This is a genomic window from Streptacidiphilus sp. MAP5-3, from assembly GCF_041262505.1.
In the GTDB taxonomy this organism is placed as follows: domain Bacteria; phylum Actinomycetota; class Actinomycetes; order Streptomycetales; family Streptomycetaceae; genus Streptacidiphilus.
On the sequence record NZ_JBGCCL010000041.1, the window covers coordinates 1 to 48,460 of the forward strand.

A 48,460-nucleotide genomic window follows, 5' to 3' on the forward strand; every position below is an offset into this window, starting at 1 on the left:
TAACTGGCGTTGACTTTTGGCACGCTGTTGAGTTCTCAAGGAACGGACGCTTCCTTCAGCCCCGTTTCACCGGGCCCTCCGGGCGCTTCCTTCGTGATTTGTCCCGGTCGGCGCCGGGCACAACGAAGAAGTTACAGGGAGCTGTCCGTAGGAGCAAATCCGCGCCTGTCACTCGAATGACGTAGAGTCTGCTCCGCGCGGTGGTCTAGACCTCTCGCCGATCTTTCCCGGTCCGGGCATAGCGGCCCTGACCTGGGCGGACAACTCGTGGCTTAGGTCCGAAGTGTCCATAGTTGACATGATTTAGGCTGATCCCCGATGCGAGCCCCTGAGGGCTCGCGTCCTGGGTTCCGCCATCTAGGAGGCTCAACCATGACGACCGTGACGTCCCCTCTGGTCGGCGAGGCCATCGGGCTCGCGAACGTTCCCGACCCCGTCTTCTCCGGGGCCATGGTCGGCCCGGGTACCGCGATCAAGCCCGCGCCCGGGCCGGGTGAGGCCGTCTCCCCCGTCGACGGCATCGTGGTGTCCATGCACCCGCACGCCTTTGTCGTGCTGGATGAGCAGGGGCACGGCGTGCTCACGCATCTCGGTATCGACACCGTTCAGCTCAACGGCGAAGGCTTCGAGCTGCTCGTGCAGAAGGGCGACAGCGTCAAGCGCGGGCAGCCGGTGGTCAAGTGGAACCCGACCGCCGTCGAGGCCGCCGGTAAGTCGTCCATCTGTCCCGTGGTCGCGCTGGAGGCCTCGGTCGAGCAGCTCACCGATATCCGGGAGTCCGGTGACATCGCGGTGGGCGAGACCCTGTTCGCCTGGAACTGATTCAGCGACAGCGGTACGCCGACAACACTACGACGGAGACTCAAAGCGGAGACCGGTGAGATGACAGAGACCCTGCAGGGCGTGGGCGTGAGCCACGGCGTGGCGATCGGCCAGGTGCGGCACATGGGCACGGCGGTGCTGGAGCCGGAGGCCAAGCAGATCCCGACCGAGGACGCGGCGCGCGAGCAGGCCCGGGCACAGCGGGCGGTCGACGCCGTGGCCGCCGATCTGCAGGCGCGCGGCAACCTGGCGGGCGGTGAGGCACAGGCCGTCCTCGAGGCGCAGGCGCTGATGGCGCTCGACCCGGAGCTGATGGCTGACGTGGAGCGGCGGATCGCCGTGGGCAGCAGTGCGGAGCGCGCCGTCTACGACGCGTTCGCCGCGTACCGGGCGCTGCTGGCAGCGGCCGGGGACTACCTGGCCGGGCGGGTCGCCGACCTGGACGACGTGCGGAACCGGATCGTCGCCCGGTTGATGGGTGTGCCCATGCCGGGCGTGCCGGACAGCGACGAGCCCTACGTGCTGATCGCCCGCGATCTGGCCCCCGCCGACACCGCGTTGCTGGACCCGACGCTGGTGCTCGGTTTTGTCACCGAGGAGGGCGGGCCGACCAGCCACAGCGCCATCCTGGCCCGCGCGCTCGGGGTACCGGCCGTGGTGGCGATGCCCGGCGCGACCGACCTGCCGGAGGGTGTGGTCGTCGCGGTCGACGGCAGCAGCGGTGCCGTGATCGTCGACCCTTCGACGGAGACGCAGCAGCGGCTGCGGCGCGAGGCCGAGGAGCGCAAGGCGGCGCTCGCCGCGTCCACGGGTCCGGGCCGGACCTCGGACGGGCACCGGGTTCCGCTGCTGGCCAACGTCGGTGGCCCGGTGGACGTCCCGGCCGCGGTTGAGGCGGGTGCGGAGGGCGTCGGGCTGTTCCGGACCGAGTTTCTGTTCTTTGAGAAGCACAGCCTGGACGACTCGAAGAAGGCCCCGTCGGAGGACGCACAGGTCGACGCGTATCGCGCGGTGCTGGAGGCGTTCCCCGAGGGGCGCGTCGTGGTGCGCGTCCTGGATGCGGGGGCGGACAAGCCGTTGGACTTCCTGACCCCGGCCGACGAGCCCAACCCCGCTTTGGGCGTACGCGGTCTACGTACGTTGCTGGAGCACCCCGAGGTGCTGCGCACCCAACTGCGGGCGCTGGCGCGGGCGGCCGAAGGTCTGCCGGTGCACCTGGAGGTGATGGCCCCGATGGTGGCCGACCGCCAGGATGCGAAGGCCTTCGCCGACGCGTGCCGTGAGGCGGGACTGCAGGCGAAGTTCGGCGCGATGGTGGAGATCCCCTCGGCGGCGCTGCGGGCGCGGTCGATCCTCCAGGAGGTCGAGTTCCTCTCGCTCGGGACCAACGACCTTGCCCAGTACACCTTTGCGGCGGACCGCCAGGTGGGCGCGGTGGCGCGGCTGCAGGATCCGTGGCAGCCGGCGCTGCTGGACCTGGTCGCGCTGTCCGCGGAGGCCGCCCGCACCGAGGGCAAGAGCTGCGGCGTCTGCGGCGAGGCCGCCTCGGATCCGGTGCTGGCGTGCGTGCTGATCGGGCTGGGCGTGACCAGCCTTTCGATGGGCGCGGCGTCGATCCCTTACGTGCGGGCGAAGTTGGCCAAGGTGACGCTGGCCCAGTGCGAGCGCGCGGCTGCCGCCGCGCGGGCCGCGGACAGCGCGGCCGAGGCACGGGCGGCGGCGAACCAGGTGCTCTCCGGGGAGTGACACCGGTGCACGCCACCGGTTACGACGTGAGCGGGCCTTCGTCCTTCGGGGCGGGGGCCCGCTGCGACGTCCGCGTGCCACGTGCTGTGCGCGCCTCGGTGGAGACGACGACGCAGACGCCGACCACGACGACCGCACCACCCACGGCGATGGACCAGGTGACCGACTCGTTGAGGACCAGCCAGCCGAGCGCGACGGCGACGACCGGGTTGACGTAGGCGTAGGTGGCGACCAGCGAGAGCGGCGCGCTCTGCAGCAGCCAGGCGAAGGCGCTGAAGGCGACGAGGGATCCGAAGACGACCAGGTAGGCCAGGGCCAGCCAGGAGCTGGTGCTGACGGCGCCGACGTTCAGGTGCTCGTGGCGGAAGAGGCCGAGCGCGAGGTCGCCGAGGCCACCGGCCAGCATCTCGTAGGCGCTTGCGGTGAAGGGGTTGCCGGGCATCGGCAGGCGGGAGGAGAGGAACGAGCCGATCGACCAGAGCAGGGCGGCGGCGAGCACCGCGATGATCCCGACCAGCCGGACCGCGCCGGAGCTGCCGGGCAGGGTGAGCACGATCAGTCCGGCGAAGCCGATCAGCACGCCGACGAAGGTGGCGGCGCGGGGGCGGTCGCCGAAGAGCGTGCGCAGCACGATGACCCAGAGCGGCACGGCGGCGACCAGCAGCGCCGCCAGCCCGGACGGGATCCGGGTCTCGGCGAGGACGACCAGGCCGTTGCCCCCGACGAGCAGCAGCAGACCGACGACGGCGGCGGAGGCGAGCTGCCTGCGGGTCACCCGCAGGGCACCCGAGCCGGAGCGCCAGACGACCAGGCCCACGAGCAGGACTCCGGCGACGAGGAAGCGGAGCGCTGCCGAGAGGAACGGCGGCATGGTCTCGACGGTGATCCGGATGGCGAGGTAGGTGGACCCCCAGACGACGTAGACGATGCCGAGGGCGGGCCAGAGGAAGTTCCGGGTCCGTTCGGGACCGGCCTGACCTGCGGGGACCGACCGTTCGGTCGCAGCTGGCGCCGCCTCATGTGTCATGTGCGTTCCTCTCGTACAGCTCTGTACATCGATCCTCCCGCAGGAATACAGCCACCCGCCACGCCATTTCCTGCCGTTGTCGCGAACGGGTCTTGTTATACGAGACAGTTGCTCTCACAAGCTGAGACCTGATCTATGGTCGGCACCCAGGGAGGCAGACATGACTGAGCATCAGAAGCAGTACACCCACGGCTACCACGCGTCCGTCCTGCGCTCGCACACCTGGCGCACGGCTGAGAACTCCGCCGGCTACCTGCTGCCGGAGCTGAAGCCGGGGCTGTCCGTGCTGGACGTCGGCTGCGGGCCGGGAACGATCACCGCCGGGCTGGCCGAGCGGGTCGGGCCGGGGCTGGTCACGGCCGTCGAGATCTCCGCCGAGGTGCTGGCCAAGGCGGCGGAGGCGGTACCGGAGTCGGCCGGGGTCCGGTTCGAGACGGCGGACGTGCACGCGCTGTCGTTCCCCGACGCGTCGTTCGACGTCGTGCATGCGCACCAGGTGTTGCAGCATGTCGCGGACCCGGTCCAGGCGCTGCGCGAGATGCGGCGGGTCTGCCGTCCGGGAGGCGTGGTCGCGGTGCGCGACTCGGACTACGGGGGGTTCGTCTGGTACCCGTCGCTGCCCGAGCTGGACGAGTGGAACGTGCTGTACCACCGGGTGGCCCGCGCCAACGGCGGCGAGCCGGACGCCGGGCGGATGCTGCGCAGCTGGGCGCTCGATGCGGGCTTCGCGCCGGAGCGGGTCGAGGCGTCCTCGTCCACCTGGTGCTTCTCGTCGGAGGAGGACCGCGCCTGGTGGGGCGGGATGTGGGCGGAGCGGATCACCGGATCCGCGATCGCCGAGCAGGCGGTGGCCGAGGGGTTCGCCCAGCGCGAGGATCTGGAGCGGATCAGCGCGGCGTGGCAGAGCTGGGCCCAGGAGCCGCGCGGCTGGTTCAGCGTGCTGCACGGCGAGCTGCTGTGCCGGGTGTGACCCGGACCCGGCACAGCAGCCCGTCGGCGTTCAGCTGACTGGCGCTCAGCGGCGGTACTGCTCGAAGATCCGCAGCGCGTCGGGGTTGTCGATGGAGCCGAGGTTGACGGCCTGGGCGAGCGGCGTGCCGCCCAGGATCCGCTTGATCGGCACCTCGATGCGCTTGCCGGTGAGGGTGTGCGGAAGCGCGGGCACGGCGATGATCTCGTCCGGGACGTGCCGCGGCGACAGCTGCGTGCGCAGCGCGTCGCGGACCGCCGTACGCAGCTCGTCGTCGAGCTCCGCGCCCTCGACCAGCACCACGAAGAGCGGCATCCAGTAGCCGCCGTCGGGCAGTTCCAGGCCGATGACCAGGGACTCCTTGACGGCGGGCAGTCGCTCGACGACCTCGTAGATGTCGGCGGAGCCCATCCGGACGCCCTGACGGTTGAGCGTCGAGTCGGAACGGCCGTGGATGACCACGGTGCCGCGCTCGGTGACGGTGATCCAGTCGCCGTGTCGCCAGACGCCGGGGAACATCTCGAAGTAGCTGTCCCGGTAGCGGACGCCGTCGGGGTCGTTCCAGAAGCGGATGGGCATGGACGGGATCGGCTTGGTGACGACCAGTTCGCCGACGTCGCCGACGACGGGCTTGCCGTTGACGTCCCAGGCCTCGACGGCAGCGCCCAGGCTGGGAGCCTGGATCTCGCCCAGGTACACCGGCAGCGTCGGCACGCCGCCGACGAAGCAGCTGCAGACGTCGGTGCCGCCGCTGACGGAGGCGAGCCACATGTCCGGGCTGATCTCGTCGTAGATCCAGCGGAAGCCGTCGGGCGGGAGCGGGGAGCCGGTGGTGCCGATGGCGCGCAGCCGGGTCAGGTCGAGGTCACGGCCGGGGTGGACGTCGGCCTTCTTGCAGGCCATCACATAGGCGGCGGAGGTGCCGAACGTGGTGACCCCCGCGTCGGCGGCGATGCGCCACTGCGCGTCGGGGGTCGGGTAGCCGGGGCTGCCGTCGTAGGTGACGATGCTCGCACCCACCAGCAGACCCGCCAGCAGGAAGTTCCACATCATCCAGCCGGTGGAGGTGTACCAGAAGAACCGGTCCCCCGGGCCGAGGTCGAGGTGGAGTCCGGCCTGCTTGAGGTGCTCCACGGTAATGCCGCCGTGGCTCTGCACGATGGCCTTGGGCAGGCCGGTGGTCCCCGAGGAGTAGAGCACCCAGAGCGGGTGGTCGAACGGCAACTGCTCGTAGGAGGGGACGGTCGGACTGCTCGTCAGCTCCTCCCACTCCAGCGCGCCTTCGGGTGCGGGGCGTCCGAGCAGCGGGATGTGCACGACATGACGGAGCGTCGGCAGCTCGGCGCGCAGCTCGGCGACGACGCCGGTGCGGTCGTGCTCCTTGCCGCCGTAGCGGTAGCCGTCCACGGCGAAGAGGAGGACGGGTTCGAGCTGCTGGAACCGGTCCAGCACGCTGCGGGCGCCGAAGTCGGGCGCGCACGAGGTCCAGATCGCGCCGACGGCGGCGGTGGCCAGCAGGGCGACGACGGCCTGCGGCACGTTGGGCAGGTAGCCGCCCACCCGGTCACCGGGCTCGACGCCGAGGCGACGCAGTTCGGCGGCGAGCGAGCCGACCTGACGGCGCAGCTCGGCCCAGGTGGTGACCTGCGGCTCTGGGTGCGCCTCGTCGACGTGGAGGATGGCGGGCGTGTCGGCGTTGTGCGGGTCCTCGCCGTGGCGCAGCACGTGCTGGGCGTAGTTGAGCTTCGCGCCGGGGAACCAGGTCGCCCCGGGCATGGTCGCGTCCCCGAGCACGGCGCTGGGCTCCGTCTGGAAGCGGACGTCGAACCACTGGGTGACCGCGCTCCAGAAGTCCTCGAGGTGCTCGACCGACCAGCGGTGGAAGCTCGCGTACTCGACCGCAGGGTCCTGGCCCTGCTGGGGGCGGGGCGCGCCGTAGTACTCGGCGGCGAAGCGCTGGAAGGCGGCCATCCGGGAGGCCGCGGCTCCGGCCGGGTCCGGCCGCCACAGCGGCGTGGTCTCTTCGGTGCTCATGCGCGCTTCGTGCCTCCGACCGTCAGGCGCACCTGCACGCCGGAGGGCAGGTGGGAACGCCTGTGCTGACCTTGCCACGATCGGGGCCGGACGCGCCAGGGTCGACGGAACGCGTCACACGGCTCACGTCACGGACCCAGCTGCTGACGGACTCAGCTCGCGGACTCAGCTCGACTCGGCCCTGGGCGTCACGGCCGCAGCAGTGCCGGGTGAAGGGTGGTGGCCGGTCCGGCGCGGTAGAGGCGGGCGCGCGGACCGCCGCGGGAGTTGCCCCGTTCCGCGGTCGCGCCGGTGTCCTCGACGAAACCGGGCGCGGAGAGCACCTTGCGGTGGAAGTTGCCGGGGTGGAGGCGCTCGCCCCAGATCTCCTCGTAGACGGCGCGGAGTTCCGGGATGGTGAACTCCGGCCCGAGGAAGGCGGTCGCGAGCGGCGTGTACTCCAGCTTGCCGCGGGCGCGCTCCAGCGCGTCGGCGACGATCCTGGCGTGGTCGAAGGCCAGTTCGCGTTCGGCGAGCGGAGCGGGTAGCTCCCGGTCGCCGGTCCCACCCCCGTGAGGACCGGCGACCGGAACCCAGACGGCGCGGGCGGCGTCGCCGCCGGCGCGCGGGTCGGGCAGATCAGGTGCGAAGGCCAGGTAGGCCACCGAGACCACGTGCATGCGCGGGTCACGGTCGGGCGCGCCGTAGGAGCCGAGCTGCTCCAGGTGCACCCGTTCGAGAGCGGTCGGCGCGAGGCCGGTCTCCTCCGCGAGCTCGCGCGCCGCGGCCTCGTCCAGCCCCTCCTCCCCCGCCTTGACGAACCCTCCGGGCAGCGCCCAGCGCCCCTGGAACGGCGGCCCGCCCCGCTCCACGAGGAGGATGCTGAGCCGTCCCTGACGCAGCGTCAGCACGACGACGTCGACCGTGAGGGCGATCGGCGCGTAGGCGCGCGGGTCGTACGCGGCGAGCCACCCGGCCTCGTCGTCCTCGTGCATGCGTGCCGCTCCGGCGGGTCGATGTGTCGTGGTCGGATTGTCGCGATCGGTTTCGGTCGACCCTCGGTCAGAGTTGTTCTCTCATCGAGTTCTTCTCTGATCGAGTCTTTCTCGCTCTGAGAACAACATAGCGCATGCCGCGCCGGAGTGCCAGCCCCGCCCGGGCGCTACGCCTGCCGCAGCGCGGCCACGACGACGAGCACCTGTTCCGTCAACTCCGGCCCCACCGGCCCGTGCTGGTTCATCAGCCGGTACCACATCGCCCCGAAGACCAGGTCGACGACGGTCGGGACCGGGACCCTCCAACCGTCCGCGCCCTGGCGCTCCAACACCTCCGCCAGCAGCGCGCGACGCTCGGCGATGTAGCCGCGCAGCCTGGCGGCCAACTGCTCGTCGGCGAAGGCGTCGGAGGTCAGGCCGAGCAGGATGTCGGCGACCGGGGCCTTGTGGGCGAGCCGGAACGTCGCCTCCAGAAAGACGCGAAGGTCGGCAACGGGATCACCGCTCGGCGGCGGGGCGCCGTGGGCCGCGCCGACTTCGCCCATCGCCTCCAGCAGCACCGCGCCGCGGGTCGGCCACCAGCGGTAGACCGTCTGGCGTCCGACTCCGGCCGCGTCCGCGATGGCCTTGATGGTGACGTTGGCGTAGCCGCCGTCCACGCAGAGGGCGACGGCCGCGTCGAGGATCGCGCGACGGGCGGCGTCGCTCCGCGGACGCCCGGGAGGCTTCGGATTCATGGCCCGACTTTACAAGACAGGGTGTCTCGTTACAGAATCGAGGCATAGTGTCTCGTTACTCGTGACGAGACACGAGCGGAGATGAAGTGGGGACGGACATGGCACACACGTCGGAGCGCGTCGTCATCCTGGGCGGCACCTCGGGGATCGGCCTGGCGACGGCGGACCTGCTGCTCGACCGGGGGTACGAGGTCGTCATCGCCGGACGCAGCGAGGAGCGCCTCACGCAGGCGCTGAAGACGCTCGACAGGCAGGGCGCCGACCGCCCGGTCATGGGCCGCGCGGTGGACGCGACGGACAGCGGGCAACTCGCCGAGTTCTTCGCGGAGGTGGGCACGTTCGACCACCTCGTGGTCACGGTCACCAGGAACGGCGGGGTCACCACGCTGGCGGACCTGGAGGCAGCCGAGGTCCGCAAGCACAGCGAGGGCAAGCTCCTCGCCCACCTGCTGAGCGTCCAGGCCGCACTCGGCACGCTGCGCGCGGACGGCTCGGTGACGCTGGTCGGCGCGGTCAGCTCGCAACTGAGCGGCCCGGGGCTGGTGGTACTGGGTGCGATGAACTCGGCCGTCGAGACCGCGTCGCGGATCCTCGCGGCCGAACTTGCGCCGCGCCGGGTCAACGCCGTCTCCCCGGGCGTGATCGAGACGCCGTGGTGGGACTGGGTCCCGGCGGAGGCGCGCACCGAGGCGATCGTCGGCGCGGCCGGCGGTACGGCGGTCGGCCGCCCGGGACGGCCGGAGGAGGTCGCCCACGCGATCGCCTTCCTGGTCGAGAACACCTACACCACGGGCGTGGTGCTGCCGGTCGACGGCGGGGCGCGGCTCAACGTGCAGCGGTGACACGTGCAGCAGCGGCCCGTACGGAGGTGGCCAGTACAGAGGTGGCCAGTACAGAGGTGGCCCATACGGCGGTGCCCCGTAAGGAGGTGACCCGTCCGCGCAGCTGAACGGCGGGCGGGGATAGGGTTGGGGTGACGTCGATGGGGCGGGTCTGCCGGAGTTCCGGCGGCCCGCCCCGCGCCGTTGACCTGCTTGGCAGTTCGCTCGTTGCCCGACCGCTCGTCCTGCCCGACCGCTCGTCCGTCCGGAGGTCTGCCGATGTCCATCCAGGGTTCGCTCCCCGACGCGCTCGCCAGGGGAGTGGTGGTACTGGACGGCGGCATGTCCAACGAGCTGGCCGCCGACGGGCACGACCTCTCCGACGCGCTGTGGTCCGCACGGCTGCTGCGCGACGAACCGGCAGCCGTGGCCGCCGTGCACCGGCGCTACTTCGCCGCGGGCGCGCAGGTCGCGATCACCGCGAGCTACCAGGCCAGCTTCGAGGGCTTCGCCCGGGTCGGCGTGGACCGTGCGGAGGCGGAGGAACTGCTGCGACGCAGCGTCACACTGGCGCGGGAGGCCGCGGACGAGGCGCCCGGACAGGGGCCGCGCTGGGTGGCGGCCTCGGTCGGACCGTACGGCGCGGTGCTGGCCGACGGTTCCGAGTACCGGGGCCGGTACGGGCTCAGCCGGGCGCAGTTGCGCGCCTTCCATGCGCCGCGCGCCGAGGTGCTGGCGTCCGCCCGGCCCGACGTGCTGGCTGTCGAGACCGTCCCGGACATCGACGAGGCCGAGGCGGCACTGGACGCCGTCGCCTCGCTGGACCTGCCGGTCTGGCTCTCCTTCAGCGCGGCCGAGGGCCGGACGCGGGCGGGGCAGCCGCTCGCCGAGGCGTTCGCGCTGGCGCGCGGCAACGCGCAGGTCGTCGCCGTGGGCGTGAACTGCCTCGCTCCGGAGGAGGCGGCCGAGGCGGTCGCCCTGGCGGCGGAGGTCTCCGGCAAGCCGGTCGTCGTCTACCCGAACAGCGGCGAGGGCTGGGACGCGGCGGCGCGCGCCTGGTCCGGGCCGGCGACCTTCTCCCCCGACCGGGTGGCCGAGTGGACCGCCTCCGGGGCCCGGCTGGTCGGCGGCTGCTGCCGCGTCGGGGCGGACCAGATCGCGGCGCTGGGAGCAGTGCTGAGCGCCGGGACCCGCGGCGTCTGAGACGCCGTCGGCGGCCCGGCGGGGTGGGCCTGTGTGCTGCCTGACCTGGTTTGCTGGCAGACTCGGTGTCACGCACAGCGCCGTCGGCATTGTCGACCGCTGTTCCGACCCCTAGTTCTGTCCGTTCCGTCGTCTGTGTCCGTTGTCTGTTCCGTCGTGCTGTCTTCAGCCGCAGTGGGAGGTTCTCCGATGGCCGGGTCGATCCAGTCGCTCGAGCGCGCGGCGGCGATCCTGCGACTGCTTGCCGGCGGCGAGCGGCGGCTGGGCCTGTCGGACGTGGCCGCCTCACTCGGACTGGCCAAGGGAACGGCCCACGGCATCCTGCGCACGCTGCAGCAGGAGGGCTTCGTCGAGCAGGACCCGGACAGCGGCAAGTACCAGCTGGGCGCAGAGCTGCTGCGACTCGGCCAGAGCTACCTGGACGTCCACGAGCTGCGCGCCCGCGCCCTGGTCTGGGCGGACGACCTGGCCCGGGCCAGCGGGGAGACGGTCTACCTCGGGGTGCTGCACCTGCGCGGCGTGCTGATCGTGCACCACGTCTTCCGCCCGGACGACACCCGGCAGGTGCTGGAGGTCGGCAGCATGCAGCCGCTGCACAGCACGGCGCTGGGCAAGGTGCTGATCGCCCACGACCCGGTCGCCCGCGCCGAACTGCAGGAGAGCGAGCGCGAGGCCTTCACCCCGCGCACGCTGACCGAGCTGGCCGACCTGGACGCCGAGGCCGCGCAGATCCGCGAGCGCGGGTGGGGCGCGGCCGTCGAGGAGACCTGGACCGGGGTGGCCTCGGTCGCGGCGCTGATCCAGGACCGCCGCCGCAACCCCGTCGGCGCGGTCGCGCTCAACGGGCCGGTCGAGCGGGTCTGCCGGGACGGCGTGATCCGGCCGGAGCTGGTCGTCTCCGTACGCGAGGCGGCCCGCGCGATCTCCCGCGACCTGGGCGCGCCGCGCTTCTGACGCTCGGGCGCATTCACTGGGCGCACTCCCGATCTGACGGTCCGTTCGGCGTGTTCCGTACCCGTCCGAACGGGTGATTTGTCTATGTTGAGCGAGCAATGTCCCGTTTGTTCGACGCCTCCACAGCCACAGCTGCACCTGCATTGACGCAGGTGCAGCGGGCCACGTAGTTTTCGCACAACGGTCGACATTGTCGAACGTGAGCCGCAAACTGCACTGGGAGCCGCTGTGTCCAACAGCCATATCTTCTTCGGCGAACTCATCGGTACCGCCCTACTGATCCTGCTCGGCGCGGGCGTCTGCGCTGCCGTCACCCTGAAGCGCTCCAAGGCCGAAGGGGCCGGATGGCTCGCCATCGCCTTCGGCTGGGGCTTTGCCGTGCTCGTTGCCGCGTACACCGCGAACTCACTGTCGGGGGCCCACCTCAACCCCGCCGTCACCATCGCGATAGCCGTCAAGACCGGCGACTGGAGCCACGTCCCGGTCTACCTGGCGGGACAGTTCCTCGGCGCGGTCATCGGCGCGGTGCTGGTCTGGCTGTCCTACCTGGGCCAGTTCAACGAGAACGACGAGCCCACCCTCGGCATCTTCGCCACCGGGCCGGAGATCCGGAACCCGGTCCAGAACGTGATCACCGAGACCATCGGCACCACCGTGCTCTGCCTGCTGATCCTGACCCAGGGGCTGAACAAGGAGCTCGGCCTCTCCGGCATGGGCATCCTGATCACCGCCCTGACCGTGGTCGGCATCGGCCTCTCCCTTGGTGGCCCGACCGGCTACGCCATCAACCCCTTCCGCGACCTGGGCCCGCGTCTGGTCCACTCCCTGCTGCCGATCCCCAAGAAGGGCAGCTCGGACTGGGGCTACGCCTGGGTCCCGATCGTCGGCCCGATCCTCGGCGCGCTGCTCGCCGGCGGAATCTACAACGCGGCCTTCTGATCAACCTGACGGATCGACCAGGCTAGGCACACCCGAGAACGCGCCACCCCGCAGGGCCCTCGCCGCCCCCACTGTCAACGAGGACACACATGACCACCAGCACCGGCCAGTACATCGCGGCCATCGACCAGGGCACCACCTCCAGCCGCTGCATCATCTTCGGCGCAGACGGCCGCATCGTCGCGGTCGACCAGCAGGAGCACAGCCAGATCTTCCCCCAGCCCGGCTGGGTCGAGCACGACGCCGAGGAGATCTGGACCCGGGTCCAGTCCGTGATCGCCGGCGCGCTGGCCAAGGCCGGGCTGACCCGTGACGACATCCGCGCCATCGGCATCACCAACCAGCGCGAGACCACGGTCCTGTGGGACCGGACCACCGGCAAGCCGGTCCACAACGCCCTGGTGTGGCAGGACACCCGCACCGAGGAGCTCTGCCGCGAGCTGGGCCGCAACGTCGGGCAGGACCGCTTCCGCCGCGAGACCGGGCTCCCGCTCGCGAGCTACTTCGCCGGTCCGAAGATCCGCTGGCTGCTGGACAACGTCGAGGGCCTGCGCGAGCGCGCCGAGCGCGGCGACATCCTCTTCGGCACCATGGACACCTGGGTCATCTGGAACCTCACCGGCGGCGTCGACGGCGGCAGGCACGTCACCGACGTGACCAACGCGTCCCGCACCATGCTGATGAACCTGCACACGCTGCAGTGGGACGAGAAGATCGCCGAGTCGATGGACGTGCCGATGAGCGTCCTGCCGGAGATCCGCTCCTCCGCCGAGATCTACGGCGAGGCCGTCGGCGACCTGGCGGGCGTGCCGGTCGCCTCCGCGCTGGGCGACCAGCAGGCGGCGCTGTTCGGCCAGACCTGCTTCAACGTGGGCGAGGCCAAGTCCACCTACGGCACCGGCACCTTCCTGCTGCTCAACACGGGCGAGAAGGCGGTCAACTCCTACCACGGGCTGCTGACCACGGTCGGCTACCGGATCGGCGAGGAGGCCCCGGTCTACGCCCTGGAAGGCTCGATCGCGGTCACCGGCTCGCTGGTGCAGTGGCTGCGCGACCAGCTCGGCATCATCTCCACCGCGGCCGAGATCGAGACGCTGGCCTCGACCGTCGAGGACAACGGCGGCGCGTACATCGTCCCGGCCTTCTCCGGCCTGTTCGCGCCGTACTGGCGCTCCGACGCGCGCGGCGTGATCACCGGCCTGACCCGGTACGTGACGAAGGGTCACCTGGCCCGCGCCGTGCTGGAGGCAACCGCCTGGCAGACCCGCGAGGTCGTCGACGCCATGGAGAAGGACTCCGGCGTCACGCTCTCCGCGCTCAAGGTCGACGGCGGCATGACCAGCAACAACCTGCTGATGCAGAACATCGCGGACGTGCTGGACGTCCCGGTCGAGCGCCCCTACGTCGCCGAGACCACCGCGCTGGGCGCCGCCTACGCCGCCGGTCTGGCCGTCGGGTTCTGGCCGGACCTGGACACCCTGCGCGCCAACTGGCACCGCGCGGCCGAGTGGACGCCGCGGATGGACGAGGCGACGCGCGACCGCGAGTACAAGAACTGGCTCAAGGCCGTCGAGCGGACCATGGGCTGGATCGACGAGGACTCGACGTCCGGCCGCTGACGCCCGGACCCCGCAAGACGGGTGCGGCGGGCCCCGCACGGGGAGGGCCCGCCGCGCCGTTCGCACCACCACCAGAGAAGTTGAGGGATCTTCCGATGCACTCCATGCCGACCCTGGGGGCCAACCGCACGGCCGACCGCGCCCAGGCGCGGGAACTGCTGAGCAGTGCCACCTACGACCTGCTCATCATCGGCGGCGGCATCCTCGGCACCGCCGTCGCCTGGACCGCCGCGCAGTCGGGGCTCCGGGTCGCCATGGTCGACGCCGGTGACTTCGCGGGCGCGACCTCCAGCGCCTCGTCGAAGCTGGTCCACGGCGGCCTGCGCTACCTGCAGACCGGCGCGGTCAGGCTGGTCGCGGAGAACCACAAGGAGCGCCGCGCGCTCTCCACCGACGTGGCCCCGCACCTGGTCAACCCGCTCACCTTCTTCGTCCCCGTGTACAAGGGCGGCCCGCACTCCGCGCCCAAGCTGGGCGCGGGCGTCTTCCTCTACTCCGCGCTCTCCGTCTTCCGTGACGGCATGGGTCACGTCGCCACGGCGGCCCGCGCCGGGCAGGCTGTCCCGGCGTTGCGCACCGAGGGCCTGCGCTCGGTGGCCGTCTACAAGGACCACCAGATGAACGACTCGCGCGTCGCCGTGATGACGGTCCGCGCGGCGGTCGACTCGGGCGCGGTCGTGCTCAACCACGCCGAGGTCAGCGGGCTTCGCTTCACCGGCGGCCGGGTGACCGGCGCCGAGATACGCGACCGGCTGACCGGCGACGAGTTCGGCATCGACGCGCGGCTCGTCCTCAACGCGACCGGACCGTGGGTGGACCACCTGCGGAAGATGGAGGACAAGGGCGCCGCGCCCAGCATCCGGCTCTCCAAGGGCGCGCACGTCGTCGTCAAGCGCAAGGCCCCGTGGCAGGCGGCGCTGACCATCCCGATCGACAAGTACCGGGTCTCGTTCGCCATCCCGTGGGAGGACCACGTCCTGCTCGGCACCACGGACGAGGAGTACACCGGCGACCCGGCCGACGTCCGTGCCACCGAGGCCGACGTCGACCAGATACTCGGCGAGGCCGCGCACGCGATCCGCGACGACCATCTTGACCGCGACCTGATCACCTACTCCTTCGCGGGCCTGCGCGTGTTGCCCGGCGGTCCGGGCGGGACTGCCGCCGCCAAGCGCGAGACGGTCGTCTCCGAGGGCCGCGGCGGCATGCTCTCCGTGGCAGGCGGCAAGTGGACGACGTACCGTCACATCGGCCGCGTGGTGCTGGAGAAGCTCGCCCACGTGCCCGGCACCGGGCTGGCCGAGGACATGTCGGCGATCCCGCGCACCGTGCCGCTGCCGGGCGTCGGCAGCCCGAACGCCGTCGCGCACCGCCTGCTGGTGGACCGCGAGCCGGGCGCCCGGATGGACCCGCTGGTGGCGCGTCACCTGGCCACCCACTACGGCACGCTCTCCTTCGACCTGGCCCGCCTGATCGACCAGAACCCGGCGCTGGGCCGCCCGATCCACGCGGACGGCCCGGACGTGTGGGCGCAGGTCGCCTACGCGGTCGACCACGAGTGGGCAGCAACGGCGGACGACGTCCTGCGGCGACGCACGACGCTGACCGTGCGCGGGCTGGACACGCCGGAGGTCCGCACGGAGATCGAGTCCTTCCTGGCCGGGCGCAGCGCGCAGGGCTGAGCCTCCACCGGTCCCCCAGGTGGGCCCCGGCGCACGATGCGCCGGGGCCCACCCTGCTTTTTGAACGCGTTCAATATGGGCGTACGCTCCTGATCGAAGCGGAGGCCGACCGAGCGTCGTGCTCAGGGCCGTCCGCTGCTGCGCTGAAGGGGGAGCTGGTCGGCATGAAGGTGGTAATTCCGGGCGGAACAGGACAGGTAGGAACGATCCTGACCCGCTCCTTGGAGGCGGACGGGCACCAGGTGGTCGTGCTCACCCGGCGCCCCGCCCACCCGCGCGAGACGGCCTGGGACGGTCGGACCCTCGGCCCCTGGGCCGAGGCGCTCGACGGCGCGGACGCCGTCGTCAACCTGGCCGGGCGCAGCGTCAGCTGCCGCTACACCCCGGCGAACCTGGCCGAGATGATGGCCTCCCGTGTCGACTCCGCCCGGGTCGTCGGCCAGGCGATCGCGGCTGCTGCCCGTCCACCCCGGGTGTGGCTGCAGATGAGCACCGCGACCGTCTACGCCCACGCGGCGGCCGGTGCGGCGCCGAATGACGAGACTCACGGGGTGCTCGGCGGCACCGAGCCGGACGTGCCCGGCTACTGGGAGTTCAGCGTCCGGATCGCGCGCAGCTGGGAGCGCGAGCAGGAACTGGCCGTGACGCCGCAGACCCGCAAGGTGGCGCTGCGGTCGGCCATGGTGATGAGCCCGGACCGAGGCGGCGCCTTCGACGTGCTGCTCGGCCTGACCCGGCTGGGCCTCGGCGGCGCGGTCGCCGGCGGCGGGCAGTACGTGTCCTGGATCCACGACGTCGACTTCGTCCGCGCGGTGCGGTTCCTGATCGGAGACGAGGGCGGGGCCAAGGGCGAAAGCGACGCAGCGCTCTCCGGCCCGGTGAACCTTGCCGCCCCAGGGCCGTTGCCGCAGCGGGAGTTCATGCGCGCGCTGCGCCAGGCGTGGGGCACGCCGGTCGGACTGCCCGCGACCCGGCAGATGGCGCGCCTCAGCGCTTTGGCGCTCCGGAGCGACGCCGAACTGCTGCTCAAGAGTCGCCGGGTGGTGCCCGGACGACTGCGGGACGCAGGGTTCGCCTTCGAGCACGATCAGTGGCACGACGCGGCGGCCGACCTGGTCCACCGGGTCCGCTGCCGACAGGGCGGCGAACGCAGGGGCGAGGCGCTGCGGTCCGTGCTGACGCCAGCGTGGCTCCACGGCTGAGCGATGACGGCCGAACGGTCGCGCGGCTGAGCGATGATGGCCACATGACGATCCCCTCCGCGCTCGCCTCGTTCGCCGTCGTCGCGGGCCTGCTGACGCTGATACCCGGGCTGGACACGGCCCTTGTGCTGCGCAGCGCCGCCGCGCGGGGCCGGGCGCACGGCTTCGCCACGGCACTCGGGATCAACACCGGTGCGCTGTGCTGGGGTGCGGCGGCGGCCTGCGGTGCGACCGCCGTGCTGACGGTGTCCCAGGACGCCTATCTGGGGCTGCGGATCGCCGGTGCCGCCTACCTGCTGTGGCTGGGCGTCGGCATGCTGCGCGCGGCCCGACGCCCCGAGGCGGCGCTCGGCGGGTCGGTGGGCGACGGTCCTGCCCCGGCGCTCGCCCGGCTGTCGGGCTCGTACCGGCGCGGGCTGACGACCAATCTGCTCAACCCGAAGATCGGCGTCTTCTACACCGCGATGCTGCCGCAGTTCATCCCGCCGCACGCGCCGCACCTGGCCATGGGCCTGTTGCTCGCCCTGGTCCACGACGTCGAGGGGATGGCGTGGTTCAGCCTGCTGATCCTGGGCACCACGCGGCTGCGCGCCGCGCTGCGGCACCTCCGCCTCCGGCGCGCCACGGTCCGCCGGGCGCTGGACGCCGTGACCGGCGTGACGCTGATCGGGTTCGGCGTGGAGCTGGCGTTGTCCGAGCGCTGACCGAGCGCTGACCGCCCCGCCGATCAGGTCAACGTGTCGCCGTAGCGGGCCGAGACCTCCTTGAGGCGCCTGACCTCCTGATCGTGGCACTCGTGTTCGCACCCGATGAGCTTGCCCGAGACCACTCGCACGCCGACCGCGCAGGCGTGCGGTTCTTCGGGTTCCACGCCCTTGCAGCCGGGCGCGAGGTACTTGTCCGGGGGTGTCCACAGACCGCCGTACGGCTTGGACGGATCTCGAGTCGTCTGCGCCATAAAGCAAGTGTGCGTCAAAAACCCTTGCTGGTAGGGCAGATCGCCGAAGATCGCAACGCACGGGCGACGCGGCGGCGGTGACTCGGGCACCGGGAGGGGAGGAGGCTAGGCCTATTGTGGCGGCTGTGACTGAGAGCAACGCGACCCCCGGACACCACCGCAGCGACGTCATCGCCCACCACGAGACCCCGGAGGACCTCGACGCCCTCCGGCGCCGGACGCACATCTCCAGCAACATCCTGGCCGGCTCGGTCTGGCTGGCCCACAACATCGACCGCGCCGTGATGACCGAGAACGGCCCGCTGCTCCGCGCGCTGGCCTCGGCTGCGGACGCCGTCCACGAGCTCGGCCTCCACCTCAACCAACCGGACCCGGCCCACCTCGCCACCGCGCTGCGCGAGCTGGACGCGGCGCGGGAGCTGGTGCGCGGAGCGCTCGACGGCGACTGAACTACCACTGATCCGCGGCCGGCCTGCGGCTGGTCCACCGATCGGTGGGGCGGACTCAGCCGTCCGGTTGACCGGGAGGATCAGCCCTTGTCCCCGGCGGACGGTTGATGTGGGAGCCGGGGTCGCCCGGCGATTCTGGAGCCAACCCAAGAACAGCCGAAAGGCCGGACAGGAAGGCTCCCGAGATGAACACCGTGCAGACCTCCGTCAGCTCCTCCAATTCCTCCGTCTCCTCGTCCACCACGGCCGAGGCGTTCCGTCCCGTCAAGCGACTGGTCGGCGGCTATGCCGCCCTGAGCGCGGGCACGCTGGTGGTCGCCTACCTCATGCGGAACCACGCAGATCTGGTCACCCCGACCGTCTGGATCCGGGGCGGGATCGTCGCCTTCACCTCGCTGCTGATGCTGGCCCTCGCCGCCGGTGCCGCACGCGGCCGACGCGGCGCGTACCGCCGCCTGCGGATCGCGTCCGGCGTGATGCTGGCGGTGATCGCGGTGATGGCCTCGCTCCCCGGCGTGCTCCCCGTCTGGATGCGGTTCGAGCAGGGCGTCTGCGGCGTGCTGCTGGTCGGCGTCGTGGCGATCGCGAACAGTCGGCGGACGCGCGCGCTCTTCGCCGTCGACGGCCCCGTCGCGCGTTGACGCCGATACATTGGCGGAAGGGCCGACGGTTCAGGGTGTTCCGCACCTTCAGCGGGAGCCGTGTGAGCCACGTGAGCCAGGTGAGCCATCAGGGAGACGCAGTCATGGTGCAGGAGGGCACGACCGGTTCGACGCGGCAGTGGTCCGCGACGGCCACGGTCGTGCCCTATCTGCTGCTCGGGCTGCTGGTCCTGGTCACCGTCGCCGAGAAGGCGGGCAGCCCGACCCAGCGCGGATCGCTGCCGGTCGACCTGCTCCTGTGCGGGGCGGCAGCCGCCTGGATGCTCTGGGTCTTCACCCTGCACCCGGCCTGGCGCGAGCGGCCACACCTGATGGCGGGCTTCTTCGTCGTGCTGATCGCGATCACCGCAGCGCTGGTGGTCAGGGACCCGTGGTTCGGGTTCTTCACCCCAGCCGGATACATCTACGCCTTCCGGCTCCTGCGCTGGCCGGTACAGCTCGTCGGGGTCGGTGCGGTGGCCGTGGTCGCCGGGACGGCGCAGGCGAACGGCATCGACAAGTCGACTGCCGTCGGCGTGCTTGGCTACCTCGGCGTAGTGCTCGCCAACGTGGTCCCGATGTGCGCCGCCGCCGTAGCGATGCGGCGACGCGCCCACGACCACGCCGAGCGCGAGCGCGCCCTCGCCGAGGTCAGTGCCACCAACCGTCGGTTGGAGGCGACGCTGGCGGAGAACGCGGCCCTGCACGAGCAGTTGCTGGCCCAGGCCCGCGCGGCGGGCGTCCAGGACGAGCGCCGGCGGATGGCCCGCGAGATCCACGACACCCTGGCCCAGGGCCTGACCGGGATCATCACCCAGCTCCATGCCGCGGAACACGCGGCAGAGCACGCCGCCGACGCGCCCGAGGTCCGACAGCGCCACATCGAGGCGGCGACGCGGCTGGCGAAGGAGAGCCTGACCGAGGCACGCCGCTCAGTCCACGCGCTGAGCCCCGAGCCGTTGGAGTCGGGGGCACGGTTGGGCGACGCGGTCGCGGGCGTGGCGGAGCGCTGGTCGGCGCTGCACGGCATCCCGGTCCGGGTCACCACGACCGGAACGGTGCGCGCGCTGCCGCCGGAGGCGGAGCTGGCGCTGCTGCGCACCGCGCAGGAGGCGCTGGCCAACGTGGCGAAACACGCACGCGCGTCGCGGGTCGGGGTGACGCTGTCCTATCTGGAGGACGAGGTGGCGCTGGACGTCCGGGACGACGGCAGCGGCTTCGACCCGTCGGGGGTGGCGGCGCGTGTCAATGGATCCGCACCTGTACCGCAGGGCGGGTTCGGGCTGGTGGCGATGCGGCAGCGGATCGAGGGCCTGGCTGGGACCTTGCAGATCGAGTCGGAGCCGGGCGGCGGCACCGGGATCTCGGCGCGGGTCCCGAGGAAGGAAGAAGCGTGAGCGAAGAGAACGTGATCCGTCTGCTGATCGCGGACGACCATCCCGTCGTGCGCGACGGCCTGAGTGGGCTCTTCGCGCGCGACCCGGAGTTCGAGGTCGTCGGCGAGGCCGCGGACGGCGCGGAGGCGGTCCGGCTGACGGAGCAGCTCCGCCCGGACGTGGTCCTGATGGACCTGCGCATGCCGGGCACCGACGGCGTCATGGCCATCCGCGAACTCGCCGCGCGCGGCAGCACCACCCGGGTGCTGGTGCTGACGACGTACGACACCGACAGCCACGTCCTGCCGGCCATCGAGGCGGGCGCGAGCGGCTACCTCCTCAAGGACGCGCCACGCGACGACCTCCTCCGCGCGGTCCGTGCCACCGCGCGCGGCGAGGCGGTGCTGGCACCGTCGGTGGCGGCACTGCTGATGAGCCGCGTGCGCGGGTCGGACCCGACGGAAGCCGGTGACTCGGCTGCCGTCCCAACGAACGGTCCGTTGAGCCAGCGCGAGGTGGAGGTGCTCCAGTTGGTCGCCTCCGGCGCGACCAACCGCGAGGCAGCGGCCAAGCTCTTCATCACCGAGGCCACGGTCAAGTCCCACCTGCTGAACATCTACGCCAAACTCGGAGTCAGCGACCGCGCCGCCGCCGTGAGCGAGGCCTTCCACCGCGGCCTGCTCCAACCCCAGCGGCGTCCGACGCAGGGGTGAGGAGACCATGGCGAACCAGGCTGACGGCATAAGCCTCGACCTCTTCGCGGGCATTCCCGTCAGCGACTACGCGACGGCGGTGCAGTGGTACGAACGGCTGCTCGGCGGCCCGCCCGCGTTCTATCCGCACGCCACGGAGGCGGTGTGGCAGTTGGCGGAGCACCGGTACGTCTACGTCGTCGAGCAGCCGGAGCGTGCCGGAGGCGCGCTGGTCACCCTGTTCGTCGACGACCTCGACGCACGCGTCGCCGCGATCGCGGTCCGGGGTCTGGAGCCGGCGCGGCGGGAGGCTTACCCCGAGGGCGTCCACAAGGTCAGCTACCGCGACCCGGACGGCAACGAGATCGCCTTCGGCGGCAAGGTGTCCTGACTCGGGGGCCCGCGCCGGAGGCGCTTTCGGTCGTCGGCACGATGTCGGTCGACGGTGGGCGCTACGCTGACCGGATCGGGAGCGACAACGGGGGCGACAGTGCTGGTGGCGTGGTGGGTCTGTTGTGCCGTGGTGCTGGTCGGGGTGGAGGTTCCGCTGTTCCGGCGGGCCCACCGCAAGCACAAAGCCTGGATGAACGGCCACATGACCGAGTACCGGGCGATGTCGAGCAAGGAACGGAGCTGGGCGGGCGCGGACCGGGAGCTGTGGATGACATCGGTGATCTTCACGATCATCGCGGTCGTCGTCGGGCCGATCGGCGCAGCCCTGATCAGCGGCAAGATCTAGCCAGGCCCCCGCCGTTCACCTGCCTACGGTCCGCCTGTCCAACAGTCAGCCGCTCGCCGAGTCCCGTGAGCGCAGCCTCACCGAACACCCTCTGCCCCATCCACAACGCCGCCGTGATGCAGGCCTGGAGGGGCAGCAATAGCTGAACTGCCCCTCGTCACGGCCGATTCCGGATCTGGTGCAGGGTTATGTGCAGCGTCGGCGCGCTGCGGGGGTACACCCTACTTGGAACAGCAACTCGTCTACGTGGCTTGGGTTTCAGTCGCGTTCGCCGCGTCGGGCGTCACTCGCCCACGCTCCTGGACCGTTCGACACGACGACCTGTCCGGCCGTCTTTGCTGACTCAACGGCCAAGCAATTCAACGACGTTGGCCCATAATGGCATCTCTTTCGCGGCCGCTGCGCGGCCCGGTGTCGATCCTCAGCAGGAGGACCCCTTGAGCGCGCTCACAAAACTGGACCACGAGCCTCAGCCCGCCCCGACTGCCGTACCGCCCACGAGATGACGGCCGCGCCGGTACAGCCCCTGCCGGGGGACTTCTTCGTGGTGAAAGTCGACGGCCCCGTCGGGGTGTTGATATCAATCGGCGAGTTCCTCAATGGCTCCCGATTCGGCCACTGGGACCACGCCGGAGTGTTCGTCGGCGACGGCCAGGTCGTCGAGGCGGAGCCGGGTGGGGCGCGTCTGGCCGGTGCCGACGAGTACGCGGGGCGGCCGATCGCCTGGTCGACGGGCCACATCGATCTGACCGACGTCCGGCGGACCAGGATCGTGACCGCCGCCCGCGGCTTCGTCGGAGTGCCCTACAGCGCCGCGGACTACTTCGCCCTGGCCTTGTGGCACTTCCGCCTGCGGATCCCGTGGGCGAAGCACGTCATGACGTCGCAGAAATCGATGATTTGCAGCCAGTTGGCCGATGCTGCCTACGCCGCCGCCGGCGTCCATCTCTTCAAGGACGGACGCGCCCCAGGTGATGTCACGCCTGCCGATTTGGCGGCGCTGATCGGAGCCTGACGCGTTCCCTGCGGTGGTCAGCCCTTGGGGCCGAGCAGGAACAGCACCCCGAAGAGCAGTATCCCCAGGACGATCGTGCAAGCCACCGCCAGGCAGCAGCCCTTGGGGGTGTCTCCTGGCTTCGGGGTGTAATTGGTCTGCGCGGTGTTGGAGGGCATGGCTTGGACCCTACCTGTGCCGTCAGGCAGCGAGTCTCGAGAACATCTCGCTGTCGAGGCGATGGCCTTCTGGGGTCATGGCGGGGAGATACCGACCAAATGCATGATCATGCGGCGAGGGGTTCGGGCTCCGGTTCGTCGTCGGCTCCGTGGGCGCGGAGGGCCTCAATCGCGTGCAGCCACACGTCGACGAGCTGGGTGTGGCGGTGGTGCGCGAGCTGCGTCCACGTGGTGGTGCCGCGGGCATGTACCTGGATCGCGACGTTCGCTTCGATCACCGCCCGCTGCAGTTTGCGCAGCTCAACACCAGAATCCACACGATCATTCTACCGGGCGGCGCTTCAATTCCCGTACCAGGTGGACGACTTCCGCCGAGTCAGCCAACTCGCCAAATCCGCACCCCGGCCAGTCGACCGATAGGCTCGCCCGCATGCAGATCAGCGCTGTGGTGTTCGACGTCGGCGAGACCGTCACCAGCGACCGCCGCTTCTGGGCAGATTGGGCCGACTGGCTCCAGGTCCCACACCACACCCTGTCTGCGCTCGTCGGCGCCGTAGTCGCCCAAGGCCGAGACAACGCGGACGCCCTCCGCCTGATCAAACCCGACCTGGACCTGTGGGCCGAGTACGAGATCCGGGAAGACTCCGGGCACGGTGAGCGCCTCGACGAATCCGACCTCTACCCCGATGTCCGCCCCGCACTGCAGGCCCTCCGCGACGCCGGCCTGTGGGTCGGCATCGCCGGAAACCAGACCACGCGCGTCGGCCAGCTACTGCGTGCCCTTGACCTGCCCGCTGACGCGATCGGTGTGTCCGGTGAGTGGCAGGTCGCGAAGCCTTCCGGCGAGTTCTTCGCGACCCTGTGCACGTGGGCCGACCGCAACCCGGCGGAGATCCTCTACGTCGGCGACCATCCGGCGAACGACATCGCCCCCGCGCAGGCCGCGGGGTTGAAGGCCTGTCACATCCGCCGCGGACCGTGGGGCTACCTCTGGGCCAACGAGGCCGAGGCCGCGGGCGCGGACTACCGCGTCAACTCGCTGACGGAACTCGCCGAACTCCTGGCAGGCTGACAGCAGAAGCGCCCGACCTGGATGGGTCGAGCGCTTCACCGGCACAGCAACTGAGCGCGCAAGTACCGTTCCGGATAGTGAGTCAGGAACGGAGTGCCAGGATGCCACCGCGCAACCCCGACATAGTAGGGGCGCGTATCGCCGCCGCCCGCAAGCTCAAGCGACTGGATCAGGCCGAGCTCGCCGCAGCCGCGCACGTGTCCACGAGCACCATCAAGAAGATCGAGCAAGGCAGCCGATACCCGTCTGATCAGGTGCTGGAGTGCATCGCCGACGCCCTCGACGTCGACCCTGAGCAGCTCCTTGGCAGCGCCGGGTTCACCTCCGGGCGCGTCCATGACGCGATCCCCGCGCTGCGGGCAGCGATCGACGCCTACGACCTCCCCGACGACGGCCCTGTCCGACCCCTGCGGGCCTTGCGTGAGGCCACCGTGGCCTTGGAGCAGAAGCGTCTGGAGTCGCACTACTCGCAGCTCACCCGTGCTCTCCCCGCCCTGCTCGCCGAACTGTCCCGCGCCGTCCACACCCTGACCGGTGTCGAGCAACAGCAGGCCGCCACCCTCCTCGCTTCCGCGTACCGCTCGGCGGACGCCGTGGTGTATAAGTTCCGATACCACGACCTGTCCGCCCGCCTGATCGAGCTGATGCGCTGGTCCGCCCGCCTCGCCGAAGACCCCGCGATCGACGCCACCGCCGCCTACGTGCGCATGGAGACGTTCTTCGCCGACGGGAAGTCACAGAATGTCGCCACTGGGCTGCGAATGCTGGAGGCCGCGATCGACGCCGCACCCACCGGACGCTCCAGAAGCGTCACCGCCGCCGTCGGCGCCCTCCACATGCGGGCCGCTGTAGCCGCCGGCCGCATCCACGACCGCCCCCGGGCGCGGGCGCATCTCGCCGACGCACAACGGTGCGCCAAGCGCGTTCCTGAAGGCGTGTATGCGGGGACTGCGTTCGGCCCTGACTCGTACTACGTGCACCAGGTGGCCGTCGCTGTCGAGCTCGGCGACGCCACGAGTGTCCTGAACGCCGCAAAGTCGTGGAAGCCGCCCGCGAATCTCCCGGCGGAGCGCCGCTCGCACTTCTACATCGACATCGCCCGCGCCCAGCTGTGGCAGTCCCGCGACGACGACGCGTTCGAGTCCCTGCGTGTGGCCCGGTCGATTGCGCCGCAACACGTCCGCGAACACGGCCAGGTCCACCAGACGCTGCAGTCGCTGCTTCGGTCGAAGCACTCGGACCGGGACGCCCTGATCGGCTTCGCGGAGTGGGCCCACGTCGTCTGACCAGCCGTCCACCGGGGACACACAGTGTGTCCCTCGCCTCTCTTCCCAGTCGTCAGCATGGATCACGCCAGCCGATTCGCCCGCTGCGAGGAGGTCCCATGCCTTATCTGCTGGAACGACGCCTGCCCGAAGAGATCAGCATCGCGCGCCTGCATGGTGAGGCGTGCATAGGGTGCGGTGCGACGGGCGCCGGACTGCCCGCTGTCGCCTGCGGGTGAGATCAGGGTCCTCGGCCCGGACGACGAGCGGAAGTTGTGGCCGGTCGTGAGGTGCCCCGACTGCGTGCTGCGGGAGACGTCATGAGCGACACCACCATCCCCGCGCCGCCAGAGCCGACGATCCCTGTCCGCTGGAACACCCCCGACGGCGCCACCCTCCAACAGCTCGTCACCGAGCCCCAGCTCCACGGCGAAGCGTGCATGCTCTGCCACAGCACCCGCCCCGGCCTTGAAGACGCCGGGCACGTGTACGGCGAAGTCGGCGGCGGCTGGCGGGCGGAGGCCTGCCCTGCAGGCGAGTGCGAGGGGGGCGGCGTGAGCCGGACTGTGAAGTACGACCGCCGTGACGGCGGCTACCTGGTCATGGAGAACGGCCGACCGCTCACCGACGAGCATGGGCGCCCGCTGCGGTTTGAGGACCACCAGCGCGCCGAAGAGGTCGCCAAGCGTCGGGACGGTGGCCGGTGACCGGGCCCCGCCCGCCGTACCCGGAGACGCGAGAGCCGTTCACGTGGCCGACCCTGGGCGTGCGCAAGTGGCGGGCGCCGGAGCGCTCGTACTTCGGCACGTGCAACCCGGCGGCGACCGCCGAGGATCACGTCTGCCCAGTCGGTGTGCGGAAGGTGAACGGGCGCGTGTACGGGTGCGACTGTGCCTGTCACACTGCGGACCGAGCTCGGCTGACGGGGCGTTGAGGAGGATATGGAGGGCGTGCGGGACGGGCATTCACTACCACTCGCTTGGGCTGTCCAACCGACCGCCAGAACCCTTTCCCGGCAGCAGACGTCTCCTAGTCGGCAGAACCGTGTAGTAGCCACTCAGTCTCGGAGGGACCTGGGACCAACTCCGCAGAACTGATGCCGAGGGCCCGGGCGAAGCGCGCGAGTTGATCGACGCTCACCTGGTAGACATCGTTCTTGGCTCGGCTGACCGTCTTGTGGTCTGGGGAGTGCGCGACGAACCCCTCCCCGACTGGATCCAGCAACACCGCTGGGCCGTCGGCGCACTCCTGCGCGCAGCCCGCAACTCACGCGCCCTCAGTCAGGTCCAACTCGGCGAGATCGCGGAGACGTCCTACATTCGACGATCTACGCCTTGAAACCCTCAATGCCACGTAGCGGCGACAGACTCCCACCCAGTTGTGCTGGAGGGCACCGGGGTGGGTAGGCGCGAACCCCCGGAGCGCCAGCACCTGACACGGACTCAGAGAGAGATCTCAGAAGTTCACAAGTTACGGATGAGTACCGGATGAGGTAGGCCATCGCTTGTAGTTGCCCGGGTAGACGACAGGGCGGCTGCAACGAGTCGAGAGAACCCGTTGCAGCCGCCCCGCAGAGCCAGAGACGCTATATGACCAGCGACAACGGCAGAATCAGAAGGATCGCGGTGACGGAGATCAGGGTCTCCATCACCGACCAGGACTTGACCGTCTGGCCGACGCTCATCCCGAAGTACTCCTTGACCAGCCAGAACCCGGCGTCGTTCACGTGGCTGAAGAAGAGCGAGCCCGCGCCGACCGCCAAGACCAGGAGGGCCGTGTGGGTTGTGCTCATGCCGACCGCGAGCGGGGAGACGATGCCCGCTGCAGTGATCGTCGCGACCGTTGCCGAGCCGGTGGCGAGGCGGATGAGGACGGCGATCAGCCAGCCCAGCAGCAGGGCGGAGATGTGCAGCTTGTCCGCCCAGGAGCTGACCGCGTTGGCGACACCGACGTCGACCAGGGTCTGCTTGAAGCCGCCGCCCGCGCCGACGATGAAGACGATGCCGGCGATCGGGCCGAGCGAGGAGCTTAGCGAGTCGGAGATGCGCTGCTTGGTGAAGCCGGCGCCCTTGCCCAGGGTGATCATGCCGACGAGCACCGCCAACAGCAGTGCGATCAGCGGCGAGCCGACGAAGTCGAAGATCCGCTGGACGACGGCGGTCGGCGAGTTGACGACGACGTCGAAGAACGCCTTGGTCAGCATCAGCACGACCGGCAGCAGGATGGTGACGAGCACCGCGCCGAAGGCCGGGGTGTGCTCGGAGGAGTCCACCGCGGTGGAAGCCGCGGCCGCCTCGGATGCCGTCTGCTCCGGGATCTCCAGCGGGCCGACCCAGCGCTCGGCGACGCGGGAGAACAGGGGGCCCGCGATGATCAGGCAGGGGATGGCGACCAGCAGGCCGAGCGCAAGGGTCACGCCGAGGTTGGCGTGCAGGGCGGTGACGGCGACCAGCGGGCCCGGGTGGGGCGGGACCAAGCCGTGGAGGATCGAGAGACCCGCCAGCGCGGGTATGCCGACCCGCATGAGCGGGAGGTTGCCGCGCCGGGCGACCAGCACCACGATCGGGACCAGCAGCACCACGCCGATCTCGAAGAAGAGCGGCAGGCCGAGCACGGCCGCGATCAGCGCCATTGCCCAAGGCAGCTTCCGGCCGCTGGAGCGGGCCAGCACGGTGTCGGCGATGACGTTCGCGCCGCCGGAGTCGGCCAGCAATTTGCCGAGCATCGCGCCGAGGCCGATCAGCAGCCCGGTGCTGGTGACGGTCGCACCGAAGCCGGTCCCGAAACTGTCGGTCAGCTTGTCGAAGGGCGCGCCGGCCACCACGGCCAGCACGATCGAGCCGAGGGTCAGGGCGAGGAAGGGGTGCAGCTTGAGCCTGGTGATCAGCAGCACGATCGCGCCGATGCTGACCAGGGCGGCGAGCAGCAGCTGGCCTTGACTGTGGGAGTGGGCGAGGGCAGGGGTCGCGTCCGCCAGCAAGGCGGTGGGGGTGGACAGGCTGGTCACGCGAGGTCTCCGTTGACAGGCCGTGGCAGCAGTGCCACGGCGGACTCGACGAGGTTTTCCGGGGAGGCGTCGACGTCCAGGACCGCGCCGTTCTCGTCCGCGCCGAGCGGTTCGAGGATGGCGAGCTGGGAGTCGAGCATGTGGGCCTTCATGAAGTGACCGCTGCGGTGCGCGAGACGCCCCTCGATGAGCGCGTCCGGGCCGGTCAGGTACAGGAAGAAGGCCGAGGGACAGGCTTCGCGCAGCAGGTCCCGGTAGCTGCGCTTGAGCGCCGAGCAGGTGACGACTCCCCCATTGCCGGCGGCGACCTGCTCGCCGAGCCAGGTGCCCAGGGCCCTGAGCCACGGCTCGCGGTCCTGGTCGTCGAGGGGGTGCCCGGCCGCCATCTTGGCGATGTTGGCGGCGGGGTGGAAGTCGTCGGCTTCGCCGTAGGGCAGGCCGAGGCGCTGGGCGAGGCCCTGGGCGACGGTGGTCTTGCCGACCCCCGCCACACCCATGACGACGATGGCCCTCGCCGGGCGCTGGATCTCGACGCTGAGAGCCATTGCTGGTGCTCCGTTCTTCATTCTGGTCGCCACAGTGTCGTTCAAAGGTATGACTTAATCAACCCCTGTTTCCACAATGGTCATACTTATCGCCCGCGGTACGGGTTCGGCCGTACGCCCCCTAACCTGGACGGATGGACTTCCAGGGCCTGCCCGGCCGCCTACTCGCCGATCTCGGACCCTCCATCGCCGCCGGTGAGATCCCCGTGGGCTCGATCCTGCGGATCGAGGGGCTGGAGGAGCGCTACGGCGTCTCCCGCACCGTGGTCCGCGAGGCGGTGCGGATGCTCGAATCGATGCGGATGGTTGCCTCGCGCCGCCGCGTCGGGATCACGGTCCGGCCCAAGGCCGAGTGGGACGTGTTCAACCCCACCGTGATCGCCTGGCGGCTGGCCGGTGCGGACCGGGGCGCACAGCTGCGCTCGCTGGGTTCCCTGCGGGTCGCCGTCGAACCCGCGGCGGCCGGGCTCGCGGCCACCCAGGCGACCGACGACCAGCGGCGGGCGCTCAGCGCGCTGGCCATGGAGATGACCATGACCGGCCGGGCGGGCGACCTTGCCGCCTTCCTCCGGCACGACGCCGACTTCCACGCCACCGTGCTGCAGGCGTCAGGGAACGAGATGTTCGCGCATCTCGGCGACACCGTCGAGGCGGTGCTGCGCGGGCGCACCGAGCACCACCTGATGCCGCATCACCCGGAGGAGTACGCCGTCCAGCTGCACCGCGAGGTGGCCGAGGCGGTCTGCTCGGGCGACGGCGAACGCGCGGAGCGCGCGATGCGGGCGATCGTGGCCGGGGCACTGGAGGAGCTGGAAGCGATCCTGGAGTAGCCCGGACCTCGCCTGGGACCGTCGGCAGCACCGCCACGACCGGTAGCCGTGCGGTGACGTTCTGCCGGTCTTGTGGTGATCTGTCCGACGCGGGACGCTGAATCCACGCGCGGGAACGCTCCGCGCGGGGAAGGAGGTCGAGCGGCATGACCTTCGTTCAGGTCATCGACTACGAGACCGAGGAAGCAGAGCGGTTCGACGCCCTGATGGACGACTGGCTGCAGGCAACCGAGGGCAAGCGGACCGCGACCCACTCCTCTGTGGGCAAGGATCGCGACAACCCGACGCACTTCATGCAGATGGTGGAGTTCCCGTCCTACGAGTCGGCGATGCGCAACAGCGAACTGCCGGCGACCCGGCACATCGCGGAGGAGATGCAGCATGCCTGCATCACCCCGCCGCGCTTCGTCAATCTGGAGATCGTCCGCGACGAACGGATGTGATCCACGCAGGCGCTCCCGCCGCCGGGCCGCCGCGCCGTCCCGACCTCATCCCTCTGTCGGGACGGCCGACCGGGCCGGAGCGGGAGCGTCGGACGTCTCGTCGTAGGTGGGAAGTTCGCGCATGCCCCGGAGCGGCGAGAGAAAGACCGCAAGGAAGGTCGCGGACCCGCCGACCGCGGCGACGAACAGCGTGTCGCGCACGCCTATCGCTGTGCCGAGCACGCCGCCGAGGAACGCACCGAACGGCATGGTACCCCAGACCAGGAACCGCATCGTCGCGTTCATCCGGCCCAGCAGGCCGGGCGGGCACAGACCCTGACGGAAGCTCACCTGGGTGATGTTGTAGACCACGATGCCCACCCACATGACGATCTGCGCCACCGCGAACAACGCCAGCGTCCAGTCTCGCTGCACGAACGGTGTGACCAGCGCACACGGGCCGAAGACTGCGGCGGAGAGGCAGATCGCCGGGCCCTGGCCGAACCGGGTGGCGACGCGTGCGGCGATCAGCGCGCCGGAGTGATTGGGTTTTGTCAATCACTCGTAGGATGCTGTGCATGACCCAGCGCAGACCGGCCACCGACGACGAGGCGAAGGCGCTCGCCTCCTCGCTGCGGCTGCGCATCCTGCGCATCTGTCTGGGCGAGGCGCACACCAACAAGGAGATCGCCCGGATCCTCGGACGCGACCCGGCGAGCGTGCTGCACCACACCAGGACGCTGGTGCGGACCGGGTTCCTGGAGGCGCAGGAGGAGCGGCGCGGGGCCCGGGGCGCCCGCGAGATCCCGTACCTGGCGACGCGGAAGTCCTGGCGCCTCGAAGTCCCGGCGCTGGACCGGACGATGCTCGAGACGTTCCTGGAGGAACTCGCCCTGGTGCCCGCGGCGGACGTCGACAGCACCCGCATGGGCCTGCGCCTGTCCGCCGGGGACATGGACGAGTTCCGCACCCGGCTGCGCGGCCTGCTGGAGGAGTTCGCCGGGCGCCCCAACGATCTCACCGAACCGGCCTGGTCGTTCTTCCTGGTACTCCACCCCGACCCGAATCGGCCCGACCCGAATCGCCCGGACCCCGACCGGCCCGACTCCAACCGGTCCGCGCCGAACGCCCAGGACGATTCCGGCACCCCTCACGACCTCGGCAAATCCGGTGAATCCGACGATCCGACCGGCCCGCGGGGTCCCTCGAACGGACCAGTGTCGACCCGGTAGGGTCCCGGGTAGCCTGCGAACGGCAGGGAGGGACGGGGCCTGGGGAGGAGCCGAGTGAGTCAGCCGGATGCGTGCTGGGATCCCGACGCCGCCGACGTGCTGCGTGCATGGGCCGCGGACGAGCGTGCCCGCGGGGACAGCCTGGCCACGGCGTTGGAGTCGATCGCCGCCAACGGACTGCCCACGGTGGAGGAGTGCGTCGCCTGGGAGGAGATCCGGGAGACCGCGCTCGCACGGCTGGCCGAGGGTCCGACGGGCCGTGTCCTCTAGGCGGCGGCTCAGGCGTGCGCAGATCCGGTTCACCGAGGGCGCGCGCAAGCAGGTCGACGCGCTGACCGGCACCGAGGAGATACGTCGGCTGGACCGGGCGCTGACCGCGCTCTCCCTGGCCCCGGAACTCGGACTGCCGACGCGGTTCCCCCTGCTCCGGGACTACCGCGACGAGTTGGAGGACGTGCGCGTCATCTACTCGGTGTCGGTGCTGCGTTCGACCATCCTCGTCGCCTACGTCGAGGCCTAGGGCAGCACGGACTGACGGTACGGAAGCACAGAACAGAACGAGGCAGGTTCGACAATGGCGGGTACGACGATGGTTCGAGTCTCGGACAAGGCGCGCCGCGCGCAGGTACGACTGCTGATGGGCGCGGCCTTCACGATGGCGTCCCTGGTGTTCACGGTCTTCGTGTCGATGGCGCAGGCGCAGCAGATGGGCGCGTGGTTGACCGCGACGGTGGCGGGGGTGCTCCTGACGACCTGGTTCGGCCTGGACGTCTGGATCACCCGCCGCGCCAACCGCGAGCAGCTCTACGGCTCCGGCAACGTCACCCCGATGACGGGCGCGAGGCGCCCTCGCTGAGCTCCGAGCTCGCCACGGTTTCGGTCGTCGCCGCCGCCGCCGACGCGTCTGTCTCCGCCTCCGTCTCCGCGTCCTCGGGACGCGGGCGGCGGAAGACGCGGGTGGCGCTGACGGCGCCGTGGATCTCGGCGTCCTCCTCGTCGATCTCCGGCAGGCCGGGGCGCAGGTGCTCCTCCACCGAGATGTACTTGAGGCCGGCCCGCAGGTCGGCGTCGTTGCGCAGGCGGATGATCAGCGGGAACTCGGCCAGCGCGGTGGTGTCGAACAGACCCGTGGTGTAGATCAGCTGGACGCCGAGCGCGTCGGCGACGGCGCGCTGGAGCTCCAGCAGGTAGGTCGCGTTGGCGCGGCCGATCGGGTTGTCCAGGAAGAGTGTGCCCGCGTGGCGCAGCTTGGCCTGGCCGCGGTCGTTGGCGCGCAGGGCGGCCATGGTGCAGTAGAGCGCGATGGCCGCGGTCAGCAGCTGGCCGCCGGAGAAGACGTCGGACATCTGACTGACCGACACCCGCTCGGCGCGCAGCACCGCGTCGGGCTTGAGGATCTCCACGGTGACGCCGCGCGGCTCCAGTGCGGCGTGGACACCGCGCAGCAGCAGGGACATGCCGTCACGGCGGTTCCAGTCCACCGCACCGGCGTTCGCGCCGGAGGCAGGACCGCCGTGGCGCTTGACCGCCGCGCGGGTGGCCTCGTCGATGACCTCGCCGAGACGCTCAGTCAGCACCGCGTGGTCGGGCTCGTCGAAGCGGATCCGCAGGAACTCCTGGCCCGACCACTCCCCCAGCCCCTCCGGCAGGCGGGAGAGCCGCTGCGCGGCGCGCAGCGTGGCGAGCGAGGTCTCGACCAGGCCGCGCAGCCGGTCGACGATGCTGTCGCGGTTGCGCTCCAGCTGGTTCAACTCGTCGGTCAGCACCCGCAGTCGGGGTGCGAACGCCGCCGCCCACTGGGCCGCGTACTCGGGCAGGACGGAGGCCGGCAGCTCGCGGATCTGCTGGCGGGCCGGGGTGCGGACGGCCTCGAACCGGGTGGCGTTGGCATGCCGGACCAGCGCGTCGCCGGCATCGCGGACCGAGAGGTCGGCGGCGGACAGCTCGGCGCCGGCGGCGCGCAGCAGACGGCGGGCGTCGGCGGCGGCGTGCCGGGCCTCCGGCAGGGTGCCGGTGACCGGCGCGACCTGCTCCTCCTCCTCGGCCTGCGCGTTGCCCGCGTCGGCGGCGGGCTCGCGGAGGCCGTCACGGAGCTGGGCCGCGGTCTCGTCGAACTCGGCGGCGGCGTGCTGGGTGGCTTCGTGACCGCGCAGCAGCTCGGCGTGGGCAGCGCGGCCCGCGTCCAACGCATCGCTGCGGCTTGCCAGTTCGGCGCTGGCCGCGCGGAGCAGGGTCTGCGCGTGCTCCTGGTCGCTCGGGACCAGCTCCTCGGGCAGCTCGGTGTGCGCGTCCCCGGAGGCGGGGGCGCTGCGCTCGGCCTCGCCGCGCAGGCGGCCGAGCTGCTCGCTGGCGGCGGAGGCGCGGGCCTCGATCGTCTGGACCAGATCCTCGGCGCGGGAGGCAGCCGCCTGGCGGCCGGGGCCGTCGGCTCCGTCGGGGCTTCCGAGCAGCTCCTCAGCGCGGGTACGGACCTTGTTGGTGAGCCGGTCGAGCTCGGCCCGTGAGCCGGACTCGTCGCTCTCCGCCCGGGCCTGCTCGGCACGCAGGTCCGCGCCGACCCCGACCTTCTCGTAGAGCTGGGCGGCGACGCGGTGCGCCTCACGCAGCGCGGGCAGGGACGCCGTGGGAAGTTCGGCATCGGCCGCGTCGGCCCGGCTGCGGGCGTCCTCGGGCAGGTCGGCGCTGGGGAGTTCGGCGCGCTCGGCGCGCAGCGCGCGGACCGTGCGGCGGGCGTCGTCGGCGGCGCGCTGGGCGGCGCGGCGGTCCTCGTCGGCCGCGTGGGCGCGCTCCTCGCAGACGTGCTGACGCTGCTCGGCCTGGGCGGTCTCGTCACCGAGCCCGCGCAGCCGGGCGGTCCAGGCACCGCGCTCGCGCAGCCGGTACGCGAGACCGGCCAGCGCGTCGGCGCGGCGGCGGGCCTGCTGGGCGCCTTCCAGTCGGGACTCGCGCAGCCGGGCGGCCTCGGCGCGCTCCTGCTCGGCCTCGGTGTGCTCGGCGCGGGCCGCGCTGCGCTCGGCGCCCGCCGCCTCCAGCGCGGCACGCGCGGCCTCGACCTCGACGGTCAGCTCGGCCAGGTGTCCGGCCGGGCAGCTGGCACGCCAGGAGGTGAGCCGACCGGCCAGCAGCCGGTCCGCGCCGAGGCGGGCCGCCAGTTCGCGGATCTGCTCGTCCCGCGCGGCGGCGCGGTCGCGCAGCTGACGCCGCTCCTCGTCGGCGGCGGACTCGTCGTGCATGGCCGGGTTCGGCGGGACCAGAAAGACGCCCGCGGACGCGGCCTCGACCTCGGCGGTCACCGGGCCGAGCAGGGCGGCGGCCGTGCCGACGGCCACGGCGGACCGCGGCAGCAGCGCGGCGGCGGCCAGCACCTCGCGGGCTCGCTCCAGCGTGTCCGGGTCGGTGACGATGACACCGTCGACCAGCTGCGGCCGGGCGGCGAGGATCCGGTCGTGGTCGACCGGGTCGACCGACTGCGCCAGGTAGCGCCAGCCGGGCAGCGCGGGAACGCCGTGCTCGCCCAGGTACTCGACAGTGGCCAGCACGTCGGGGCCGGGCGGCAGCAGACCGCCGTCACCAAGGGCGCCCAGGATCCGGGCGTCGTCGGCGGCCTTGGTGCGCAGCTCGAAGAGGGTGCGCTCGGCGCCCGCCACCGCGTTGTCGAGTTGCTCGCGCAACGGGTCGACGGCGGCGTCGAGCTGTTCGGGCGTCAGCTCGCCGTCACCGACGCCGAGCAGGGCGGCGACGCGCGGCTCGGCGGCCAGCAGACCGAGAGTGTGCCGCTCCGATCCGAGAGCGCCCTCGGCGGCGGCGAGGGCGTCCTGGGCTCGCGCGGCGGCGAGCTCGGCGCGGTTCTCGCGGGAGGAGGCCTCGCGGGAGCGTCCGGCGGCCTGCTCGGCGGTGGCGCGGGCCTGCTCCCAGGCAGAGGTGGCCAGCTTCTCGGCGTCGGCGGCCTCCAGCGCGGCACGGGCCGGGTCGACGAGCTCGGCGTCGTCCGGATCACCGGTGGTGGCGTCGATCCAGCCGGCGCGGACCGCCTGTTGGGTCTCCTGCTCGACCTCGGCCAGGCGCTGGCGCAGGTGGTCGCCCTCGCTGCGGCTCTTCTGCGCTGCGGTGGCGGCGGCGGTGGCGTCACGGCGGGCGGCCTCGCCCTCGGCGAGCAACCCCTGGGCGCGGGACTCCTCGCTGTCGGCGCGTTCCTCCGCCGCCTCGGCTGCGGCCTCCAGCGCGCCGACCAGCGCGACGGCGGCCTTGGTCCGGGCGGCCAGGGCGGGGGCGGCGTCGCGCTCGGCCTCACGGATGGCGGCGGAGACGCGGGTCGCCCGGTCGGCGGCGGCACGGTGACGCAGCACCAACTCGGTTGCCTGCCAGGCGGAGTGGAGCGTGCGGGCGTCCAGCAGCTCACGACGGAGCGCGGCGGCGTCGGCGGTGGCGGCGGCCAGCGCCAGACTGGCATGACGATGCGTCAGCTCAGCGGCGATCAGTGACTGCCGGGTGCGCGCGGCGTCCGCCTCGGCGGCGGCGTCCGCCGCGGACTCGACCTGTGCCTGCAGTTCAGCGGCGCGGGCGCGCTCCAGCCCGGCGCGGGCGCCCAGCGAGCGGGCCAGGCGACGGGCGCGCCGCTCGGCGCCGCGGTGGTGCTCGCGGACCGCCTCACGCGCGGTCGCGGCCTCGGCGATCCGGTGCAGCAGGTCCAGCGAGCCGCCGGTGAAGTCCCGCTCGGCGGTCAACTCGGCGCGGCGACCCAGCTTGGCGGCGAAGCCGTGGACCAGGTCGGCCAGGCCGTCGGTGTCGCGGGTGTCGGTGACCGCGCGGAGCAGGAGGTCGGTGAAGTCCTTGTCGCTCTTGACCGCGAAGAGGCCCGCCGCCTCACCCTCGTCGGCGTTCATCTCGCGCTGGTAGCGGAAGAGTTCCGGGTCCAGGCCGAGGCTGCCGAGGTGCTCGATCCAGCGCTCGTGACCCTCCTCCCAGCTGATCTCCAACTCCGGCGCGAGCTTGCCCGCCTCGGTGAGCGCGTCGCGGAAGCCCTTCATGGTGCGGCGCCGGCCACGCGCGCTGACCGGGAGGGTGCGCGGCGAAGCCGCTCCGTCGAGGGTGGTGGCGGGCGACGGGTGGGCTTCCTCGCGGGGCGCGGGCATCAGCACCGCACGCTCGGCGACCGGCAGCGAGTCCAGGCCCAGCGCCGGGCTCGGCCGGAACGAGTACCACGCCTCGGCGAACTTCCGCGGGTCGGCGGATACCTGACGGCCGCGCCACTCGCTGACCTTGCCGACGACGACGGTCTCGCCGGTCAGCGTGTGCTGCCACTCCAGCGCGACGTGCCCGCAGTCGTCCGCGAGCAGGAACTTGCGCAGCACGCCGGAGCTGGCGCCGCCCAGGGTGTTGCGGTGACCGGGCAGCATCACCGAGAAGATCAGCTTGAGCAGGACCGACTTGCCGCCGCCGTTCTCCAGGAAGAGCACGCCCGCGGGTGCGGGCCGCCGGGCCGGGCCGGTCTCCTCCTCGTCGAAGAAGCCGGGCTGTCGCGGCACCGGATCGGGCACGAGCTCCCCGACGCCACTCAGGTCGAGCACGGTGTCGGCGTACCGCGCACCGGCAGGGCCGATGGAGTACAGGCGGACCCGGTTGAGCTCGTACACCTTGCGCACTCATTCCCAGTTGCTTGATCGACAGGCGGGGTGCCATGTCTCACCAGAGGATATCCAGTGATTGCGGTACATCTCCGGATCTCCCGCCCGGCCTCCGACTCCACGTCGCTCAGCACGCAGCGCGCGGCTCACATCCCGCACGATCCGGCGCAGGCCGTCGAGTACGCGGGACCTCATGGGCCGCCGCCCGGTCAGGTCGGCGACGGGAGGGGGCTCAACGTCTCCTGAGCAAGCAGGCTGCCATCGAGAGTGATGGTCACCGTGCTCCCGTGGAGGACATACCGGTAGGCGCCGTTCGTCGCCTCGATCCCGCCAGCCGTCCGGGTCGCCGGCATCACCAGCCCGGTCCCTGGTTCGTCGACGAACTCGCCGTAGTAGTACAGACGCTTTTCGGCCGTCAGGCAGAGCGTGATCTGGGTGGTCCCAGCAGTGTAGGCCTCGACCAGGCTCGCCCCTTCGCCGCCGGGGAGCTGGTCCGCGACACGTTGGGGGCACGGTTGCTGCGCCTCGGCTGTGGCGACACCCGTAGCCGTGGAAGTGGCGTCCGGACCGCTGGGGCCCGACGGACTGAACAAGCTCTCGCAGCCGTGCAGCAGCTGCTGGCTGAAGAAAAGGGCTGCTACGACAGCGATGGTGGTAAGGCAGCCTCGCACGCGCTTCCCGACGGGCGCCGGCGGCGGTGGGATGTAGCGCGGGGCTATCCGTCTCGGGCGCGGAGGCGGTAGCGGCGGGGCCGGAGGACTCGGCGAGTATCCGGCGCCGCCCGGTGGCGGGTAGAAGAGGGCCTCCGGGCGCGGGGTGCCGCCCGAGCGGGCAGTGGTGGTGGGCTTGGCAGGCCGGGGTCCGGTCGAACGCGGCGCTCCGGTCTTCGTCCCGCCCGTGACTGTCGGTCGGCTCGCCGCAGTGGGTCGGTGGGTCGAGGTCGCTCGGTCGGCCGACGCCCGAGGTGAAGTGGAGGGCTCGGCAACTCCAGGAGTTGGCGCCTTTCTGGGAGTACGCGGGGCGGCTCCACTGCTCCGCGGTTCGCCTCTCCCGTCCCGTGGCGAGGAGGACTTCGTGGACGCGGGGCGGGACGCCTGGGTCGAGGGGCGGGACGCCGGCTTCCACGGCGCACTGCATACCAAGCATTGGAGGTCACTGGCGGCGTTGCGGACTTCGCAGTCCGGGCACGTCCAGTCCTCCTTCGGGCGGGCCACGGGGGGCCTCGGCTTCGAGGGCGCCTTCGGGGAGTCGCTGGGGCGGGGCTCCTCGCACACCAGGCAGGCCCGTCGGCTGGGCGCGTTGTAGGTATCGCACGAAGCGCAGCACCAGGTCGGGCCGGTCACAGAGTCTCTCCTTCTGCTCCCCCGCTACTGGGCGACAGGCGGCGTGGGACGGTTCAGTCGTGCCAGCAGGAAGTCGTAGAGTTCCGCTGCCTCTTCGGAGACCGGGAAATTCACCCAGTCCGGACTGGCGGCAGGCACACGAGTCGCGGTCTTCGGTGGAGGTGTCTCCCGCCTCCGGAGACGACCCAGGAAGTTGGCGAACTCGTGTGCGTCCTGCGCGCACTGCGACGGCACTTCGAGCCGGACGGAGACCCGGCTCTTCGAGGGGCCGGGACCTGTCCGTCCCGGTTCGAAGGTCAGCACTATCTGGACTCCGGAACCGTCGGGTGGACGCAGTGACACCACGTCGGTGCACCAGTCGAGCGGGAGGTCCATGCCGCCTCCCGCCTCCCAATGCACCCGCACCCGGCCTGCCACGTGGCTCAGTTCGGCGCCCGCGCAGAGGACGCGCAACTCAGGAAGTTGCCTCACGTCCGAGCTCACAGACTGTTGGCGATCGTGTCGATGATCTCGTCCATCTCGAACTCCTGCAGGCCGTCGCCCGCCTTCGACGGGAAGTGGAGCGTCAGGTCCCACTCCTCGGCGATACCGGACCACGGGTCCTGATCCGGTGCGAAGAGGACCAGACGCTTGGCCGACTGCTCCATGAGTGCGGATTGGCTGCGCGCATACCCCCACTGCTCGAACAGGTCATCGAAGCTGGCGGGTACCGAGGCCGGGTAGCCCTGCAGTTTCGAGTGCTCCCCTCCCAAGGGATGTGCCGGCGCGTCAGTGAACACCACCACGACGTGGCGCCGACGATCCAGGCCCGTCTCCCAGGGGGAGGCAACCGCGAGGGAGAGCGCCTCCAAGCCCGACTCGGGGATGTCCCCGCCGCCGGCGGCCTCGACACCGCGCAGGAAGGTCTCGAACTCGGCGGCCTGCTCGGGGAGACGCAGGAAGTCGGTCTGTTGCATCGCGTCGTCAACGCGGTCACCGAAGTCACGGAAGGCGATGGTGCGAATCCGCAGGTAGCTGATCGCCTTACCCTTGGAGTCCATGACCTCCGCCAGCCGCTGGTGGAAGGACAGTGCGCTCGCCTTCACCGACTCCAGCACCGGCCCCATGCTGGCTGTGGCGTCGATGCAGAGCACGATGTCCACCGCGTACTGCAGATTCCCCTGGTACTGGCTGAGTTCCGAACCCATCTGACTCTCTCCTGTGTGGTAGTTGTTCCGGTCAGCGTCGGCGGTCGCCGAGGTTGATGCGGACGCGGGACACGCGCGCAGCCGATTCGGCAGCCGGTGTTCCTGCCGCCGGTTCGGGCGCTGCCGTCGGGCCGCCGTCACGTCCGGTCAGGTTCTTCCTCAGACGGCTCACCGGCGCGGTCGCGTTGGCCGGCGCGGCAGCGGTGACCGTAGCCGGGTCCGGCGTCGTGGCTGGCCGACTCGTCCCCGGCCGAGGATGCCGCAGCGCGCACAGGTCGGGGTCACGCAGTGTGTTGAGGAACGCCGCGATCCGGGGGCGTGCCGTCGGGGCGACCGAGGTGAGTGCCCGCACCAGCCCCTGGACCGTGCTCGAGAGCCGGGAGTCCAGCGTGAGGCTCTGTCCGGCGTTGACCGCGTCCGCCGGGGAGCCGAAACGGCGGTCGTAGCCGGGAAGCTCACCGGTCAGGTAATAGTGGGTCATCAGACCGAGCGCGAACATGTCCACCGCGGTCGTCAGGTGCGTGGGCGCAAGCTCCGGATCCTCCTGAACGTAGCGGCGCCATTCCGGCGCGCCGTAGAGGGAGTCACCCGCGATGTCATGCGGGCCCGGGGGATTACCGGACAGGTAGGAGTCGTCGAAGTCGATGAGCTTCGCGATCTGCAGTGCCTTGTCCTTGTTCTGCTGGGGCAGGACGTTGGCGGGCTTGAGGTCGCCGTGGACGATGCCGATGCCGTGCAGCAGTTGGACACTGACCGCCAGCGATCGGAGCAGCACCGACTTCTGTCGCGGCTCCAGGAGTTGGGGCTGCTCCAGCGGGGCGGCCTCGATCCGGGCGGTGACCTTGTAGTAGGTGCTCCCGGAGAAGAAGAAGTCCTCGGCGAGGACGAGGTTGCCGGCCCCCCGCATGTCCGGTGCGAGCCGGGCCATCACTCCACGGTGGCGGTCCTCGAACTCCTGGCACACCGACAGGCGGATCGCCTTGCTGCGCTCGCTGCCGGGCGAGTCGTCCCTCGGCCGCTTCGGTTCCAGGAACTGCTTGATGAAGAAGTCCCGTCCGTCCTTCTCCGCGAAGGCCCAGATGCACTTGCCGCCGTTGTTGTTGGTCGGCGAGGAGACGACACGGTATCCGTTGACGACATCGTGCAGCTTCACTCGTCCTCCTGCCGCAGCTCGGGCAGCAACGTCTCGTAGGTCTCCCGGTAGGCGTTCCACTGCGCCAGGCGCCAGTCACGCATGGCGTCCTGGTCCTCCAAGGGCGGCATCTCGCGGTACCGAGACTCCGCCTGCTCAAGGCGTGGCGCAAAGGCCTCGCGCAGCGCGTCGAAAGTCTTGAAGCCGACAGCCGCCAGCACAAGTGACGCATCGTCCGCTGAGTAGCCCCGCACCGTCTCGGCGAGGTCGTGAGCCCACCGACTCATGTCCGGCGCACGTTCGAGGTGACTCAGCAGCAGGTACTCGAAATCGCCGGGCGTGTTGACGTAGCCGAAGAAGCCGTCGGTCGAGCAGAGGTAGATGCCGGGAGTGCTGAGCCGGTGATGGCTGCTCTCCACATGAAAGGGGCGGTCGGCGCAGATCATGTTGGTCATCGGCGGGTCCTGCACAAGCTGTTCCAGAGCGTCGGTCTCCTCCGTGTGGTCCCTGGTGAGCACCTGCAGACCCTGGTTGGGCGTGAGAACGTAGGCGCGCGAATCCCCGGCCCACATGGCTTCGGCCACCAGACCGGAGCCCTCGTACCGGTAGTGCACAGCCGCGATCGTGGTCGGCAGTTGGCGCCGCATCGTTCCGACGACCTTGCTGCGCGCGGCCGGCACGGCCGCCACCAGAACCCGGCGGAGTTCGTCCTCCAGGGTCTCGCAGCTGGGGTGTTCGCCGGAGACGATCCTGTCGTGGAACCAGAGTTCGGTGGCCAGTCGGGCCGACCGCGCTCCCGTCCAGGCCCCGGTGCGCTCGGTTCCGGAGGCGCTGCGCCAGGCCGGAGCGGATCCGGCACCACCGGCGCCGTCGAAGACGGCCAGCAGGCCTGTCTGCGTGGGGCGGTGGAAGAACATGAGCGGATCGGCGTCCTCGCCCAGCCCGGGACGCCGCTCAGTCCACACGCTCAGCGCATACAGTCCTGGTTGGGAGTGGAAATGCGTCCCCACCGGGTTCGGTTGCCGAGCAGGAACCCGAACCAGTGCTGACGACTCCGGGGCCGGATGCCCGCTCATCGGTCGTCACCGTTCTTCCTGCCGCTACCCCGCAGGGATCCGCGTACGCGGCTCATCTTTGCGGCGCCGTCCTGGTCCGCCGGACTCGACGCGGCCGTGGCCCCTGCCGACGACCGGGGATCGTAGCGGCGGTCCGTGGGCGGGCGGTCCTCCGCGGGCGGGCGCTCTCCGGGCAGCGGTTCGTCCTCGGGGGGAGCCGCGGGCGGTTGGGAGACGACCTCTCCAGGCAGACTCCGCGCCTCGCCCGCGAGTTCCACCGGCCGAGCCGCCGCCCCCTCGGCAAGTGGACGCGGCAGTCCGCGGCCCCGGACCCGGCTCATGCGCGTCCCGCCGAAAGGTGCGTCGCTCCCACTCAGGATCCGGTCCACGAGGGCGCGTTCGATATCTGCCGACTCGAACGGCTCGCGGTCCGCGTCGCCGCGCTCCAGGACCAGCTTGAAGGTCTTCATGAGCTCGTCGCGCTCGTTCGACTCTGCCCGCTCGATCCAGTCCAGCGCAGCCCGCGGTCCCTCCCGCTCCATGATCTCCGCGAGCAGCCCCTCCACGCCATCCGCACGCATCATGTCCAGATGCCGTTGACGCCGCATGCCGTCAAGGCGTGTGTCCCGGACGAGGTCACGGTAGGCGCGGCCACTGGCCGCAGCTTCGTCCGGGTCGATCACCAGCTCGACGTGAAGGTTGCGCAGCCGAACGGCTCGGTCACCGTCCAAGTCACGGACTTCACGGTTGAGGGCCGACTCGGCCTCGTGGAAGTCGGCGATGTCGTAGTGCCGGCTGACCGAGCGCAGCATCCGCCTGATGGGGTCGAAGAGCGCGCCACTCATGTCCCGGATGCCACGGGAGACGACCTCCGCAGGATCGGCCACCGAGCAGGTCAGGGCCAACTGGCTGCGGAAGGCGAACGCGGCGTCCCGGCTGAGCAGCGTCATGTCCAGGACCAGGCGGTGTTCGGTGGTGTCGACGGTGATCCCTTGCCGGTACATGCCCAGCCGGGCATGCGGGATCTCCTCGCCATGACGCACCGTCACTGCATAGCCCTCATGGGGGACGAGGACGAGTGCGCGCCCGGGGCTCGGTGGCCGCAGCGGGGTGAGCATACGCAACCAGGACAGGTCCTGAACGTCCAGGACCGGATCGTAGGTCAAGTGACCCATGGGGACCTCCCTCCAAGGAGTTCCAAGTCGACGACTGTGCCCTCGGCAGTCAGTGCGGTGCGGAGAGCAGGGACCGGAGGAGCGTTGCGGAGACTGTGGAGGGCCCGTCGGGGTCCTTAGCCCACCTCTCCAGGTGGTACAGCAGACGGTCACGGTGCTTTCCCTTGCGTGCCGCGATCCCACGGAGCAGCTCGGCCACCGTGCTGACCCCGCCCGGGTCCCGCCCACCGCACTCGTCAATCCAGGTTCGGAGGGCCGGTAGAGCCTGGTCCTGCACAGGCTTGCGGGCCAGAGCCCTGGCCCACAACTCCTCCAACTCCCTGCGGTATGTGCCCACCTCGACCCACAGCCTTGGCAGCGGGGCGGCGGACCCCGCTTCTGCCGAGGTTGACGGATGGCTGCGGTTAACCACGAAGAGGAAGACACTGAGGCTCTTGGCAACCAGGGGGGACAGATCCTGCGGCTGTGACCACTCCAGCAGGGCTGACAGCACAGCGGCGCCTTGACCCTGGTCGAACAGTTGGACGGAGCTCCAGGCGACCGGCAGCAGATTCCCCCAGTCTTCCCGCCAGTCCAAAGCGCTTCGCAGGACGGTCATCGCCCGGGTCGGCTGCCGTCGGCCGAGCGCCCCGCCGACCGCCGTCGCAGCGGTCTTGGCCAGCCGCCGTTCAACGGCCGAACTGCCATCGGCGGCCCATCCGCTGAGCTGGACCCAAACGTCCTCGGTGAGCTCAGGGCGTCCGGCGACGACGCCCAGTGCCGTGGCCGCGGCCTGGCGCACCGGCCAGACCGTGCTGCCCGCCCAGGACGAGAGGAAGCGGTGCAGCGCGTGTCGATGGTCGCCCCACGCCATGACGCCCGCCGCTACCGCAGCCCTGGCCCGGACCTCGACATCGGCATCGGTGAGGAGCCTCCTGAGCCACACGACCAGTCCGTCGCGGCATCCGTCAAGATAGGTCCAGGCGTAGCTGAGAACGGCCTGCCGAACCAGCGGGCTACGGAATCTGACCACCGGGGCGCCGGCCCGAACCCCACCCGAGCCCTCGGCGTCCACGATGTCGAGCCAGATCTGCTCCCGGCCGACGCGGTCGCCGAAACGGAGGCCGACCGGAGCTGCTCCTTGGGGCGAGAGCTCCGAGTACAACCGGACCGCCGCGTCCGCGACTGTCAGATAGCTCGCCTCCTCCAGCGCGGCGGCGGAAACGACGAAGCAGAGCGTCTCCAACTCCTCGTGGCTGCTGAACCACGCGCGCACCTGCTCGGTCGGGTCGCGCACCGCCGCGACCTCCGCGGCCAGGTCACGATCGGCCCGGATCGCCCGGGCAAGCCGCACGGCAGTCGCGGGCTCGGGCCGTTCACGCAGGGCGGCCAGCGCGAGGGAGTCCGTCAGCAGGCGTCGCAGCCGGGACCGGTCCTCGGAGTCGGGGTGGCTGCCGAGCAAGTGTCGTTCGAGGACAGCCAGTGCATCCACCGCGCCCAGGTCACGGCGGACGAACGGAGTCCGGTCGGCTGAAGGGGCCAGAGTGGTCCGTGGCGCCCCGGTGATAACCACCATGTAGCTGTTCGATGCGCGCAGTCCCCTGGCCACAGCGTGGAGCCGTCCCGAGTCGATCCTGTGCGGGTCGAGCCCCTCAGCCGCATCCACGTGTTCGTCGAGCGGCACCAGATAGCCACTGTCCTTCGCCGGCTGCCAGCCCGGCTGAAGCACGGCCACGGGATCCGTGACCAGGAGGCAGGTGCCGCCGTCCGCGGCGCCCGCATCGAGTAACGCCTCAGCGAGGAGATTGGCAGCGGCTGCCTCGCGGCCGGTGCCCGAGTCGGCGGCGAGCACCAGCAGATGAAGCTCGCGCAGGACGTTCAACACCTGGAGGAAGCCGTCCGGTTGAATGAAGGCAGCCAACAGCTCGTCAAGTTCCTCGGCCCCGAAAGGTACGGACGAATCGGAGCTGCCCGCAGCCGAGGCTCCACCCCGACTCCCATGGCCGCTGACGGTGTTGAATCCGCCGCCGAAGCTGACCGTGTCATGGAAGAGCGCGAGAGTACCGATACTCAGGCCGGACGGCTCGCTCTGCAGGCGGTCAGCGATGAGGTCGGCGATCCGGGCTGCCTGCGCGGTCGCCGCCCAGTCAGTCTCCTCCTGCGCCCCGTCCTTGAGTGCACGCAGCGCATCCTGCTCACTCTGGGGGCCATCGGCCGTCTCTTCGGTCGAGCCCGAGCCGTTCTTGGTGGCGCCGGACCCGGGGTCGGCATCCGAGGAGTCCGGCGCGGGTCCCGCGCCAAGGCGCGCCCGGTCGGCTTCGCTAGTCAATATTAGGTCTCCAACGGAGAAGTCACGGGTCCTGGCGGACATGGTCAAGGTGGTTACGCGGTCAGAACGGTTGCGGTCAGGAGAAGTTCAGATCACCCTTGACCTCGACCTTGCCGTGGTTGACCTGGACGTTCTTGATCACTGCGGCGTTGACCGAACCACCGCCAGGGCTCCCCTGCACCTTGATCGCCTCATCGATCATCGCGCGAAGCTCGCTCTCGAACGCGCGGTCCTGGAGCATGTAGGCGTGCAACAGGCGCTGCAACCCGTCCCGAGCCACCTCGTCTTCCGGGCTCTCGACAGCTCTCTGCAACGCCGCCACGGCCTGGGGGTCACCACGGAAGCGATCCCTGATCCGCGTGGTCAGACGAGTGACCGCAGCCACGGAGGCTTTGCCCACCCCGTCGCCTGCCGACTGGAGAGCACTGCTCGCCACGAGTGCTGCACCGGCCACCGCCGCAGTAGTGATCGGATCCATGCTTCATTCCCCCGAGTTGGCGTATACCGACGGGTACCCACCAGAGACGGACGGTACACGCAGGAAAGCCACCATAGTGCCATGCCCGTGGCACATGCGCAGCGTTTCGGGAAGCAACTCGCCGCAGCCCCGCCGCTGCGCGCACCCGCCGTCTCGATCCGTCAATGTCGGTTCGCCTGCCAAGAGTTGGCGACAGACCGGCGCAACCGTACCCGCAACCCAACGCCCAGCCCCCACCCCGACAGCGGCGCCCGAGCGAGACCGAGCGGTCGGCCTGGCGAGCGGTCCTCCTCGGGGCACAGCCAAGTGGCGTGGGGGGAACAGCTACCCCGTCGTCCTCTGCTCCTGCAGCCGGCCCTGACGCCCCGCTGGGCCGGACCGGTTCAGGCCGGATCGGTTCAGAGCTGCGGGGCGTGGGCGCGCAGGGTCTCGCCGAGCTCGGCCGCGCGGGGGTGGGCGAGCTCGCGGAAGATCACACAGGCCTGCTCCCACCGCTGCCGGGCCTGGGCGCTGTCGCCCCTGGCAGCGTGGGAGTGGCCGAGGACCTCCAGGGCGACGGCCTCGTCGACACGGTTGCCCAGGCGGGTGTTGATCGCGTAAGCCTCCGTCGCCCGCTCGGCCGCCTCCTGGGTGCGGCCGAGCAGCAACAGTGTGTCGGCGACGTTGCTCAGAGTCCGGCCGATCGCGAATTCCTCGGTGCCGGCCTCGCGAAAGCGCCGAAGCGCGTTCTGGTAGTGCTCCAGAGCGGTGTCCAGCTTGCCGAGTTGCTTGTTGGCCTCGCCGAGGTTGAGCTGCGCCGAACCCTCGGGGTGGATCGCACCGAGGCTGTGATAGATGTCCGCCGCCCGCTCCAGCAGGGGCAGAGCCTCGGCCGCCCGTCCCATGTCGATCCTGAGGTAGCCCAGATTGCCCATGCACGACGCCTGACCGCGCAGGTCCCCGAGACGTCCGCGGATCTCCAGCGAACGCAGCAGGCAGTCTTCGGCCTCGGCGACTCGTCGGGCGGCCCGGTGGGCGGCCCCCAGGGCGTTGAGCGCCCAGGATTCCGCCTCCGGGTCGTCCAGCGTCCGCGCGCTCGCCACGGCCGTCTCGTACGTGCGAATCTGCCCGGGTTGCTCGGGGCGCAGGTCGAACAGCTCCCACAGAGTGTTCGCGAGCTGCCACGCGACCCGGTGCCGACCGGTCTGCGCCGCCGCAGTCAGCGCCGAGACCAGGCAGTCGCCCTCGGACTCGGACCACGCGAGTGCCTCGTCGAAGCCGGCGAACTCCATCGGCACACAGGTCGGTTCAACCGAGGGGAGATCGAGGTGCCTGCGCCCGGGGTACAGCCGTCGTGACGCGGCCTCGCTGCTGTACAGGAGCCAGGACAGCAGGCGGTCCGTCGCGGCGTCGCGGTCGCCCGACGGCTCCTCGGCCGCGCATTCCACGGCGTAGACCCGGATGAGATCGTGCTGACGGAATCGCCCCACCCCGGCGTGCTCGATCAGGTACGTCGCGGCGAGGTCCTCGAGCAGACGGGAGGTCTCGGCCATGGGCAACCCCAGCAGTGCCGCGGCGGCTCCCAGGCTCGTCGTCGGGCCCGGACTCGACCCGAGCAGACGGAAGGCCCGGGCCTGGTCGGGCGGAAGGTTCCGGTAGCTCACTGCGAAAGTGGCCCGGACCGCGCGGTCCTCGACCCGCAGCACGTTGAGTCGTCTGTTCTCGTCGGCGAGCAGCCCGGCGAGGTCCCGCACGGACCAGTCCGGTCGGGCCACGAGCCTGCTGCCGGCCAGCCGGATGGCGAGGGGCAGGCCCGCGCAGGCGTCCAGCGCGTCCGCTGCCGCATCGGGTTCCGCATCCACGATCGCGTCACCGATGATTCGGCGCAGTAACGCCGACGCCTCCTCCGCCTCAAGCACATCCAGAGTCAGCCGGGCCGCGCCGTCGAGCCCAGGCAGGGTGCTGCGGCTGGTGATGAGTACCCGACTGCAGCCGGCCCCCGGCAACAGCGGACGGATCTGCGCGGCATCCTTGACGTTGTCCAGGAAGACAAGCACGCGCCGGTCGGCCAGCAGGCTTCGGTAGCGGGCGGCCCGCTCATCGGCATCGACGGGAATCTGCTCCGGCGCCATGCCGAGGGCGCGCAGGAACCGCGCCAGGACGTCGTGCGGAGCCGTCGGCTCCGCCTCGGTCCCCTGGAGATCGACCTGCAGTTGGCCGTCCGGGAAGGACCGGAGCACCCGGTGGGCGACGTGCACGGCCAGCGTGGTCTTGCCCACCCCGCCAGTGCCGCTGATCGCCGTGAGCACGACCGGCGGCACCGGTCCCGTGGCGGTGTCCTGGAGCATGGACGCCAACTGCTCCGTCACCGCCGATCGACCCGTGAAGTCGTGCAGGTCCGCCTGGAGTTCGGCGGGCCGGGACGGCGGGATCCCCACGCCGGGCCGGGCCGCGGAGCCCGGAGTGTTCACCGCCGAGACGAGCCGATCCCGATCGGTCGCCTCCAGCGCCATCGCCTCGGCCAACCGGGAGACGGTCGACAGTCGCGGTCGACGCCGCCCGGACTCCAGCATGCTGATGGCGTGGTTCGACACGCCGGAACGCTCTGCCAAGTGCTCCTGCGTCCAGCCGACCTTGAGCCGACACGCACGCAGCAGACTTCCGAACTCCCCCAAAGCCCCAGCCCCCCGGTCAGGCCTTGCCCGGGAGCAGGAAATGCGCATGCGGCTGCCGCTGCGATCACGCAGCAGCTTTCCTCCCCCAAAGACCGACCATAGCGACTGCACAGACGACTTGACCAGCCACCACCAAGCAGTCCGGCCAAAGGAGACTGCCGTGACAGGCGAGCGGGGTGAGGTGCCCTCCTCAGCGCTCCCCACCACCGCCCGCCTGGTCATCCGGCTCCGCGCTCATCGAGCTCCGCGCGGGTGCGACCGGATCGTGATGCTCAGCTCATCGTGAACTGCTGGAAGGCGGCGTACGGACCGTTCTGGTCCTGACAACCGAAGTCCCGCAGCCCGTAGCTGCTGTCGTCGACGCACTTGCCCG

Annotated in this window: 48 protein-coding genes; 28 read left to right on the top strand and 20 right to left on the bottom strand. The window is 71.0% G+C overall.

What is annotated here, in order from left to right; genetic code table 11:
* Window positions 1–372: 372 nt before the first annotated feature.
* Window positions 373–822, top strand: coding sequence for a PTS glucose transporter subunit IIA (locus ABH928_RS33950; protein WP_370072566.1), 450 nt, complete (start codon window positions 373–375; stop codon window positions 820–822).
* A gap of 60 nt (window positions 823–882) precedes the next feature.
* Window positions 883–2,568 (top strand): phosphoenolpyruvate--protein phosphotransferase, encoded by a 1,686-nt coding sequence (gene ptsP, locus ABH928_RS33955; RefSeq protein WP_370072567.1) that lies wholly within the window; start codon window positions 883–885, stop codon window positions 2,566–2,568.
* 19 nt (window positions 2,569–2,587) lie between these two features.
* On the opposite strand, the gene ABH928_RS33960 is transcribed toward ptsP, so the two are convergent.
* The gene (locus ABH928_RS33960) at window positions 2,588–3,595 is read right to left on the bottom strand and encodes an EamA family transporter (RefSeq protein ID WP_370072568.1); all 1,008 of its coding nucleotides are present in this window, start codon (window positions 3,593–3,595) and stop codon (window positions 2,588–2,590) included.
* A gap of 160 nt (window positions 3,596–3,755) precedes the next feature.
* Between ABH928_RS33960 and ABH928_RS33965 the strand changes: the two genes are divergently transcribed.
* Entirely contained in the window at window positions 3,756–4,565 is an 810-nt protein-coding gene (locus ABH928_RS33965; RefSeq protein ID WP_370072569.1) for a class I SAM-dependent methyltransferase, read from the top strand.
* A gap of 45 nt (window positions 4,566–4,610) precedes the next feature.
* Here the strand turns inward: ABH928_RS33965 and ABH928_RS33970 are convergent, their stop codons facing one another.
* From ABH928_RS33970 to ABH928_RS33980, 3 genes are all read right to left on the bottom strand, one after another.
* Window positions 4,611–6,599 (bottom strand): acetoacetate--CoA ligase, encoded by a 1,989-nt coding sequence (locus ABH928_RS33970; protein ID WP_370072570.1) that lies wholly within the window; start codon window positions 6,597–6,599, stop codon window positions 4,611–4,613.
* A 188-nt stretch (window positions 6,600–6,787) separates the two neighbouring features.
* Complete coding sequence (locus ABH928_RS33975; RefSeq protein WP_370072571.1) at window positions 6,788–7,573, bottom strand: NUDIX domain-containing protein; 786 nt, start codon at window positions 7,571–7,573, stop codon at window positions 6,788–6,790.
* Window positions 7,574–7,740: 167 nt separating this feature from the next.
* Window positions 7,741–8,310: a TetR/AcrR family transcriptional regulator gene (locus tag ABH928_RS33980; RefSeq protein ID WP_370072572.1), complete on the bottom strand. Its 570-nt coding sequence runs from the start codon at window positions 8,308–8,310 to the stop codon at window positions 7,741–7,743.
* A 98-nt stretch (window positions 8,311–8,408) separates the two neighbouring features.
* On the opposite strand from ABH928_RS33980, the gene ABH928_RS33985 reads away from it, so the two are divergent.
* The 8 genes from ABH928_RS33985 to ABH928_RS34020 all read left to right on the top strand — a co-directional run bounded on the left by ABH928_RS33985 (window position 8,409) and on the right by ABH928_RS34020 (window position 17,434).
* On the top strand, window positions 8,409–9,152 hold the full coding sequence (locus tag ABH928_RS33985) for an SDR family oxidoreductase (protein ID WP_370072573.1): 744 nt from the start codon (window positions 8,409–8,411) through the stop codon (window positions 9,150–9,152).
* Between the two features lie 258 nt (window positions 9,153–9,410).
* On the top strand, window positions 9,411–10,334 hold the full coding sequence (gene mmuM / locus ABH928_RS33990; RefSeq protein ID WP_370072575.1) for a homocysteine S-methyltransferase: 924 nt from the start codon (window positions 9,411–9,413) through the stop codon (window positions 10,332–10,334).
* 189 nt (window positions 10,335–10,523) lie between these two features.
* A complete protein-coding gene (locus ABH928_RS33995) occupies window positions 10,524–11,288 on the top strand; it encodes an IclR family transcriptional regulator (protein ID WP_370072576.1) in 765 nt (254 codons plus the stop codon).
* Window positions 11,289–11,516: 228 nt separating this feature from the next.
* The gene (locus ABH928_RS34000) at window positions 11,517–12,227 is read left to right on the top strand and encodes an MIP/aquaporin family protein (protein WP_370072577.1); all 711 of its coding nucleotides are present in this window, start codon (window positions 11,517–11,519) and stop codon (window positions 12,225–12,227) included.
* 89 nt (window positions 12,228–12,316) lie between these two features.
* A complete protein-coding gene (glpK, locus tag ABH928_RS34005) occupies window positions 12,317–13,846 on the top strand; it encodes a glycerol kinase GlpK (RefSeq protein WP_370072578.1) in 1,530 nt (509 codons plus the stop codon).
* 95 nt (window positions 13,847–13,941) lie between these two features.
* Entirely contained in the window at window positions 13,942–15,528 is a 1,587-nt protein-coding gene (locus ABH928_RS34010; protein ID WP_370072579.1) for a glycerol-3-phosphate dehydrogenase/oxidase, read from the top strand.
* 164 nt (window positions 15,529–15,692) lie between these two features.
* Window positions 15,693–16,730, top strand: a complete 1,038-nt coding sequence (locus ABH928_RS34015) for an epimerase (RefSeq protein WP_370072580.1) — start codon at window positions 15,693–15,695, stop codon at window positions 16,728–16,730.
* A gap of 44 nt (window positions 16,731–16,774) precedes the next feature.
* Window positions 16,775–17,434, top strand: a complete 660-nt coding sequence (locus ABH928_RS34020; protein WP_370072581.1) for a LysE family translocator — start codon at window positions 16,775–16,777, stop codon at window positions 17,432–17,434.
* A gap of 23 nt (window positions 17,435–17,457) precedes the next feature.
* On the opposite strand, the gene ABH928_RS34025 is transcribed toward ABH928_RS34020, so the two are convergent.
* Complete coding sequence (locus ABH928_RS34025; protein WP_370072582.1) at window positions 17,458–17,688, bottom strand: hypothetical protein; 231 nt, start codon at window positions 17,686–17,688, stop codon at window positions 17,458–17,460.
* Between the two features lie 125 nt (window positions 17,689–17,813).
* On the opposite strand from ABH928_RS34025, the gene ABH928_RS34030 reads away from it, so the two are divergent.
* The 7 genes from ABH928_RS34030 (at window position 17,814) to ABH928_RS34060 (ending at window position 22,600) form a co-directional block, all read left to right on the top strand.
* The gene (locus ABH928_RS34030) at window positions 17,814–18,137 is read left to right on the top strand and encodes a hypothetical protein (protein ID WP_370072583.1); all 324 of its coding nucleotides are present in this window, start codon (window positions 17,814–17,816) and stop codon (window positions 18,135–18,137) included.
* Between the two features lie 185 nt (window positions 18,138–18,322).
* The gene (locus ABH928_RS34035; RefSeq protein WP_370072584.1) at window positions 18,323–18,778 is read left to right on the top strand and encodes a hypothetical protein; all 456 of its coding nucleotides are present in this window, start codon (window positions 18,323–18,325) and stop codon (window positions 18,776–18,778) included.
* Window positions 18,779–18,882: 104 nt separating this feature from the next.
* On the top strand, window positions 18,883–20,175 hold the full coding sequence (locus ABH928_RS34040; protein WP_370072585.1) for a sensor histidine kinase: 1,293 nt from the start codon (window positions 18,883–18,885) through the stop codon (window positions 20,173–20,175).
* Window positions 20,172–20,867 carry a response regulator gene (locus ABH928_RS34045; RefSeq protein ID WP_370072587.1) on the top strand — a complete coding sequence of 232 codons (696 nt, stop codon included), beginning with the start codon at window positions 20,172–20,174 and terminating at the stop codon, window positions 20,865–20,867. The genes ABH928_RS34040 and ABH928_RS34045 overlap by 4 nt, the downstream gene beginning before the upstream one ends.
* A 7-nt stretch (window positions 20,868–20,874) precedes the next feature.
* Window positions 20,875–21,237, top strand: a complete 363-nt coding sequence (locus ABH928_RS34050) for a VOC family protein (protein WP_370072588.1) — start codon at window positions 20,875–20,877, stop codon at window positions 21,235–21,237.
* A 54-nt stretch (window positions 21,238–21,291) separates the two neighbouring features.
* Window positions 21,292–21,585, top strand: coding sequence for a hypothetical protein (locus tag ABH928_RS34055; RefSeq protein ID WP_370072589.1), 294 nt, complete (start codon window positions 21,292–21,294; stop codon window positions 21,583–21,585).
* Between the two features lie 502 nt (window positions 21,586–22,087).
* On the top strand, window positions 22,088–22,600 hold the full coding sequence (locus tag ABH928_RS34060) for a hypothetical protein (protein WP_370072590.1): 513 nt from the start codon (window positions 22,088–22,090) through the stop codon (window positions 22,598–22,600).
* 17 nt (window positions 22,601–22,617) lie between these two features.
* Here the strand turns inward: ABH928_RS34060 and ABH928_RS34065 are convergent, their stop codons facing one another.
* Window positions 22,618–22,758, bottom strand: coding sequence for a hypothetical protein (locus tag ABH928_RS34065; protein WP_370072591.1), 141 nt, complete (start codon window positions 22,756–22,758; stop codon window positions 22,618–22,620).
* 107 nt (window positions 22,759–22,865) lie between these two features.
* On the bottom strand, window positions 22,866–23,075 hold the full coding sequence (locus tag ABH928_RS34070) for a hypothetical protein (RefSeq protein ID WP_370072592.1): 210 nt from the start codon (window positions 23,073–23,075) through the stop codon (window positions 22,866–22,868).
* Window positions 23,076–23,188: 113 nt separating this feature from the next.
* Between ABH928_RS34070 and ABH928_RS34075 the strand changes: the two genes are divergently transcribed.
* The 3 genes from ABH928_RS34075 to ABH928_RS34085 all read left to right on the top strand — a co-directional run bounded on the left by ABH928_RS34075 (window position 23,189) and on the right by ABH928_RS34085 (window position 25,802).
* Window positions 23,189–23,830: an HAD family hydrolase gene (locus tag ABH928_RS34075; RefSeq protein WP_370072593.1), complete on the top strand. Its 642-nt coding sequence runs from the start codon at window positions 23,189–23,191 to the stop codon at window positions 23,828–23,830.
* A 101-nt stretch (window positions 23,831–23,931) separates the two neighbouring features.
* On the top strand, window positions 23,932–25,116 hold the full coding sequence (locus tag ABH928_RS34080) for a helix-turn-helix domain-containing protein (RefSeq protein WP_370072594.1): 1,185 nt from the start codon (window positions 23,932–23,934) through the stop codon (window positions 25,114–25,116).
* Between the two features lie 299 nt (window positions 25,117–25,415).
* Entirely contained in the window at window positions 25,416–25,802 is a 387-nt protein-coding gene (locus ABH928_RS34085; RefSeq protein WP_370072595.1) for a hypothetical protein, read from the top strand.
* An 878-nt stretch (window positions 25,803–26,680) separates the two neighbouring features.
* Here the strand turns inward: ABH928_RS34085 and ABH928_RS34090 are convergent.
* A complete protein-coding gene (locus ABH928_RS34090) occupies window positions 26,681–28,102 on the bottom strand; it encodes a gluconate:H+ symporter (protein ID WP_370072596.1) in 1,422 nt (473 codons plus the stop codon).
* Window positions 28,099–28,647 (bottom strand): gluconokinase, encoded by a 549-nt coding sequence (locus ABH928_RS34095; protein ID WP_370072597.1) that lies wholly within the window; start codon window positions 28,645–28,647, stop codon window positions 28,099–28,101. The genes ABH928_RS34090 and ABH928_RS34095 overlap by 4 nt, the downstream gene beginning before the upstream one ends.
* Window positions 28,648–28,781: 134 nt before the next feature.
* Here ABH928_RS34095 and ABH928_RS34100 point away from each other — a divergent pair, with 134 nt between their 5' ends.
* Window positions 28,782–29,477: a FadR/GntR family transcriptional regulator gene (locus tag ABH928_RS34100; RefSeq protein WP_370072598.1), complete on the top strand. Its 696-nt coding sequence runs from the start codon at window positions 28,782–28,784 to the stop codon at window positions 29,475–29,477.
* Between the two features lie 146 nt (window positions 29,478–29,623).
* Window positions 29,624–29,920: a hypothetical protein gene (locus ABH928_RS34105; RefSeq protein WP_370072599.1), complete on the top strand. Its 297-nt coding sequence runs from the start codon at window positions 29,624–29,626 to the stop codon at window positions 29,918–29,920.
* 45 nt (window positions 29,921–29,965) lie between these two features.
* Here the strand turns inward: ABH928_RS34105 and ABH928_RS34110 are convergent, their stop codons facing one another.
* Window positions 29,966–30,457 (bottom strand): MFS transporter, encoded by a 492-nt coding sequence (locus ABH928_RS34110; protein WP_370072600.1) that lies wholly within the window; start codon window positions 30,455–30,457, stop codon window positions 29,966–29,968.
* 20 nt (window positions 30,458–30,477) lie between these two features.
* On the opposite strand from ABH928_RS34110, the gene ABH928_RS34115 reads away from it, so the two are divergent.
* From ABH928_RS34115 to ABH928_RS34130, 4 genes are all read left to right on the top strand, one after another.
* On the top strand, window positions 30,478–31,131 hold the full coding sequence (locus tag ABH928_RS34115) for an ArsR/SmtB family transcription factor (protein WP_370072601.1): 654 nt from the start codon (window positions 30,478–30,480) through the stop codon (window positions 31,129–31,131).
* A 54-nt stretch (window positions 31,132–31,185) separates the two neighbouring features.
* The gene (locus ABH928_RS34120) at window positions 31,186–31,401 is read left to right on the top strand and encodes a hypothetical protein (RefSeq protein WP_370072602.1); all 216 of its coding nucleotides are present in this window, start codon (window positions 31,186–31,188) and stop codon (window positions 31,399–31,401) included.
* Window positions 31,391–31,651 (top strand): hypothetical protein, encoded by a 261-nt coding sequence (locus ABH928_RS34125; protein ID WP_196195101.1) that lies wholly within the window; start codon window positions 31,391–31,393, stop codon window positions 31,649–31,651. Before ABH928_RS34120 ends, ABH928_RS34125 begins: the two co-directional genes overlap by 11 nt.
* Window positions 31,652–31,720: 69 nt before the next feature.
* The gene (locus tag ABH928_RS34130) at window positions 31,721–31,987 is read left to right on the top strand and encodes a hypothetical protein (RefSeq protein ID WP_370072603.1); all 267 of its coding nucleotides are present in this window, start codon (window positions 31,721–31,723) and stop codon (window positions 31,985–31,987) included.
* Here ABH928_RS34130 and ABH928_RS34135 read toward each other — a convergent pair.
* Together ABH928_RS34135 and ABH928_RS34140 are read right to left on the bottom strand one after the other, a co-directional pair.
* Complete coding sequence (locus ABH928_RS34135; protein WP_370072604.1) at window positions 31,953–36,764, bottom strand: hypothetical protein; 4,812 nt, start codon at window positions 36,762–36,764, stop codon at window positions 31,953–31,955. The two genes, ABH928_RS34130 and ABH928_RS34135, sit on opposite strands and share 35 nt — an antisense overlap.
* A 200-nt stretch (window positions 36,765–36,964) precedes the next feature.
* On the bottom strand, window positions 36,965–37,348 hold the full coding sequence (locus tag ABH928_RS34140; protein WP_370072605.1) for a hypothetical protein: 384 nt from the start codon (window positions 37,346–37,348) through the stop codon (window positions 36,965–36,967).
* Between the two features lie 481 nt (window positions 37,349–37,829).
* Between ABH928_RS34140 and ABH928_RS34145 the strand changes: the two genes are divergently transcribed.
* Window positions 37,830–38,060, top strand: a complete 231-nt coding sequence (locus ABH928_RS34145; RefSeq protein ID WP_370072606.1) for a hypothetical protein — start codon at window positions 37,830–37,832, stop codon at window positions 38,058–38,060.
* Window positions 38,061–38,122: 62 nt separating this feature from the next.
* On the opposite strand, the gene ABH928_RS34150 is transcribed toward ABH928_RS34145, so the two are convergent.
* The 8 genes from ABH928_RS34150 to ABH928_RS34185 form a co-directional block, all read right to left on the bottom strand.
* Window positions 38,123–38,569: a hypothetical protein gene (locus tag ABH928_RS34150; protein WP_370072607.1), complete on the bottom strand. Its 447-nt coding sequence runs from the start codon at window positions 38,567–38,569 to the stop codon at window positions 38,123–38,125.
* Window positions 38,570–38,577: 8 nt separating this feature from the next.
* A complete protein-coding gene (locus ABH928_RS34155) occupies window positions 38,578–39,285 on the bottom strand; it encodes a vWA domain-containing protein (RefSeq protein ID WP_370072608.1) in 708 nt (235 codons plus the stop codon).
* Window positions 39,286–39,316: 31 nt separating this feature from the next.
* Window positions 39,317–40,438 (bottom strand): lipopolysaccharide kinase InaA family protein, encoded by a 1,122-nt coding sequence (locus ABH928_RS34160; RefSeq protein ID WP_370072609.1) that lies wholly within the window; start codon window positions 40,436–40,438, stop codon window positions 39,317–39,319.
* Window positions 40,435–41,382: a serine/threonine protein phosphatase gene (locus tag ABH928_RS34165; RefSeq protein WP_370072610.1), complete on the bottom strand. Its 948-nt coding sequence runs from the start codon at window positions 41,380–41,382 to the stop codon at window positions 40,435–40,437. The genes ABH928_RS34160 and ABH928_RS34165 overlap by 4 nt, the downstream gene beginning before the upstream one ends.
* Before the next feature lie 107 nt (window positions 41,383–41,489).
* Entirely contained in the window at window positions 41,490–42,647 is a 1,158-nt protein-coding gene (locus tag ABH928_RS34170; protein ID WP_370072611.1) for a hypothetical protein, read from the bottom strand.
* Between the two features lie 49 nt (window positions 42,648–42,696).
* Entirely contained in the window at window positions 42,697–44,997 is a 2,301-nt protein-coding gene (locus tag ABH928_RS34175; RefSeq protein WP_370072612.1) for a hypothetical protein, read from the bottom strand.
* Window positions 44,998–45,031: 34 nt separating this feature from the next.
* A complete protein-coding gene (locus ABH928_RS34180) occupies window positions 45,032–45,433 on the bottom strand; it encodes a hypothetical protein (protein WP_370072613.1) in 402 nt (133 codons plus the stop codon).
* A gap of 398 nt (window positions 45,434–45,831) precedes the next feature.
* Window positions 45,832–48,309, bottom strand: a complete 2,478-nt coding sequence (locus ABH928_RS34185; RefSeq protein ID WP_370072614.1) for a tetratricopeptide repeat protein — start codon at window positions 48,307–48,309, stop codon at window positions 45,832–45,834.
* Window positions 48,310–48,460 lie beyond the last annotated feature (151 nt).

What these genes read in the sequence shown, in the direction of transcription:
- ABH928_RS34035 (WP_370072584.1), top strand. Translation starts at nt 18,323, where the DNA reads ATGAACACCGTGCAGACCTCCGTCAGCTCCTCCAATTCCTCCGTCTCC.
- ABH928_RS34020 (WP_370072581.1), top strand. Translation starts at nt 16,775, where the DNA reads ATGACGATCCCCTCCGCGCTCGCCTCGTTCGCCGTCGTCGCGGGCCTG.
- ABH928_RS33950 (WP_370072566.1), top strand. Translation starts at nt 373, where the DNA reads ATGACGACCGTGACGTCCCCTCTGGTCGGCGAGGCCATCGGGCTCGCG.
- ABH928_RS34185 (WP_370072614.1), bottom strand. Translation starts at nt 48,309, where the DNA reads ATGACCAGGCGGGCGGTGGTGGGGAGCGCTGAGGAGGGCACCTCACCC.
- ABH928_RS33980 (WP_370072572.1), bottom strand. Translation starts at nt 8,310, where the DNA reads ATGAATCCGAAGCCTCCCGGGCGTCCGCGGAGCGACGCCGCCCGTCGC.
- ABH928_RS34095 (WP_370072597.1), bottom strand. Translation starts at nt 28,647, where the DNA reads ATGGCTCTCAGCGTCGAGATCCAGCGCCCGGCGAGGGCCATCGTCGTC.
- ABH928_RS34170 (WP_370072611.1), bottom strand. Translation starts at nt 42,647, where the DNA reads ATGGGTCACTTGACCTACGATCCGGTCCTGGACGTTCAGGACCTGTCC.
- ABH928_RS34115 (WP_370072601.1), top strand. Translation starts at nt 30,478, where the DNA reads ATGACCCAGCGCAGACCGGCCACCGACGACGAGGCGAAGGCGCTCGCC.
- ABH928_RS34040 (WP_370072585.1), top strand. Translation starts at nt 18,883, where the DNA reads ATGGTGCAGGAGGGCACGACCGGTTCGACGCGGCAGTGGTCCGCGACG.
- ABH928_RS33985 (WP_370072573.1), top strand. Translation starts at nt 8,409, where the DNA reads ATGGCACACACGTCGGAGCGCGTCGTCATCCTGGGCGGCACCTCGGGG.
- ABH928_RS34155 (WP_370072608.1), bottom strand. Translation starts at nt 39,285, where the DNA reads ATGGGTTCGGAACTCAGCCAGTACCAGGGGAATCTGCAGTACGCGGTG.
- ABH928_RS33995 (WP_370072576.1), top strand. Translation starts at nt 10,524, where the DNA reads ATGGCCGGGTCGATCCAGTCGCTCGAGCGCGCGGCGGCGATCCTGCGA.
- ABH928_RS34105 (WP_370072599.1), top strand. Translation starts at nt 29,624, where the DNA reads ATGACCTTCGTTCAGGTCATCGACTACGAGACCGAGGAAGCAGAGCGG.
- ABH928_RS34175 (WP_370072612.1), bottom strand. Translation starts at nt 44,997, where the DNA reads ATGTCCGCCAGGACCCGTGACTTCTCCGTTGGAGACCTAATATTGACT.
- ABH928_RS34080 (WP_370072594.1), top strand. Translation starts at nt 23,932, where the DNA reads ATGCCACCGCGCAACCCCGACATAGTAGGGGCGCGTATCGCCGCCGCC.
- ABH928_RS34025 (WP_370072582.1), bottom strand. Translation starts at nt 17,688, where the DNA reads ATGGCGCAGACGACTCGAGATCCGTCCAAGCCGTACGGCGGTCTGTGG.
- ABH928_RS33970 (WP_370072570.1), bottom strand. Translation starts at nt 6,599, where the DNA reads ATGAGCACCGAAGAGACCACGCCGCTGTGGCGGCCGGACCCGGCCGGA.
- ABH928_RS34180 (WP_370072613.1), bottom strand. Translation starts at nt 45,433, where the DNA reads ATGGATCCGATCACTACTGCGGCGGTGGCCGGTGCAGCACTCGTGGCG.
- ABH928_RS34100 (WP_370072598.1), top strand. Translation starts at nt 28,782, where the DNA reads ATGGACTTCCAGGGCCTGCCCGGCCGCCTACTCGCCGATCTCGGACCC.
- glpK (WP_370072578.1), top strand. Translation starts at nt 12,317, where the DNA reads ATGACCACCAGCACCGGCCAGTACATCGCGGCCATCGACCAGGGCACC.
- ABH928_RS33965 (WP_370072569.1), top strand. Translation starts at nt 3,756, where the DNA reads ATGACTGAGCATCAGAAGCAGTACACCCACGGCTACCACGCGTCCGTC.
- ABH928_RS34015 (WP_370072580.1), top strand. Translation starts at nt 15,693, where the DNA reads ATGAAGGTGGTAATTCCGGGCGGAACAGGACAGGTAGGAACGATCCTG.
- ABH928_RS34060 (WP_370072590.1), top strand. Translation starts at nt 22,088, where the DNA reads ATGACGGCCGCGCCGGTACAGCCCCTGCCGGGGGACTTCTTCGTGGTG.
- ABH928_RS33960 (WP_370072568.1), bottom strand. Translation starts at nt 3,595, where the DNA reads ATGACACATGAGGCGGCGCCAGCTGCGACCGAACGGTCGGTCCCCGCA.
- ABH928_RS33975 (WP_370072571.1), bottom strand. Translation starts at nt 7,573, where the DNA reads ATGCACGAGGACGACGAGGCCGGGTGGCTCGCCGCGTACGACCCGCGC.
- mmuM (WP_370072575.1), top strand. Translation starts at nt 9,411, where the DNA reads ATGTCCATCCAGGGTTCGCTCCCCGACGCGCTCGCCAGGGGAGTGGTG.
- ABH928_RS34085 (WP_370072595.1), top strand. Translation starts at nt 25,416, where the DNA reads ATGAGCGACACCACCATCCCCGCGCCGCCAGAGCCGACGATCCCTGTC.
- ptsP (WP_370072567.1), top strand. Translation starts at nt 883, where the DNA reads ATGACAGAGACCCTGCAGGGCGTGGGCGTGAGCCACGGCGTGGCGATC.
- ABH928_RS34130 (WP_370072603.1), top strand. Translation starts at nt 31,721, where the DNA reads ATGGTTCGAGTCTCGGACAAGGCGCGCCGCGCGCAGGTACGACTGCTG.
- ABH928_RS34050 (WP_370072588.1), top strand. Translation starts at nt 20,875, where the DNA reads ATGGCGAACCAGGCTGACGGCATAAGCCTCGACCTCTTCGCGGGCATT.
- ABH928_RS34075 (WP_370072593.1), top strand. Translation starts at nt 23,189, where the DNA reads ATGCAGATCAGCGCTGTGGTGTTCGACGTCGGCGAGACCGTCACCAGC.
- ABH928_RS34065 (WP_370072591.1), bottom strand. Translation starts at nt 22,758, where the DNA reads ATGCCCTCCAACACCGCGCAGACCAATTACACCCCGAAGCCAGGAGAC.
- ABH928_RS34010 (WP_370072579.1), top strand. Translation starts at nt 13,942, where the DNA reads ATGCACTCCATGCCGACCCTGGGGGCCAACCGCACGGCCGACCGCGCC.